The 57671-nt window shown below is 61.1% G+C and carries 49 protein-coding genes and 7 pseudogenes (2 of these 56 running past the window's edge); 13 read left to right on the top strand and 43 right to left on the bottom strand.

From position 1 onward, the window contains the following. The 15 genes and pseudogenes from P0D84_RS44675 to P0D84_RS44745 form a co-directional block, all read right to left on the bottom strand. Positions 1-47 (bottom strand): annotated as a pseudogene (locus P0D84_RS44675) (DUF3331 domain-containing protein) (its annotated part extends 79 nt beyond the left edge of the window); the annotation flags it as partial. A 626-nt stretch (positions 48-673) separates the two neighbouring features. Further along, on the bottom strand, positions 674-1510 hold the full coding sequence (locus P0D84_RS44680) for a nitrilase family protein (protein WP_408349450.1): 837 nt from the start codon (positions 1508-1510) through the stop codon (positions 674-676). Next, positions 1507-2904: an amidase gene (locus P0D84_RS44685; protein ID WP_408349453.1), complete on the bottom strand. Its 1398-nt coding sequence runs from the start codon at positions 2902-2904 to the stop codon at positions 1507-1509. Before P0D84_RS44685 ends, P0D84_RS44680 begins: the two co-directional genes overlap by 4 nt. Next, on the bottom strand, positions 2901-3824 hold the full coding sequence (locus tag P0D84_RS44690; RefSeq protein ID WP_408349456.1) for a DUF1028 domain-containing protein: 924 nt from the start codon (positions 3822-3824) through the stop codon (positions 2901-2903). The genes P0D84_RS44685 and P0D84_RS44690 overlap by 4 nt, the downstream gene beginning before the upstream one ends. A gap of 20 nt (positions 3825-3844) precedes the next feature. Beyond that, positions 3845-4555: a branched-chain amino acid ABC transporter ATP-binding protein gene (locus tag P0D84_RS44695; protein ID WP_408349459.1), complete on the bottom strand. Its 711-nt coding sequence runs from the start codon at positions 4553-4555 to the stop codon at positions 3845-3847. After that, positions 4552-6384: a branched-chain amino acid ABC transporter ATP-binding protein/permease gene (locus P0D84_RS44700; RefSeq protein WP_408349462.1), complete on the bottom strand. Its 1833-nt coding sequence runs from the start codon at positions 6382-6384 to the stop codon at positions 4552-4554. The genes P0D84_RS44695 and P0D84_RS44700 overlap by 4 nt, the downstream gene beginning before the upstream one ends. Further along, positions 6377-7210 (bottom strand): branched-chain amino acid ABC transporter permease, encoded by an 834-nt coding sequence (locus tag P0D84_RS44705; protein WP_408349865.1) that lies wholly within the window; start codon positions 7208-7210, stop codon positions 6377-6379. Before P0D84_RS44705 ends, P0D84_RS44700 begins: the two co-directional genes overlap by 8 nt. A 25-nt stretch (positions 7211-7235) precedes the next feature. Beyond that, positions 7236-8348: a substrate-binding protein gene (locus P0D84_RS44710; RefSeq protein WP_408349868.1), complete on the bottom strand. Its 1113-nt coding sequence runs from the start codon at positions 8346-8348 to the stop codon at positions 7236-7238. Between the two features lie 136 nt (positions 8349-8484). Beyond that, entirely contained in the window at positions 8485-9255 is a 771-nt protein-coding gene (locus P0D84_RS44715; protein ID WP_408349465.1) for an SDR family NAD(P)-dependent oxidoreductase, read from the bottom strand. A gap of 12 nt (positions 9256-9267) precedes the next feature. Beyond that, positions 9268-10263 carry an acetamidase/formamidase family protein gene (locus tag P0D84_RS44720; protein ID WP_408349468.1) on the bottom strand — a complete coding sequence of 332 codons (996 nt, stop codon included), beginning with the start codon at positions 10261-10263 and terminating at the stop codon, positions 9268-9270. A 60-nt stretch (positions 10264-10323) separates the two neighbouring features. Further along, positions 10324-11028, bottom strand: a complete 705-nt coding sequence (gene urtE, locus P0D84_RS44725; protein ID WP_408349471.1) for an urea ABC transporter ATP-binding subunit UrtE — start codon at positions 11026-11028, stop codon at positions 10324-10326. A gap of 2 nt (positions 11029-11030) precedes the next feature. Beyond that, a complete protein-coding gene (gene urtD / locus P0D84_RS44730; protein WP_408349474.1) occupies positions 11031-11786 on the bottom strand; it encodes an urea ABC transporter ATP-binding protein UrtD in 756 nt (251 codons plus the stop codon). Next, positions 11783-12919, bottom strand: a complete 1137-nt coding sequence (gene urtC, locus P0D84_RS44735) for an urea ABC transporter permease subunit UrtC (RefSeq protein WP_408349477.1) — start codon at positions 12917-12919, stop codon at positions 11783-11785. Before urtC ends, urtD begins: the two co-directional genes overlap by 4 nt. After that, the gene (gene urtB, locus P0D84_RS44740; protein ID WP_408349480.1) at positions 12916-14526 is read right to left on the bottom strand and encodes an urea ABC transporter permease subunit UrtB; all 1611 of its coding nucleotides are present in this window, start codon (positions 14524-14526) and stop codon (positions 12916-12918) included. The genes urtC and urtB overlap by 4 nt, the downstream gene beginning before the upstream one ends. A 93-nt stretch (positions 14527-14619) precedes the next feature. Beyond that, entirely contained in the window at positions 14620-15867 is a 1248-nt protein-coding gene (locus P0D84_RS44745; protein ID WP_408349483.1) for an urea ABC transporter substrate-binding protein, read from the bottom strand. A 399-nt stretch (positions 15868-16266) separates the two neighbouring features. Between P0D84_RS44745 and P0D84_RS44750 the strand changes: the two genes are divergently transcribed. The 4 genes and pseudogenes from P0D84_RS44750 to P0D84_RS44760 all read left to right on the top strand — a co-directional run bounded on the left by P0D84_RS44750 (position 16267) and on the right by P0D84_RS44760 (position 19604). Further along, complete coding sequence (locus P0D84_RS44750) at positions 16267-17454, top strand: transporter substrate-binding domain-containing protein (protein WP_408349486.1); 1188 nt, start codon at positions 16267-16269, stop codon at positions 17452-17454. After that, on the top strand, positions 17451-18053 hold the full coding sequence (locus P0D84_RS44755; RefSeq protein ID WP_408349489.1) for an ANTAR domain-containing response regulator: 603 nt from the start codon (positions 17451-17453) through the stop codon (positions 18051-18053). The genes P0D84_RS44750 and P0D84_RS44755 overlap by 4 nt, the downstream gene beginning before the upstream one ends. Before the next feature lie 116 nt (positions 18054-18169). Further along, positions 18170-18370, top strand: a pseudogene (locus P0D84_RS49140) (IS6 family transposase); the annotation flags it as partial. A gap of 502 nt (positions 18371-18872) precedes the next feature. Continuing rightward, positions 18873-19604, top strand: a complete 732-nt coding sequence (locus P0D84_RS44760) for an IS6 family transposase (RefSeq protein WP_408349492.1) — start codon at positions 18873-18875, stop codon at positions 19602-19604. Between the two features lie 53 nt (positions 19605-19657). Here P0D84_RS44760 and P0D84_RS44765 read toward each other — a convergent pair. The 3 genes and pseudogenes from P0D84_RS44765 to P0D84_RS44775 all read right to left on the bottom strand — a co-directional run. Beyond that, a pseudogene (locus P0D84_RS44765) lies at positions 19658-19864 on the bottom strand (IS6 family transposase); the annotation flags it as partial. Next, complete coding sequence (gene ltrA, locus P0D84_RS44770) at positions 19794-20774, bottom strand: group II intron reverse transcriptase/maturase (protein WP_507028559.1); 981 nt, start codon at positions 20772-20774, stop codon at positions 19794-19796. The gene ltrA and the pseudogene P0D84_RS44765, both read right to left, overlap by 71 nt. A 965-nt stretch (positions 20775-21739) precedes the next feature. Beyond that, positions 21740-21982, bottom strand: a pseudogene (locus P0D84_RS44775) (IS6 family transposase); the annotation flags it as partial. Between the two features lie 157 nt (positions 21983-22139). Between P0D84_RS44775 and P0D84_RS44780 the strand changes: the two are divergent. Beyond that, positions 22140-23096, top strand: a complete 957-nt coding sequence (locus P0D84_RS44780) for a carotenoid biosynthesis protein (protein ID WP_408349495.1) — start codon at positions 22140-22142, stop codon at positions 23094-23096. A gap of 485 nt (positions 23097-23581) precedes the next feature. On the opposite strand, the pseudogene P0D84_RS44785 reads toward P0D84_RS44780, so the two are convergent. Continuing rightward, a pseudogene (locus P0D84_RS44785) lies at positions 23582-23982 on the bottom strand (DUF2968 domain-containing protein); the annotation flags it as partial. Between the two features lie 361 nt (positions 23983-24343). Next, positions 24344-25246 carry an AraC family transcriptional regulator gene (locus tag P0D84_RS44790; RefSeq protein WP_408349498.1) on the bottom strand — a complete coding sequence of 301 codons (903 nt, stop codon included), beginning with the start codon at positions 25244-25246 and terminating at the stop codon, positions 24344-24346. Positions 25247-25491: 245 nt separating this feature from the next. On the opposite strand from P0D84_RS44790, the gene P0D84_RS44795 reads away from it, so the two are divergent. From P0D84_RS44795 to P0D84_RS44805, 3 genes are all read left to right on the top strand, one after another. After that, complete coding sequence (locus P0D84_RS44795; RefSeq protein WP_408349501.1) at positions 25492-26505, top strand: aldo/keto reductase; 1014 nt, start codon at positions 25492-25494, stop codon at positions 26503-26505. A 107-nt stretch (positions 26506-26612) separates the two neighbouring features. Then, the gene (locus P0D84_RS44800; RefSeq protein WP_408349504.1) at positions 26613-26801 is read left to right on the top strand and encodes a hypothetical protein; all 189 of its coding nucleotides are present in this window, start codon (positions 26613-26615) and stop codon (positions 26799-26801) included. Beyond that, the gene (locus P0D84_RS44805; RefSeq protein ID WP_408349507.1) at positions 26798-27055 is read left to right on the top strand and encodes an aldo/keto reductase; all 258 of its coding nucleotides are present in this window, start codon (positions 26798-26800) and stop codon (positions 27053-27055) included. Before P0D84_RS44800 ends, P0D84_RS44805 begins: the two co-directional genes overlap by 4 nt. A gap of 344 nt (positions 27056-27399) precedes the next feature. Here P0D84_RS44805 and P0D84_RS44810 read toward each other — a convergent pair whose 3' ends face one another. The 12 genes and pseudogenes from P0D84_RS44810 to P0D84_RS44865 all read right to left on the bottom strand — a co-directional run bounded on the left by P0D84_RS44810 (position 27400) and on the right by P0D84_RS44865 (position 39567). Beyond that, positions 27400-27741, bottom strand: a complete 342-nt coding sequence (locus P0D84_RS44810) for a TQO small subunit DoxA domain-containing protein (RefSeq protein WP_408349509.1) — start codon at positions 27739-27741, stop codon at positions 27400-27402. 224 nt (positions 27742-27965) lie between these two features. Further along, positions 27966-28454, bottom strand: coding sequence for a DsrE family protein (locus tag P0D84_RS44815; protein ID WP_408349512.1), 489 nt, complete (start codon positions 28452-28454; stop codon positions 27966-27968). A gap of 424 nt (positions 28455-28878) precedes the next feature. Continuing rightward, a pseudogene (locus P0D84_RS44820) lies at positions 28879-29684 on the bottom strand (sulfite exporter TauE/SafE family protein). A 13-nt stretch (positions 29685-29697) separates the two neighbouring features. Next, on the bottom strand, positions 29698-30588 hold the full coding sequence (locus P0D84_RS44825) for an MBL fold metallo-hydrolase (RefSeq protein ID WP_408349515.1): 891 nt from the start codon (positions 30586-30588) through the stop codon (positions 29698-29700). An 86-nt stretch (positions 30589-30674) separates the two neighbouring features. Then, positions 30675-31124, bottom strand: coding sequence for a cyanase (gene cynS, locus P0D84_RS44830; RefSeq protein ID WP_179740621.1), 450 nt, complete (start codon positions 31122-31124; stop codon positions 30675-30677). A gap of 22 nt (positions 31125-31146) precedes the next feature. Then, a complete protein-coding gene (locus P0D84_RS44835; protein ID WP_408349520.1) occupies positions 31147-32097 on the bottom strand; it encodes an ABC transporter ATP-binding protein in 951 nt (316 codons plus the stop codon). After that, a complete protein-coding gene (locus tag P0D84_RS44840; RefSeq protein ID WP_408349523.1) occupies positions 32087-33010 on the bottom strand; it encodes an ABC transporter permease in 924 nt (307 codons plus the stop codon). Before P0D84_RS44840 ends, P0D84_RS44835 begins: the two co-directional genes overlap by 11 nt. Before the next feature lie 16 nt (positions 33011-33026). Then, complete coding sequence (locus P0D84_RS44845) at positions 33027-34433, bottom strand: CmpA/NrtA family ABC transporter substrate-binding protein (protein WP_408349526.1); 1407 nt, start codon at positions 34431-34433, stop codon at positions 33027-33029. Between the two features lie 26 nt (positions 34434-34459). Beyond that, a complete protein-coding gene (locus P0D84_RS44850) occupies positions 34460-35905 on the bottom strand; it encodes an FAD-dependent oxidoreductase (RefSeq protein WP_408349529.1) in 1446 nt (481 codons plus the stop codon). Beyond that, on the bottom strand, positions 35902-37044 hold the full coding sequence (locus tag P0D84_RS44855) for an acyl-CoA dehydrogenase family protein (RefSeq protein WP_408349532.1): 1143 nt from the start codon (positions 37042-37044) through the stop codon (positions 35902-35904). The genes P0D84_RS44850 and P0D84_RS44855 overlap by 4 nt, the downstream gene beginning before the upstream one ends. A gap of 63 nt (positions 37045-37107) precedes the next feature. Then, positions 37108-37593, bottom strand: coding sequence for an OsmC family protein (locus P0D84_RS44860; RefSeq protein WP_408349871.1), 486 nt, complete (start codon positions 37591-37593; stop codon positions 37108-37110). Between the two features lie 321 nt (positions 37594-37914). Then, positions 37915-39567, bottom strand: a complete 1653-nt coding sequence (locus tag P0D84_RS44865; RefSeq protein WP_408349535.1) for a sigma-54 interaction domain-containing protein — start codon at positions 39565-39567, stop codon at positions 37915-37917. A 208-nt stretch (positions 39568-39775) separates the two neighbouring features. Here P0D84_RS44865 and P0D84_RS44870 point away from each other — a divergent pair, with 208 nt between their 5' ends. Beyond that, positions 39776-41221, top strand: coding sequence for an IS5 family transposase (locus P0D84_RS44870; RefSeq protein WP_408333720.1), 1446 nt, complete (start codon positions 39776-39778; stop codon positions 41219-41221). A 190-nt stretch (positions 41222-41411) separates the two neighbouring features. Here the strand turns inward: P0D84_RS44870 and P0D84_RS44875 are convergent, their stop codons facing one another. The 4 genes from P0D84_RS44875 to P0D84_RS44890 form a co-directional block, all read right to left on the bottom strand. After that, positions 41412-42905 carry a multicopper oxidase family protein gene (locus P0D84_RS44875; protein ID WP_408349538.1) on the bottom strand — a complete coding sequence of 498 codons (1494 nt, stop codon included), beginning with the start codon at positions 42903-42905 and terminating at the stop codon, positions 41412-41414. 72 nt (positions 42906-42977) lie between these two features. Beyond that, complete coding sequence (locus P0D84_RS44880) at positions 42978-43175, bottom strand: heavy-metal-associated domain-containing protein (RefSeq protein ID WP_408349541.1); 198 nt, start codon at positions 43173-43175, stop codon at positions 42978-42980. Positions 43176-43553: 378 nt separating this feature from the next. Beyond that, positions 43554-44465, bottom strand: coding sequence for a LysR family transcriptional regulator (locus P0D84_RS44885; RefSeq protein ID WP_408349544.1), 912 nt, complete (start codon positions 44463-44465; stop codon positions 43554-43556). 119 nt (positions 44466-44584) lie between these two features. Further along, the gene (locus P0D84_RS44890; RefSeq protein WP_408349547.1) at positions 44585-44899 is read right to left on the bottom strand and encodes a hypothetical protein; all 315 of its coding nucleotides are present in this window, start codon (positions 44897-44899) and stop codon (positions 44585-44587) included. Positions 44900-45035: 136 nt separating this feature from the next. On the opposite strand from P0D84_RS44890, the gene P0D84_RS44895 reads away from it, so the two are divergent. Continuing rightward, the gene (locus tag P0D84_RS44895; protein WP_408349550.1) at positions 45036-45767 is read left to right on the top strand and encodes an IS6 family transposase; all 732 of its coding nucleotides are present in this window, start codon (positions 45036-45038) and stop codon (positions 45765-45767) included. A gap of 33 nt (positions 45768-45800) precedes the next feature. Here the strand turns inward: P0D84_RS44895 and P0D84_RS44900 are convergent, their stop codons facing one another. Next, positions 45801-47141 carry an IS4 family transposase gene (locus P0D84_RS44900; RefSeq protein WP_459252238.1) on the bottom strand — a complete coding sequence of 447 codons (1341 nt, stop codon included), beginning with the start codon at positions 47139-47141 and terminating at the stop codon, positions 45801-45803. A gap of 1013 nt (positions 47142-48154) precedes the next feature. On the opposite strand from P0D84_RS44900, the gene P0D84_RS44905 reads away from it, so the two are divergent. Further along, positions 48155-49030, top strand: coding sequence for a cyanophycinase (locus tag P0D84_RS44905; protein WP_408349553.1), 876 nt, complete (start codon positions 48155-48157; stop codon positions 49028-49030). A gap of 156 nt (positions 49031-49186) precedes the next feature. Continuing rightward, a complete protein-coding gene (locus P0D84_RS44910) occupies positions 49187-50008 on the top strand; it encodes a cyanophycinase (RefSeq protein ID WP_408349555.1) in 822 nt (273 codons plus the stop codon). On the opposite strand, the gene P0D84_RS44915 is transcribed toward P0D84_RS44910, so the two are convergent. The 5 genes from P0D84_RS44915 to P0D84_RS44935 all read right to left on the bottom strand — a co-directional run bounded on the left by P0D84_RS44915 (position 50005) and on the right by P0D84_RS44935 (position 55940). Further along, complete coding sequence (locus tag P0D84_RS44915; RefSeq protein ID WP_408349558.1) at positions 50005-51714, bottom strand: transglutaminase-like domain-containing protein; 1710 nt, start codon at positions 51712-51714, stop codon at positions 50005-50007. The two genes, P0D84_RS44910 and P0D84_RS44915, sit on opposite strands and share 4 nt — an antisense overlap. A 61-nt stretch (positions 51715-51775) precedes the next feature. Then, complete coding sequence (locus P0D84_RS44920) at positions 51776-51982, bottom strand: hypothetical protein (protein ID WP_408349561.1); 207 nt, start codon at positions 51980-51982, stop codon at positions 51776-51778. A gap of 52 nt (positions 51983-52034) precedes the next feature. Next, on the bottom strand, positions 52035-54824 hold the full coding sequence (cphA, locus tag P0D84_RS44925; RefSeq protein ID WP_408349563.1) for a cyanophycin synthetase: 2790 nt from the start codon (positions 54822-54824) through the stop codon (positions 52035-52037). Between the two features lie 368 nt (positions 54825-55192). Continuing rightward, positions 55193-55477, bottom strand: coding sequence for a hypothetical protein (locus P0D84_RS44930; RefSeq protein ID WP_408349566.1), 285 nt, complete (start codon positions 55475-55477; stop codon positions 55193-55195). 232 nt (positions 55478-55709) lie between these two features. After that, positions 55710-55940 (bottom strand): cyanophycin synthetase family protein, encoded by a 231-nt coding sequence (locus P0D84_RS44935; RefSeq protein WP_408349569.1) that lies wholly within the window; start codon positions 55938-55940, stop codon positions 55710-55712. A gap of 979 nt (positions 55941-56919) precedes the next feature. Between P0D84_RS44935 and P0D84_RS44940 the strand changes: the two are divergent. Further along, positions 56920-57272, top strand: a pseudogene (locus P0D84_RS44940) (IS6 family transposase); the annotation flags it as partial. A gap of 181 nt (positions 57273-57453) precedes the next feature. Here P0D84_RS44940 and nirD read toward each other — a convergent pair. Then, positions 57454-57671, bottom strand: partial view of a nitrite reductase small subunit NirD gene (nirD, locus tag P0D84_RS44945; protein ID WP_408349572.1) — the 3' portion only. 103 nt of this gene lie beyond the right edge of the window; 218 of the gene's 321 nt are visible here — the last part of the coding sequence; its start codon lies beyond the right edge, outside the window — the gene reads right to left on this strand; the stop codon is at positions 57454-57456.

The following is a 57671-nucleotide window of genomic DNA, read 5'->3' on the forward strand; positions in this document are numbered from 1 at the left end:
ATTCGCGGACGGTAGACCGGATCACCTCGCTTGACGTACGTCCCCGATAAGGCGCAACGTCAAGGCGCGGGAGCGGGACACGGCTCGTGGGCGCCGAAGCGAGGTGGCCCGTGCGATACGATGACGGATGGTAGATTGATGGCAGAGCTGTGCAAGCAGGCGCATGACAGGCCCCATTTTCTGACGGCATGTCCAAAGTTGCATTGTGTTCAGCGTTCAAGATCGTGCCCCGCTTCAGGAGAGAGTGAAACAGTAGTTGAACAAAGCTAGCGATCAAACAGTTTCTGATTGTGCAGCTATTGCATGCATTCTGAGGAGAAGTCGACCGTACGGCGATAAACAGTCCTGCCAAGCCACGGCACGATCGTGTACTCGTCATATGAGTTGCTGCGGATGTGGATCCAGCTATGAAGAGGATGTGACACGATGATTCCTTGAAGACGCTAAAAGGGGAAATCGGCGGGCGGGCATCCGGAAGCGTCATGTCGTCGGGGGGCGAACCGCGAGCTTTTCGCTGGTGTAACAGCGAGCGTGTAGCGATGAGAGAAGATTAGGTCGAGCCCGAGGGCGAATCTACTCTACGGTTGAATATGCCAATGCCGCGTTAGCGTACCCCGCCTATACGGACGTATAAGCGCAGGGAGGGGCGAAAGCTTACGATTGACTGCCCGTCTCAGTAGATATCAGGACGGCGGTCCCGCAATACGTGATTAAACGCGTTCAATTGCCGGTGCCGGCGCGCGTCGGCCAGATTCACCGACGCCATCAGAATTTCTTCGTCCGTTGGACTGGCAGGACCCGCCGCCGGCCAACCTTGCGAGTCGACAATCAGGCTGCGTCCAAGAAACGGCTGGTCGCGTTCCACGCCGACCCGGTCCGCCGCGGCCACGAACAGTCCGTTCGAATGCGCGCCGCCCATCGCCAGCAGATTCGCCATCGCGGGCAGCTCGGCCGGCTGCGCAGGCATCGGCACCCAGTTGGTCGGCACGCATAGGATATCGGCGCCCTTTGCCGCCGCCATCCGGAAAATTTCAGGAAACCAGATGTCATAACAGATCGCGCAAGCCACCCGGCCAAACGGCGTATGAAACACAGGCATGCCGAGGTTGCCCGGCTCGAAAAAGAGGTTCTCGTCACCCCACAAATGCATTTTTCGATAGCCGCCCAGTACACCTCCCGGACCGATCACAGCCGCCGAGTTGTAGAGTGTATCGCTGTCGCGTTCAGCATATCCGGCCACCAGCGTGACGCCTAGACGCGCGGCAAGCGTGCTCCATTGCCCTATCGTGTCACCGTCCGCCAAGGGTTCGGACAGCGCGAACGCTTCTTCACGCGACTCGAATACATAACCGGAATTGCATAACTCCGGCAGCACGATCAGGTTCGCGCCGCGCGCATGCGCCTGCTCGATCAGTTCGATCGAATGCGCCACGTTGCGCACCTTGGCCCCCACCTCCGGGCACATCTGCACGCACGCCACCGTCACCTTACTCTCGTTACCTGTCGTCATGGCTGCACACTCCGCGCAATCGGGGAGCGCACCGCGTCCCACCGGTGCACGCTTTCATAGGACGCGGCTACGCGCAGAATCGTGGCCTCGTCGAACGGTCGGCCGGCGATCTGCAGGCCGATCGGCAAGCCGCGCGAATCGAAGCCGCATGGCAGGGACAGCGCCGGCAAACCCGTCAGGTTGAATGGATAGGTAAGACGCCATGACGCCGCGAGGGGGCTCTCTTCCATCCCCCCAGTCACCACCGTCGCCTGTCCACGCCGCCACGCGGTAACCGGCGACGCGGGCGTCACGACAACGTCGACGCGCTCGAATACCGCCTTGAAATCGTCGATCAGGCACGCGCGCAACTGCTCGGCCTTCAGATAGTCCGACGCCGACACCATGCGGCCGATCTCTACGAGCGTACGCACGTCGTCGGCCATCGCGGCGGCCGCGCCGCGCTGCAGGCCGCGATCGTGATACGCGCTCGACGACGCGAGTTCGATTGCGAAGATCGCACCCAACCCGTATTGCAGATTGGGCACCTCGAAGTCGATCACCTGCGCGCCGAGTGCGGCGAGCGCTGCAACGGCGCGCTCGACTTGCGCCTCTACTTCCGCCTCGTTGGCGCCGAAGAAGTGATTGCGGCACACGCCGATGCGCATGCCCGCTATGCCGCCATCCAGCGACGCGGTGTAATCCGGCACCGGTACGTCGGCGCTGCCGGCGTCGCGCGGATCGTGTCCGGCGAGCACGTTGAGCAGCAGCGCCGCGTCGCGCACCGACAGCGTCAACGGCCCCGCATGATCGAGCGACCAACTATGCGGCACGATCCCCGCGCGGCTGACGCGACCGAACGTCGGCTTCAGGCCCACTACGCCGCACAGACTCGCCGGAATGCGAATCGAGCCGCCCGTGTCCGATCCGAGCGCGCCGTAGGCCATGCGCGCGGCCAGCGCCGCGCCCGAGCCGCCGCTCGATCCGCCGGGAATGCGCGAGGGATCCCACGGATTGCGAGTGGGCGGCGTCTCCGTGCCCCACGCGAACTCGTGCGTGCGGGTCTTGCCGATCACTATCGCGCCGGCCGCCCGCAGGCGCGCAACCGCGGCTGCGTCTTCGTTCGCGAACGTATAGCCCGGCGCACGGCTGCCTGCCGTGGTCGGCATGCCGGCCGTCAGGTAGTTGTCCTTGATCGCAATCGGCACACCATGCAGCGGACCGCGCCGCATACCGCGCTTCAGTTCCTCCGTGCATTGCTCGGCTTCGGCGCGCGCGGCCGGGTTAAGACATTCATAAGCCAGCACTTGCGGATCGAGCGCGGCGATGCGCGTGAGCAGCGCGTCCATGACGTCGGCCGGCGAAACCTCGCCCGCTGCAATGCTCGCGGCGATGGCGGTGAGATCGTCGTTCATGCTTCGCCCTTGATGGAAGGTCCCGCATAAGCGCGCGCCGGATCGAACACGACCACCGGGTGCACTTCTGACAGATCGAGCTCTCGTAACTTGTTAATCTCCGCGAGGATCGGCGCGTAGGTGGCGAGGTTGTGCGCCACGCGCTCTGCAGCGAACTCGACGCCGAGCCAGCGGCCGAGCACCCGCACGTCGGCACTCAACGGCTCGGTTGCACCCGGCCTCGATTGGGGTGGCGTCAACAGCAACTCGGTCACGGCGGCCAGCGGTGCACGGCCGGGATCGCCACGGGTGGGCATCCCTTCGACGAACGGGACGAACTGCCGCTGCGCCACCTCGAACACGCGCCGCAATTCGGCAACCGGCTCGTGATGTTCGTCGACCCGCAAATCGAGGTGGGCATATGCCTCGTTGCGCACCACCTTGAGCGCCGCCGACTGGCGGCCGCGCTTGTCGCCGCCGGCGGCTTGTCCCGCTTCGAGCACGCGCATCAGGCGCTCCTCCAGTGCGAACTCATCACTCGCCTCATACGCGGCGAGCATCGCATCGAGTGTCCCGGCGCCGGTCAACATGTTGCCCTGAATCGTACAGGACGTGCCACTACGCTGCCCCGCCCAGCCCGTACATCGCGAACCGGTCCAGCACGCGCTTTGACCGTTGCGATCCACAATGCCGAGCTGCCGCAGATCCGCGGCGGCATCGTCATTCAGTACCCGCGCGAGCGCCTGTTCGGCGCTCACGCCCTGAGCGAGCAAGTCGAGCGCATCGAGCGCGAGATACGGATTGACCCAGGATTGCGTCGACACCGCACCTACGTCGGTGCGCAGATACATGCACATCGCGCCGACCGCCGGCACCGCCGTACTGACCGCCACGCCCAACGCGCCGGTCCGCGCACAGCGCGCGACGATGGAAAACGTCATGGCAAACTTTCCCCTTAGTGTTACAGCGACAGGAAACGCGAAACCGTGGCCTGCGCCGACGGATCCGCCGTATCACCGGCCGCCGGAATCTCACCGAGTTCGAGCACCGCGTAGCGATTCGCGACGGAAAAAGCAAACTGCACGTGCTGCTCGACCAACAGCATCGTCGTGCCGGCACTGTCACGCTCGCGGCTGAGAATGCCGACCAGCCGTTCGATCACCGACGGCTGCATGCCCTCGGTGATTTCGTCGACCAGAATCAGCTTCGGCTGGCGAATCAACGCCCGCGCGACCAGCAGCATTTTCTGCTCGCCACCCGACAGCGTGCCGGCTTTCTGTTTGAGGCGGTCTTTCAGAAACGGGAAAAGATCCTCGATACGCTCGAAAAGCGGCTTGAAATCGCGATCGCGCACGAGCGCGAGCTTCAGGTTCTCTTCGACGGACAAGTCCTGAAACAAGGCCTTTTCCTGCGGGATGTAAGCGACGTCGCGCCGCGCGATCCGGTTCGGCGGCACGCCCGTGGTCCGCTCGCCGAACAACGCGATGTCGCCGCTCTTCGGGCGAATGAAACCCATCAGCGTTTTCAGCAAGGTCGATTTGCCCATGCCGTTCTTGCCGAGAATCGCCACCACTTCGCCGCGCGCGAGCGTGAGGTTCAGGCCCTTGAGCACCATCGCCTCGCCGTACCCGCTGTGCAGCGCGTCGACCTGTACTATCGTCGATGCATTCATGCGTCCGCCTCCGGCTGACTGGCGGCGGCATGCGCACCGCCCGCATACACCGCACGCACGATGTCGGAGTTCACGACTTCTTCGACACCGCCGTCCATCACAATGCGCCCCTGGTGCAGCACGACGATGCGCGAACTGATCTGCTGCACGAAATCGAGATCATGCTCGACCAGCAGCAGACACATCCGATAGCGCGACGACAGTTCGACGAAAATCTCGCCGATCTGTGTGCGCTCCTGTTTCGTCAGGCCCGCGGTGGGTTCGTCCAGCAGCACCGTGCGCGGCTCGAGGGCGAGCACCATCGCCAGTTCAAGCGCCTGCTTCTGGCCGTGCGACAGGTAGCGGCACTCGCGTTCAAGAATCCGGTCGAGTCCCGTCAGCCGCAGCACGTCGAGGGCCGGCTGCGGCAGCGCGAGCACCGGGTCGCGCCGCCATTTCGACGGTGGCGCCACCCGATAGCGCGCAACCCGCAACGCCTCACCGACGCTGAGCGATTCGAACACCGTCGCGGTCTGGAACTTGCGACCGACACCCAGCGCCACGCAGTCGTACGGCGCGAGCGTGCGGATCTCCGTGCCGCCGATCTCGACTGTGCCGCCCGAGCGTTCCGCGCCGTCCGCAATGCAGCGCATCAGCGTGCTCTTGCCCGCGCCGTTCGGCCCGATCAGACTGAGCAGCTCTCCGGCGCGCGCGTCGAAGCTGATGTCGTCAAGCACCTTGAGGCTGCCGAAATGCTTGCGCACGTGCTTGATCGATAGCGCCGCACGGGTGTTGTCCACCGTGCCGTCATCGCGCGGCGGCGCCGCGATCAGCGTCACCAACGCGGGCGCCGCACGGCGGCGGCGGCGCGGCAGCACCTGACGCGCTGCGCCGGACACAAGCGGCGCGAGCCCGCGCGGCATCGCCACGATCACGACGACGAACGCCACACCCACCAGCAACGTCCAGACATAAGGCAGATTGCCGCTGAGATAGGCGCTGCCGACGTCGATTAGCATGGCGCCGACGATCGGTCCGATCAGCGATCCGCGCCCGCCGAGCGCGACCCAGATGACCAGTTCCGTGCCGAACACAAAACCGGCGTATTCCGGCGCCACCACCATCTGCACGCAGGCAAACAGAAAGCCCGCGAACGCGGCGATCACCGCGCACGCGTCCATCAGCCGCGCCTTGTAGCGCGACGCATTGATGCCGAGATACTCGCAGCGTGCTTCGTTTTCGCGGATGGCGACCAGTAGTTGCCCCGCATCGCTGCGCACGAACATCCACGCCACCACGGCCAGCAAAACCAGTAATGCGCCCGCGATGAAAAACCAGGCTTCAAGCGGAATATCGAAACTGTCGAAGCCGGACAGGCCGCTGCTCGATCCGGTGAACTCGCCGCCCGAATAGATGCACTGAACCAGCACGATCGGCAATACGAGGGTGACGACCGAAGCGTAGAGCGGCGATGCCCCGTGATAAAACGCCAGCCAGCCGACCGCGCGCGACACGATCCAGGCAGCGGCGACGCCGGCCGCAAGGGCTGCCGCCGCAAGCGGAAACGAAAAGCCGGCATGCGTGAAAATCAGCCCGGCCGCGTAAGCGCCGATGCCGAAAAATGCCGACTGTCCGAATGTGAGGATGCCGGTATAGCCCCACAACAGATCGACGGTCAACGCGACCGCCGCATACAGAAACGCGCGAATCAGGTTGTTGACGAGGAAAGTCGGCAGCGTGACGCTGCAGATGGCCAGAACGACGAGCGCAACGGCGCCGATTGCTGCCGGCCCCTTCCACGGTGAAGCAACCGCGGCGCGCACCGACGGGGTGGAAGCGGGATCAGCCACGTGCGAAGCCCTCCGGTCGAACGCGTAACAACAAAGCTGCCAGTACCGCGATGGTCAGACCGCCGAGCACGGGATTGACGAAGGTGCTGACCAGCACCTGCGCGCCGCCGAGCACCACGCTCGCCACCGCCAGACTGATCAGCGACGAACCGGACACCAGCACCAGCATGAACGCGCCGACGATCCACGGCACGCCCATGTTCGGATCGACGCTGGCAAGCGGCGTAATCAGACAGCCCGCAGCCGACGCCAGCGCAGCGCCGGTGCAGAAGGTCATGAAGCGCACCCGCGAACTGCTGATGCCGAGCCCGCGTGCGAGCGCTTCGTTCATGATCACCGCCCGGGTCTGCAAGCCGAGCCGGGTGCCGTTGAGCAGCCAGCCGAGCGCGAGCGCGACCAGCAAGGCCACGCCGACCAGAATCAGCCGGTAGGCCGAGTACTGAGTACCGGCAAACGAAATCGCGCCGTCCACCGGACTGGCCACCATCTGCACGCCGCGGCCGAACGCCAGCGTAATAAGCTGGCCGACGATGATGCCCAGACCCCAGGTCGCCAGAATCGCGTCGAGCGGGCGCGCGTACAACGGACGAACGATGAACCGCTCGACCGCCATCCCCGCCACGAAGCCGATCGCGAGCGCGCACGGCACGCCCCACCACCAGTCCAGGCCGGCGTGCTCGACGAGCACGCTCGCATAGCCGCCGGTCGTCAGAAACGCTCCATGCGAGAAGTTGATGATCTTCATCACGCCGAAGACCATCAACAACCCCGCCGAAACAATGAACAGGATGGCCGCCGTGGTGACGACATCAAGCCCGAGATTCAGCATTGCCGGGACTCCGTAGTATGGCTTACTTCAGGGCCGGACACTGCGCGCCGGGATCAACGTGGGGGAACGATTCGATCACCTTCACCGACCCGTCCGCCTGCACCTGGCCCAGATACATCGTGAGCGGCGTATGACGTTGCTTGTCCATCTGGATGTGGCCGCGCGGGCCGTCGAACGAAACCTGGGCGAGCGCCGGAATCACCTTCGCCGTGTCGACCGAACCGGCTTTCTCCACCGCGGCCTTGTACAGGTAGATCGCCTCGTACTCCGGCACCGAAAGATCGTTCGGTGTCTTCAGATCCGCACCGAAGCGTTTTTGCATCGCAGCGAGGAACGTGTGGTTCGCCGGCGAATCGATGTTGGTCACATACGAACCGGAGATGTAGATGCCCTGCGCGTCCGCGCCCATGCTTTTGGCGGTGCCCTCGTCGACGGCGAGATTGCCGTACGGAACCTTCACGCCCGCCGCACGCAGTTGCTTGGTGAGGGTGACGTTCGGCGCGCCGCCCGCGGTCGAGGTGATGATCGCGTCAGGCTTGGCCGCCTGCAGCTTGCTGATGATCGAGGTCCAGTCGGAACCGTCCATGGGCAGATACTCGTTGCCGACCACCTTGCCGCCGTGCTTTTCGATGTAGGTCTTCGAGAAGTCGAGCATGCCGCGACCGAACGCGTAGTCGCTGCCGATCAGAAAGAACGTCTTCGCCTTCTGCTGCTTCATGAAGTAATCGACGATCGGCGCGACCTGCTGGTCGGGCACCCATGCATCGACGTACATGTAACGGTTGCAGGAGCGGCCTTCATAGAACGACGTGTAGATGAACGGCACCTTGCCGCGCGTCACGATCGGCAGGCCCGCGTTGCGCGCGGCACTCGTTTCCATCGAGATGAGCGCGTTGACCTTCTTTTCGAAGATCAGCGAATCGAACGCCTTTTGCGCGCCCGCCGCGCCGCTACCGTCATCGGCCACTTCCAGGCTGACCTGACGCCCCAGAATGCCGCCTTTCGCATTGATCTCGTCGACAGCCAGTTGCGCTGCCTGAACCACCGACGGGGCAACCACGCTATTCGCGCCACTCAGACCCACGGGCACGCCGATCCTGATCGGATCGGCGGCGATGGCCGCGTGGCTCGCCATCGCGAGCGATACCAGCAGAGCGGCCGCCGCGCCGCGTGAGCGGCCGGCGGTCGGAAGGGAAGAGATTCTTTTCATTATCGTCAAGGCTCCTTGGTTTTTATGTCGAATCGAACTAAGTGACGCGGCTTTGCGGCACTTAGAGCTGCACCCCGCGCGTGAGCGCGCCATCCACTACAAAATTCGTCCCGCTCACGAAGCTTGCCGCCGGACTCGCGACGAACGCGACCGCATTCGCGATCTCCTGCGGGCGCGCCATGCGTCCACTGGGATTCAACGCGAGTGCTTCCGCGAACAGCTTCGGATCATTGTGTTCGATGTGATCCCACACGCCGCCTTCGAAGTAGACGTTGCCCGGCGAGATGGCGTTCGCGCGGATGCCCTTCGGCGCGAGGTGGTACGCAAGGCCTTGCATGTAGTGGATCAACGCCGCCTTGAAGGTCCCGTAAGGGCCGGCGGCAAAGTCGATTTCACGGCCGGACACGCTCGATATCGCGATGATCGAGGCGGCCTTGCTCGCTTCGAGAAACGGCAGCGCGGCGTCGACCAGGTTGACCGTGCCCATCAGGTCGGTTTCGAACTCCTTGCGCCACGATTCGAGATCGTTGCCGATCGACAGCGCGCTCACATTAGCGACCACGATGTCGATGCCGCCCAGTTGCGCGGCGGCCTCGCGGGTCCAGGCCTGTAACGCCGGACCGTTCGAAACGTCGACCGAGGCGCCGCACACCTTGACCGCACCACCGGTGACCTGCACGATGCCGGCCACCGTCTGTTCGACGGCGGCGCCATCACGCGCGCAGAGCGCGACGTCCGCGCCTTCGGCTGCCAGCGTTTGCGCAATGGCGCGGCCGATACCCTTGGTACCGCCGGTGACAAGCGCCTTCAAACCTTTGAGTTGCAGATCCATGGTGGCGTCTCCTCAGGCAGCCGGTGCGAGATATTTCTTGCTGATCGCCGCGCCGACCGAATACTTCGGGTCGACGAAATTGCCCAACCGCACCCTGCCGCACTGGCTGAGCATCATATAGGCATCCCAGCGGTCGAAGCCGTATTCTTTTTCCATCCACAGCACCAGTTCGTGATACGCGATACGCGTCGCGTCTTCAAGCGGGCGCGCGCTGCCGATCGCCATCAACAGCTCATCGGTCTCCAGGCGCGGCCAGTCGATGTGCCAGCCCTTGATCAGATCGACGTGGATCGTGGTCGTGCTGGAGTATTCGACAGCGGTGCCGCACACTTCGCCGTCGCCCTGGCAGGCGTGCGCGTCGCCGATAAAGAGCCGCGCACCGGCGGAGCGCACCGGCAGATAAGTGATGCTACCCGGGCCCATGTCGGGCACGTCCATATTACCGCCGTGGTTATCCGGCGTGAGCGAATTGATCGAGTCGATTTCCGGCGACAGGCTCAGCGTGCCGATATGCGGCTTGTACGGCAGCGTGACGCGCTTGCTCCAGTAAACGCCTTCTTCGTCCACGTCGATCTTGCGGGTGATCTCGGGCAGCGGCTCATTGAGCGTTGCCGTGAATTCCGTACCGGTCAGCGCGCCGAAGCGCGGAATCAGGCAGCAGGTGCCGCGCGGATTGTCGCCACGCGGCAGCATCGATTCGATGTACACCGCCACCACGTCGCCCTTCTCCGCGCCCTCGATCATGATCGGGCCGCTTTGCGGATTCAGAAACGGCACCCGCAGCTTCTGACTCGGTAGATCCTGTTCCGTGAGAATCTTGCCGTCGAATGCATCGCGAGTCTCAACCACGACCCGGTCGCCCGGGGCGATGTTCATCACCGGCGTCGAGTACGGTCCGATGGTGTAGTGAAACGTGCCCTGTCGGGATTCGCTGAGTTCATGCGTTTCGCGGACCTGACCGCGTGCGACGCCGCGGGTGTGCATGATCGATTGTTCTAGCCAGTTCATTGTGGTGTTCCTGTTCAAATGTGGGTTGCCGAAGTGAATGGGCGCAACACTGCCGCCGCATCACACTGAAATTAGCGCTCTGACGTTATTGGCTTCCATCTGGCTCCCCGGCCCCGCCGACACGACCTGGCCGCGTACCAGCACGACATAGTCGTCGGCCACCGCCTGCGCGAAATCGAAAAATTGTTCTACCAGCAGGATCGACAGCGATCCTTTCAGCGAACGGATCACCGCCTCGATCTCCATCACGATCGACGGCTGGATGCCCTCGGTCGGTTCGTCGAGAATCAGCAGCTTTGGATTGGTCAGAAGCGCCCGGCCAATCGCAAGCTGCTGCTGCTGTCCGCCGGACAGGTTCCCCGCAATGCGGCGGCGCATCTTCTTCAGCACGGGAAAGGTATGGAAGACGTCGTCGAAGGAAAATTGCTTGCCCTTGGCGGTCTGATTGCTCTCGCCCGCGTAGGCGCCGATACGCAGGTTTTCTTCCACGCTGAGTTGCGGAAAAATCTCGCGCCCTTGCGGCACGTAGCCCAGACCCGCCAGTACGCGCCGGTGCGACGGCGTGCGGGTCAGCGGCTGGCCCGCCAGTTCGATTTCGCCGGCTTTGACCGGCAGTAGCCCGACGAGGCACTTCAGCAAGGTCGTCTTGCCCACGCCGTTACGGCCGAGCACTACTGTGCAGGCGCCGTCGGCGACATTCAGCGACACGTCTCGCAACGTGTGGCTGCTGCCGTAAAACTGATTGAGTGCGGAAATCTTCAGCATGTTCACCGTCCGAGATAAACCTGAATCACGCGTGGATCGTTGCGCACGCTCTCCATCGATCCTTCGCCCAGCAACTGCCCTTCATGCAGCACGCTGACGAGGTCCGCGATCCTGCCGACAAAATCCATGTCGTGCTCGATCACCACCACCGCCCGCTCGGGCGACTTGAGCCGCATGATCAGTTCAGCGGTGCGTGCGGTTTCGTGGTCGGTCATGCCGGCAACCGGTTCATCGAGCAGGATCACTTGCGGATCGGCGACAAGCAGCATGCCGATTTCGAGCCACTGCTTCTGGCCGTGCGACAGCGTGCCGGCCATCCTGGGCCCTTCATTCTCGAGACCGATCGTCTCGAGCACTTCGTCGATGCGCCGGTTCTGCTGTGCGCCGAAGCGCGAGCGAACCATCGCAGCATAGCCGCGACCGTTGCGAATCGCCAGTTCGAGATTTTCGCGAACCCGCAAAGCTTCGAACACGCTCGGCTTCTGAAACTTGCGGCCGATGCCCAGGCGCGCGATGGACGTTTCGTCGAGCGTCGCGAGGTTCGTGACCTTGTTCAGAAAGACCTCGCCGCCTGCCGGCCGGGTCTTGCCCGTGATGACGTCCATCAAGGTCGTCTTGCCCGCACCGTTCGGACCGATTATGGCGCGAATCTCGCCGTATCGAAACTCCATCGACAGGTTCGTGATCGCCGCGAAGCCGGAAAACGTGACAGACAGGCCGCTGATGTAGATGGCGGTAGCCGGTTGTGGCTGGCTCATTGTCCGCCCCCCTTGCTTTCGCTAGCAGCGGCCTTGAGCGTACCCCACACGCCGTTGCTGAAATAGACGACGATCACGAGCGTCACGCCGGCAAGAATGAACGGCCACACCTCCGGCAGTTGCGAGGTCAGCCAGAACTTGAGTCCGTTGATCACGATCGCGCCGACAATTGCGCCGATCAGGGTGCCGCGCCCACCGATGGCCACCCACACGGCAATCTCGACGGACAGTTGCGGCGAAACGATAGTCGGGTTGACGATGCCGACCTGTGGCACGTACAGCATCCCGGCAAACGCCGCGAGGACCGCCGAGAGACACCACGCGAAGAGCTTCAGCGTATGCGTGCGGTAGCCGAGAAAACGCATCCGCGCTTCGTCGTCGCGCACCGCGATCAGCGCCCGGCCAAAACTGGAGCGCGCCAGGAAGCGCACCCCGACATAGGCCACCACCAGCAGCAGGCACGAACACACCGCGAGGCCTATCTGCGTGGACGTATCGGCAAGCTTGCGGCCCGCGAGGCTCGTGAAGCCGGTCATGCCGTTGTTGCCGCCGAGCCCCACGTCGTTGATGAACAACAGCAACATCAGCGCATACGTGAGCGCCTGCGTGATGATCGACAGATACACGCCATTGATACGCGAGCGGAACGTGACGAAGCCGAACGCGCCCGCGACCAGCACGGTGACGACGATTGTGGCGAAGATCGTCACATCGAGCCGCGAGAGCATCTTCCATACCGCGGGAAAGTCGCTCGCGCCCATGTATTGCATGAAGTCCGGCAATACGTGCGTTTCGGCATAGGCGCCGTTCAGCAGATAGATGGCCATCATATAGCCGCCTATGCCGAAGAAGATGCCGTGCCCGAGGCTTAGGATGCCCGCATAACCCCAGACCAGATCGAGCGCCAGCGCGAGCAGCGCGAAACACATGATCTGTCCGATCAGGTTGATGCCGAACAGCGACAGATGCAGCGCATTCGATTCCGGAATCACAAAATAGGCAAACGGCAGATAGAACGCCAGCAGGACCAGCACCGGGACGATGCCGACCTCCACGGACCGGCCCATCCATTTCGTTGCGAACGCCGACAAGGTGAATCTCCCGCTGTTACGCGGATCAGGAAACGTCTTCATACGCGAGTCTTCAATGCGAAGAGTCCTTGCGGGCGCTTCTGGATAATCAGCACGATGAGCAGAAGCACGGCCACCTTGGCGGCAACTGCTCCGTAGAACGGTTCGATAAACTGGTTGATTTCGCCGAGCGCGAGCGACGACACGACTGTCCCCGCGAGACTGCCCGCACCGCCGAGCACCACCACCATGAACGAGTCGACGACAAAGCCTGTGCCCATCGACGGATTGACGCTGGCAATCTGCGTCAGCACCACGCCGGCCAGTCCCGCGAGGCCAGCGCCCAGGCCGAACGCAATGCGATCGACGCGCTCGGCGGGTACGCCCAGGCAGCGCGCCATGTCGCGCAGCTGCGTGGTGGCGCGCATCAGCAATCCAAGCTTCGTGAAGCGGACCACGGCGAAAGTCGCGACGAAGATCAACACAGCGAGCACGATTGCGAACACGCGGTTGTAGGTCACGAAAAAGCCGGGCGCGACCTGCATGCCGCCGTTGAGAAAGCCGGGCGTGATGAACTCGACGTTCTGCGAGCCGAACAGCACCTGAATCAGCTTGATCAACGCAATGCTGACCGCCCACGTGGCGAGCAGCGTCTCCAGCGGCCGGCGATACAGAAACCGGATGACGAAGAATTCGAGCAGCATGCCGCACACGGCGCAGATCACGAACGCCACGGGAATCGCCACGAAAATGTAGGCGTCGAACCAGCCCGGCAGATACGCCTGCATGAAACGTTCGACGAGATACGTCGAATACGCGCCGATCATGATGAATTCGCCATGCGCGAGATTGATCACGCCCATTAGGCCGAACACGATCGACAAACCGAGCGCCGTCAGCAACAACACGCCGGCATAACTCAAGCCGCTAAACAGAATAGACATGCCCCTGCCGAGCGACAGCCACGTGTCCATGTGGCGAATCGCACCCTGCACTGCGGCGAGCACATCGGGATCCGAGCGCACGGAATCCTGCGCCGCGAAGTTCGCCAGCGCGGTACGCGCGGTTTCGCTCGGCACCTCGGCCACGGCCTTGATCGCCGCCAGACGGTCGGCCTTGACGTTGCTGTTCAGTCCGCGTTTAGCCAGCGCCAGCGTGAGAATGGTTGCGATATCCGGGTCGTGCTGCGCCTTGACCGCACGGGCGACGACAGCGGGATCGAGCAATGCAAAGAACTTGTCGACTTGCCGCGCGGCCGTCGCGCGGGTGTCTTGCTGCGGCGAGAACAGGTCCATTTCCGCCGACGCCACTGCGAGCTTGCGCATCATCACGATGCTCGGCACATAGGGTGAATCAGCCGGCGCATTGGCGCGCGGCTGGAGAGTCGCGGCGTCGAGCGGAGGGTTTGCTTGCAGCGTCGCCTGACCGTCGGCGCCGCACGACAGCGCGCCGTTACGCATCGCATCGACGATCTGACGCGCCCACGCACGCTCGTGCGTATCGTCCGACACGCCGGTTTCGACGAGTTGCTCCAGTGCCGCAGCCTTATCGCCGTTCGTCGCGCAGAACGACGTGAGCATCGCGGCGCGGCCCGGTGCGGCGCTCGCGGTAGTGGCCCAAACAAGCGCCAGACAAGCGATCGCGAGAAAGATCTGCCTGAAATTGATCATGGGTATTTCCATTCGATCCTGCTGGGGGGACCGGCATGCTTGCGTATGCCGGTCCCACAACTACCTGACTGCCTGACTATGCAACAGGGACTATCAAGCCTTGCCGACGAACGGGCTGAATGGCACTGGCTTCTCGATGTCTTTCGACTTCCACAAGATGTCGAAGCCCTGAGTCGCGTTGATCGAGCCGATCATGTCGCCACGCCACAAGTACTGCGTGGAAGCATCCATCTTCACCGTGTAACCTGCCGGATCGACCATCGACTGACCCGCGAGCGCCTTGCGCACCGCGTCCGTGCTGGTGGAGTGCGCTTTCGTGGCCGCCTGCGCCCACAGATTGATGCCGAGATAGGTCGACACCATTGGGTCGATCACCATGTCCGGCCGATGCTTCAGGTTATGCGCGCTGACGTAGTTCTTCCAGTCGCTCTTGAACTGGCGGTTCTGCGGTGTATCGACGTTCTGGAAGTAGCACCAGCAGCTGAGGTGGCCGACCAGCGGCTTCGTATCGAGACCTTCCAGATCGCTGTCGACCACGTCCAGGCCCAGAATCGGAATATCGGTTGCGCGCACGCCCTGATTGATCGCTTCCTTGAACATCGCCGGAATCGAATCGCCAACCACGGTCATCACGACGATGGCCTGGCCGCCCGGTTGCGCGGCGAAGTCCTTGATGTCGCGCACGATGGTCTGGAAGTTCGACTGCCCGAATGGAACGTAGTGTTCGCGCCATGCCGAGTCCGGAATGTTTTTCGTCTTCAGGTAGCCCTTGAGCATCTTGTTGATCGTGCGTGGCCAGACGTAGTCGCTGCCGATCATATAGAAGCGCTTAGCGCCGCCGCCCTGGTCACTCATCAGGTAATCGATCGCGGGGAGCACCGAGCTGCTCGGCGGCGAGTTCAGATAGACGACGTTCTTCGACTGCTCTTCGCCTTCGAAGTGAAGCGGATAAAACAGCAGATTGTCCTGCGACTCGACCACCGGCAACACCGACTTGCGCGACACCGACGTCCAGCAGCCGAACAGCGCCGCGCATTTGTCGCGCAGGATCAGTTGCTTCGAGAGCTGCGCATACATGGGCCAATCCGACGCCGGATCGACGACGACGCCCTGAAGCTTGCGCCCGAGCACGCCGCCCTTGGCGTTGATCTGATCGATCGTCATCAGTGCCGTATCTTTTAGCAGCGACTCGCCGTTGGCCATCGTGCCCGATTGCGAAAACAGCAAGCCGAGCTTGATCGGATCGCTGGCTCCCGCGGCAAACGCAGCCTTAGGTAGCGTAGTGCCCGCAGCGGTCACCAATCCGGAGCCAACTGCCGACAGGAAGGTACGTCTTTTCATTTGCTTCACTCCGAGATGGATTAGAAATCGCAAACGCAAAAAGCCCGAAACCAGGCAAGCTGGTTTCGGGCTTTTTTGGCCGGTGCTGTTCGGGACGCCTTTGTCTCGAACAGCGAAATGGGTGCTGTGGATCCCCGTTATGCACGGCGGGTCAGCGTGACCGTATAAGCAATGGTCATGCCAGCGGTTTGCGATCGGCAGGATGCTTTCCGCAAAACCCTTTTGTGGAGCGGACACAAATTGATTGGTTGCGTCCCGATCAAAGCGGCAGGCATTATAAATAAGTAGTTTGCGCGGCTGACTGTTTTGAGCGCCGCACAATGACAGTGCGAGTACGCACCAGTCACGTGCCACACGCACAAACAGCGCACTTCCCTGGCGACCCATCGGTTTTGACGAATGACTCGTATTAATATCGGCCGTACCTCGGACCCATTCAGGATTGGCGTCCTGTATTCACGCTCAGGCGTAACCTCAGCCGCAGAGCTCACTCAACTACAAGCCGCCATACTTGCGGTAGAGGAGATCAATCGCGCGGGCGGGGTGTCAGACCGCGAGATCGAACTCGTCTGTCTAGATCCGCAATGCCAGCCGCGGGGTTATGCCGACCTCGCCGAACAACTGATTCTCGAACACCGGGTCCGGGTCATCGTTGGCTGTTATATGTCCAGCACGCGCAAGGCGGTCATTCCGATTGTCGAACGGCACAATGCGCTGCTTTTCTATGCGACACCGTATGAAGGCTTCGAATACAGCCGCAATGTGATCTACACGGGCGCGGCGCCCAATCAGAACACCCTGCCACTCGCCAGTTTCATGCTCACGCAGTTCGGCTCACGCGTGAGCATGATCGGTTCAGACTATGTCTGCCCATACGAGTCGAATCGCGTGATGAGCGATCTGATCTTCGAGCGCGGTGGGAAAAAGGTGGACGAAACCTATCTGTCGCTCGATGCGCCGTGGGAGAGTTATCTGGATGTCGCAAAGCGGATCAAGCAACTCGCGCCCGACTTCATTTTCTCCACGGTAGTCGGCGAAGGTATTCCGCATCTGTACCGTGCGTTTGCGCAGGTCGGGCTCGATCCGTACCGCACGCCTATCGCCAGCCACATGACCAGTGAAGCCGAAATCGCGGTAATGGGAAACGACCTCGCAGAAGGACACATCACGTCGGCCGCGTATTTCCAGAGTGTGGATACAGCCGCGAACCACGACGCCGTCGCCCGCCATCAGGCCCGCTTCGGCGAAGATCAGCCGACCAACATGTGCTGGGAAGCCTCCTATTTCCAGATGCATCTGCTCGCGGATGCGATCCGTCGCGTCGGCTCCGACGACCCGACGCTGTTGCTGCGCGTGTTGCCCGGACTCGAGTTCGACGCGCCGCAAGGCCGCGTGCGTATCGACGAGCACAATAACCACACATACCTGCATCCGTTGATCGGCCGGGTCGACGCGCATGGCCGTTTCGATATAATCGGACGCGCGCCTGAACGCGTAAAGGCGGATCCCTATGTCGTCTTTCACAGCACGCCAGCGTGGACCGCGCACGCCCAACCTGAACTCGCACGCGCGGGAGCGGATCGATGAAGCGGACCGCGCAGACGCCGGCGATTCTGCGTGACCTGCGTTCGCTAAAGGTCGTTGTTATTCATCCGCATGATCAGGATGGCGAAGAGTTGCTCGCGCAGCTTCAGCGCATCGGCTGTGACGTGCAGGTATGCTGGCCGCGCCTCGACAGCCTGCCTTCCGACACCGGCCTCGTTGTCATGGCGATGCGTCCTGAGGCGCTGTCAATCGATTATCCGTGGCTCGGAACAAGCACGTCGCCACCGGTGATTCCGGTCGTGACCTACGAAAATCCAATCACCATCGAAGCGGTGCTGCGGTTAAATGCGTTCGCTACGATCCCGTCGCCGGTCCGCTCGTTTGGGTTATTGACAGCCATCGCCGTCGCGCTCACGCAATTCAAGGCATCCCGCGCACGTGAGCGATACATCGAGCGGCTCGAGCAGAAGCAGGCGAAGGTCCGGGTGATCCAGCAGGCCACGCGGATCGTAATGGACTCGCGCGGCATGTCTGAAGAAGATGCGTATCAGTTGCTGCGCTCAAAAGCCATGCTCAAACGCGAACAGATCGAGACGGTGGCCGGCGACATCGTCAAGGCACACGAAACCCTGAGTTTCTAACTTCGCGCAGTGGCGCCGCGCAGGCGCAATTGGGCTCTGTTGCAGTAAGGCGGTCCGCTATGATGTATGAAACAACATGACCGACTGAAAGCTCGATGAAGACGCCAACTCCAGCGGTGGCCGAGATGATGGCCGAGCGCGGTTTGTCGCTGGTGCACACCACGATTAGACGTTGGGTGAAGCGCTTTACGCCGGAGTTCGTCAAGCGCTGGAATCGTTTTGGCATACCCGCAGGGCGATCATGGCGTGTTGACGAAACCTACCTGAGTGTGTCACGAACGCAGACGGAAGTCTGCGATGCTGTACCGAAGATGGGAGTCGGCCTCCCGAAATCAGCTTGCAGGAGCAGATTTCAAACCGCCCAGTGCGGCTGCGCCCAAAAGACGTGGTCGTGAGCGACTGTGGAAAAGGCATCGATAAGATGTCAGGTACGTGTTGAGAAGATGAGCGAAAGCAAACCGTCCGATGACGCATCGTTAGTTTCTAAAGTGCTGTCAAAACCGGGGGCGTCAGGTACCTCCGGGATCAGTCGGGACGACACCTGCTTACGGGCCCGTCGGCAGTCGGTGTATAGGCGGCCATGAGGAAGAATACCGATGCCGGAGTGAGGGGCGGAGCTGCTCGTAGTAGTGTTGAAGCTCTTGTAATGAGGGTGGAGCGAAGGGGCAGCGTTATCCCGTTGACGGGTGTCACCAACCTGTGTTGCGGGGATGAGTGACATGACATCAACAAAACCGTATTGCATTGCAAAGCGCACGGTGTGGGAAGCGTATCAACGGCGCTGTCAGGTTAGCGGACCGGCGGCGGTAGAATGAAGCAATGAAGAAGACGAAATCGCTTTATCACGGCCACCGCTTCCCTGCTGTCGTCATCAGCTGCGCCGTTCGCTGGTATTTTCGGTTCAGCCTGAGCCTGCGCGACATCGAAGAGTTGTTACTGGAGCGTGGCGTCGTGATCACATACGAAACCATACGTTGCTGGTGCAACAAATTCGGCACCGGGTTCGCCCAGCGCGCCAAGGCGGTGCGGCGCAAGCAGGGTAGCACCTGGCACCTTGACGAGATGTTCGTGACGCTGCGCGGCGAGCCGTATCTGTTGTGGCGTGCGGTCGACGAACACGGCGCCGAACTGGACGTGCTGGTGCAAAAGCGGCGCGACAAGGCCGCGGCAAAGCGCTTTTTCCGGCGGGTGCTGCGTTCGAACCCGGTGCCGCGTAGGATCGTTACGGACCAGTTGCGCAGTTACCCGGCGGCAAAAGCCGAGATTCCCGAACTTGCCCAAGTGAAACACGTATTTGTCAAAGCGGCTGCGCGCGTGAATAACCGCGCCGAGAATAGCCACCAGCCGACCCGCAGGCGCGAACGCCAGATGTGCGGCTTTCGCGATGCGCACCGCACTCAGGCGTTTCTCTCATGTTTCGGCCCGATCCGTCAGCACTTCGCGTTGCCCAGACATCAGATGAACGCGGCATGTCATCGTGTCATACTCAAGGAACGCCTCGCCACCTGGCATGGTTGGAGCGCCAATGTCGCAGTCGAGGAGGTTTTCTGATAAGGATACCTATGTTTAAGCGAGCCATACAGCCTACGCTCGTCAACTTGACAAAGCCTCACGAACATTTCGTCCAGATGCCATGTGCTGCCAGGCTTGCGCCGCACCGCCTTCGCGCACTGAGCGAATCCAGCGCCGAACTTGTCGCACCAGCAACGAATCGTTTCGTACGTGACCACGACACCACGCTCAAGCAACAATTCCTCGATGTCGCGCAGGCTCAGGCTGAACCGGAAATACCAGCGAACCGCGCAGCTGATGACGCCGGCGGGGAAGCGGTGGCCGTGATAAAGGGATTTTCTCTTCTTCATCACGGCATTCTACCGCCGCCTCAGCATCAACCTGACAGAGCCCTGCATAGCGCCCAAACTCCAGCAGTCTCGTCTTGTCCGGGTGCAGCGCAAGCTCGAACTTCGCCAACCTCGCTCGCATCGCGTCCCAGAAGCGCCTCGCGTCTGCTTCGTGTTCGAAACCGACCACGATATCATCCGCGTACCGCGAGATGATTACGTTGCCTTTGGCTTCTCGCCGTCGCCACTGCTGCGCCCAGAGATCAAACACGTAGTGCAGGTACACGTTCGCGAGCAGCGGCGAGGCCACTGCCCCTTGCGGTGTACCGGTTTCACTGACGCTAAGCTCTCCAGCCTCCAGAACGCCCGCCTTGAGCCACTTGCGCACAAGGCGGATGATGCGCTGATCGCCGATCCGGTTCTCCAGAAAACGGACTAGCCATTCCTGGCTCAGTCCGTCAAAGAAGTTCCGAATATCGGCGTCCAGTATCCAGTTCACCGAGGTGCGATCGATGGCGGTTGACAACGCATCCATCGCATCATGTTGACTGCGCCCGGGCCGAAACCCGTACGAGAAGCCAAGAAAATCTTCTTCGTAGATAGCGTTGAGAACTTCAACCACCGCGCGCTGGACGATTTTATCCTCCAGCGCGGCAATTCCCAGCGGGCGCTGTTTGCCATCCGGCTTGGGTATGTACTCCCGCCGAACGGGCAACGCCCGGTACGCGCTGCTCTGTACCTGTGCGTGCAGGCGCTGGAGATTCTCCTCCAGCGCCGCCTCGAAGTACTGCCATGTCATACCGTCCACACCCGGAGCCGCCATGCGCTTAAGCGCACGGAATGACTCCCGCAGCCGGTCGATAGTGACATGGTGCAGCAACGCAGTGAACCGCTCCTTCTTCCGCTGCCTTGCTCCCTGCCGTACACGTTCCAGCCCGTGTGACACGCTTTCCCGGTTCTGTGCCCGGCACGTGTTGGACTGACCCGTGCTCCCCTTGGTCCCCGCCCTTGGCTCCACCCACTCCGCAGCCGGTTTCCCGGCGTTGTTCGCAGGCTTCGTCGCTACTACGGCGGAGTCTGACTTCTCACGTCCGTCCATCATCGGCTACGGCTCCTCGCCTTCCCGATGCGGACCTGCCCGTGCTGCGACAGGCCAGACGAGAGATCTCCCGGTTCCCGCACAAGGATCGTCCGTGCATGCCAGGGTCTGCGACCGCGCCAAGTCGTCGAGGCACTTGCGATGGCGCGCCCCTCCGTATTGCCTTCCGCCAAATGGACGACGTCGGCACCTGAGACGTTAAAGATATCGCGGCTCAATGGCTGGCCTGCACGCTCCCCTACCGACGCTTCGCCGACACCCTCGCGGGCGCCTGCGCACGGCTCGGGGCCGATGTGGTTCGCTACACCTTCATCGTAATGGACTTTCACCATCTACTCCTTGCCGGTCTCCCGGCGCACCCATTTGTCATTTCCCTTTACATCCGGAGCAAGGTTCTCACGTTCCATACCGAAGCCTGTGTTGAGCTCATGCCGCCTCTACGCCGGCTGCCGTCAGGTCCGTAAGCAGGTCCCCTCCTGACTGATCCTGGAGCGACGAAATGACCCCAGTTTTGACAGCGCTTTGAAGGATTAACGACGCGTCATCGAACGGTTCGCTTTCGCTCATCTTCTCAACACATACCTGCCATCCTTCTCGGACGACTTTTCCACGGTCGCTCACCACCACGCCTTTTGAACGCAGCAGCACCGGGCGGTTTGAAGCCTGCCCCTGCAGGCCGACTCCGGGAGGCCTGCTCCCATCTTCAGTACAGCACCACAAGCTTTCGCCTGTGTTCGTGACGCACTCTCGTCGAGGTGCCACGTGCTACCCGGCTTGCGTCGCGCCGCTTTTGCACGGTGAGCAAAGCCTTTACCAAACTGGTCGCACCAGCGCCGGATGGTCTCGTATGTTATGGTCACACGGCGCTCGATGAGCGGTTCCTCGATGTCGCGCAAGCTCAACTGAAAGCGGCAATACAAGCGCACAATGCAACTGATGACCTCGGCTGGGAAACGATGACTGTGACAGGGCGATTTCGATTCTTTCATCATGCCATTTTACGTGACCGGCCCAATAACCTGACAACGCTATACCCAGGTATTGACGCCAGATAGGCACGCGTACGGCCGGGACCGTGCACGTCATCGATCCGTCCAAACATGAGTCATTGCTCGACGAAGCCAAACTCGTGAAATCCAGACTTTTATGAAATCGCAAGCCCTTAACAGTTCAAAAACCTTATCATCGAGACCCAGTATCGGAACATCAATCGCCGCACGGTTAGCTGTGCTGCTGTTCGTCGCCGTTGCGCTTCGACACGTTGCCGATTGGCTTCGATTCCTCAGCGGATGGCCGATCCCCTCGCTCGGAAACGTTGGCTACACCTTGATATTCAGCGGATTCGCAGTGTTACATGGCTGCGCATCGCTGGGTAAGCGCCGCACGCTTGTGTTCTTTACGCTTTCCGCTATCGTTTCATGGATTCTCGAGGAAATCGGCGTTTCGACAGGCTGGGTATACGGCCACTATCACTACAGCGACATGCTGGGCCCCAAACTCGGGCTAGTTCCGGTGATCATCCCTCTCGCATGGTTCATGATGATCTATTCGTCGTGGGCAGTCGCCTCGGCATTACTGGGATCGGCAACTCAGGACGCCTCTGAATGCGTCCTGAGCCGCTCGATCGTAGCGTCCGTGGTGATGACTTCGTGGGACACCGTGATGGATCCCGGGATGAGCCGCGCAGGAAACTGGGTGTGGGAAACAGGCGGCGCCTATTTTGGGGTTCCCGTTCATAACTACGCGGGCTGGCTTGCAACGACATTCGTCGTGTACCTGCTCTTCGGCATTACTTCCCGATACATTCGCCCCGCTTCGGTAAGCACTGGAGATACGCGCTGCTTCGACGCGTTGCCCGTGATGTGCTACGCCATGGTCGCGGTAGATCACCTCGTCGTGCAGATCGTGCCTGAACTGCGCGTCGTCGATGTCTTTACGATGGGATTTGCCACTCTTCTGGCATGTATCGGGCTCGCCCGCAAACGCGCCATGAAACCTGAATTGAGTGAATCGGCCTCAATCCGTACCGCCCCGGAGGTTTCGATCGCGCAGTCGGTCATGTCGCCGGCAGCAAGTCGCGCTGCGCATTTCAGACAAACGTGACCGGTCGTTTCGGGATGGTGATCGGCGATTTCAGGATCATGGCGAACATGTCGCAACGCGCGGCCGAGCTGTTTTCCGAAGACATGGAGGCAAGCGGCCCGTAGTATCAGAGACCATTTAAAAAGACCCAGAGGGGGCTGCTAACCTTTTCGGCAAGCTTTTAACGTGGGCAAGCTTTTAACGTGGGCCATCTGAACAACAGGAACTAAGTGGATGGACACGCCGATTGTTGGTGACGAGCTACGGGCATTGATCTGGTCTGCCACGGCTCGTGCTCAATGTGGTCATCGAGGTCGCCCGTGCCGGCGAGCCAGGTCTCGGCTTCGCGGTGGTGATGCGCGAGGTGCTTCCACGCACAGCGCCAGTATTGTCAGGGAGATTCGCGGTCTCTCGCCACGCGAATGACGCCCGAGGCGTCAACCCACGAACAAGACCCCGCGCGGCGAATCGGACGGGGTCGTGTTCCTACAGGCGCCCGCTGAAGATCAGTGTGAGCCCGCCAAGCCACTTTCCAGCTGACTCTGGAGTTCGCTCACCTGCCGCTGTGCGGCCCGCAACTCAGCCTGCGCGGCGGCCTTCTGTTGCTAGCGCCGTGGCTTCGGCACGCGTCTGCTGCTGGTTGGCGACGATCGTCTGCTGCCGACTCGCTACATCGATGTCGGCCTGCAGGCGGTTCGCCCGATCCTGCGACAGCGCAATCATCCGCTCGGCGAACGCCTTGCGCCTCGTGCCGCGTGCGGCGGATTTCGGCATCGGACAACTGCACGGTCTGGCGCACGAAGTCCGTGTAGATCAGCTCGGCACGCGTTTCGTCCTGCGTCTTGATCATACGCCAGAAGTTGTTCTGCTCGGACAGCGCGACGTAGTAGGTCAGTTCCTTTCCGTAAAGTTCCCATGACCACGAGGGCCGATACCCGGCTGAGCGGCGGCAACGATTCAGTAGCTTTCATCCCTGAATTGACCATCGTCTGAAGCGCTTCCATTCGGCGCGGTTCGTGGAGATTACGCGTCGGGGCCGCTTTTACCTGAGGCTAATCAGCAGGCTTGCGCGGCGGTAACAAGCCGTTCCGATAGGTCGCCCAAAACCAAACGCACCATGGTCCGGCAAAACCAAGCTTGAGCGCGGCAAGGCCAAGTCGTGACGGTTGTCCGTCAAATGGGCCCGAGCAGTACCACACCACGACACGCACCCGTGCATCGTGGGCGGGCCACAGCGCGGAACCGGCAACAAAGAAGCCGGTAAAGGATTAAGAGCTGGTCGTTCGGATTGCAGCTTCTCTTAAGCGAATAGCGTCCCGGCCAGGGGAGACGCCATAAAAGCGACTGTATTCCCGACTAAACTGAGAAGGGCTGTTGTAGCCGACTGAGAAACCCACTGCTGCGACATCTTCCTGCTGCGAAAGTAAGCGCACGCGCGCCTCTTGAAGCCGCACCTGTTTCTGGTACTGGACCGGCGTCATGGTGGTGATTGCACGAAAGTGCCGATGGAACGTGGAAACACTCATCCGCGCCATCTCTGCCAGTTTTTCAATTCGCAGCGTCTCCGAGTAGCTGGCTTGAATCCAGCGGATCGTGTGACCGATCTGCGATAGCCGGCTGTCCGCCAATCCTATCTGACGAACCATGCCGCCTTGCGGACCACTCAGTAGCCACCACAAGAGTTCCCGTTCGACTGACGGAACAAGAACCAATGCGTCCTTTGGGCGATCGAGAAGGCGCAGCAAACGCAAGACCGCATCAAGTAACTCCCCGGGGGCTTTGCTGACTCCCAGCCCTGGGAGGTTCGACTCTGGAATGCTCGGCGCGTTTCCTGCAATCTCCAGCAACAAGGTTGCGACGGTGGCGGGTTTCAGCATCAGGCCAACAGACTGGCATGGCTTGTCTGTACTCGCGGATTCAACATGGCTGGAAATCGGCAGGTCCACGGAAACGACCAGGTATTCACCAGACCCGTACTTGAAGGCCGTGTCGCCAAGCATGACGTTCTTGGAGCCTTGCGCGACAAGCACGAAAACCGGTTCGAAGACGTGATGAATGGGCTCGGTTGGCTCATACGATGCTGACACGACGAGTCCCGGAATGTGCGTATGTACCGTTGCTGGCCGCTTCGTTCCTGCATGGCGAGCGATCAGCGTCCGAAGTTCTTGCATAGGGGACATCGGCGGTTCCCTAATGGATCGTTGATTGGATGTAATGGAGGGAAGTGTAGCAAACTATCGTCATTGACAAGATCGTGCAAGAGATTGCCAGCTTCGTTCTACCACCGGTTTGCCTCCATCTGGTCTGATACAGCATGAGAAAACTTCCGCGTGTACCAGGAGCTTGCATGTCACTCAATTCTTATATTTCCCTCGGACGGTCTGGTTTGCGAGTCAGTCCTTTTTGCTTGGGCACCATGACCTTCGGAGAGGAATGGGGCTGGGGCGCAAGCGTCGCCGACTCCGAGGCGATTCTGACCGAATACGCCGAACGTGGTGGCAATTTCATTGACACTGCGAATATCTATACGAACGGCCATTCGGAAAAGATCATCGGCGATTTCCTGTCCGTGCGCCCCGCCCTGCGTGACCGTATCGTGCTAGCCACCAAGTTCTTCGGCAATCTCGACATCGGCAATCCCAATGGCGGCGGCGCCGGTCGCAAGGCGATCGTCAAGCAGTGCGAGGAATCGCTGCGCCGCCTGCAAACCGATTACATCGACCTCTACTGGCTGCACAACTGGGATCGCACGGCTCCGATCGAGGAGACCCTTCGCGCGATGGATGACCTCGTTGCTTCCGGCAAGGTGAGGTATCTCGGCTTGTCCGACCTGCCGGCGTGGAAGGCGGCGCAAGCGCAAACGATTGCGCACTTTCGGGGCTATGCCCCAGCGATTGCGTTGCAGGCTGAATACTCCCTACTTGCGCGAACGGTCGAAGGGGAATTGGTCCCAATGGCGCAGGAACTTGGCCTCGGCGTAATGCCGTGGGGGCCACTACGCGGCGGCAAGCTTTCCGGTAAGTACACGCGAGCCAATGCAGGCTCTCAGAAGTCCGACCGCACGAACTCGACTACCGGCCTGACCGAAAGCGAGTACGCCATTGTTGACGTGGTGAACGAAGTCGCGGCCGAGGTTGGCACCAACACCGCGGCGGTGGCGTTGGCATGGGTCCACAGCCGTCCGGGCGTCGCCTCTACACTCATTGGCGCAAGGCGACTCGATCAGCTCAAGGCCAACCTGGACGGAATCGACGTGGTGCTCAGCAGCGACCAGATCGCTCGCCTCGATGCGGTATCCAAGCCCATCCTCAATTTCCCGGCAGACAACAACCGCGACCTGGCGCCGAGCCTTGCATTCGCGGGAGCGACCGTCGACGGCATAAAGACAAAAGCAATTCCGATGCTAGAGGAAAGCGGTACACGCTATTGAGTTCTTCGGTATGTCGACATTATCAACACGCCGCCCAAAGAGAGCGTGTCCCGTCCTGTATCACATGCCTCTGGCTTCCATCTTATTTTCAATATAGGAGATGGCGGATGAGACGCGTCAAGCTCGGCAGCCAAGGTTTAGTCGTGAGCGCCCATGGATGGGGTTGTATTGCGATGAGCACGACATACGTACCGAGCAATGAGCACAATGAGCAGGAAAAACTTCCGACGCTGGCGCGCCCGCTCGAACTCGTCGTGACGCTTTTGGTACTGCAGAGGTCTATGAAACTTTCATGACCGGGGAGCTGCGTGGCGAAACCTTCGCGGGCAAACGCGACAAAATCGTTCTTGCTACCAAGGTCGGATGCAAGTTTAACGCTGAGGGCACGCTCGCCATGATCGACGGTAAGCCTGTCGTCAGCGGAAATTTGGCTCATATACATGCAGCGGTGGAGGGGTCGCTTCGGCGTTTGAATACCGATTACATCGATCTTGTCTCTCTGTACTGCATCGACCCCATAGTACCCGTCGAAGACACAATCGGGATGTAATGGCCGACAAATATCGCAGGCTGTCCGCGAGTATCCTCGGCTCGCACCGCGAGCCCGATGTCAATCGAACCAGGCGAGCTAACGTTGCACCTGTGATCTCATTTTCCGTTGGTCAGTTAGGCGCAATTCGCGATCACGCGCGATACATGAACGCACGAGCACAACAACCTTGGCGTGGTCAACAAACGACCATTCAACGCTTCCAAGATGCGGCATTTGGTCGCCGTACTTTGTCACGGCCTGGAAAATCTCTTCGTCGCTCATTTCTTGAGTACACGGTTGAACGCGGTTCCACCAAAGATATCGTCAGCGCGGCTTCGCCCGAAAATTCCGTGCCGGATTGTTCAACGAATCCTTTCCAGTCGGGTCGCGAACGATCGTCCATCAACGTCGGTCAGCCGCAAAGTAACGGGCATCCCTGGCGGCACGCTGGTATGAGGGACGACCGGTAGGGTGACCGTTGCCGCCGCACCCATTGACGCACGAATGCCGTAAGGACCGGCTGCAAACTGGTTGTAGGCGAAGTCATTGGCGAACGCATCTTTAGGCAATTTTGACAGCGCAGAAGCATCCCAGTGCTCGATAACCGTCCGGTCCGGGCCCACCGCCCCAATAGATAAACCCTTGGATAAAACGTGTGGCAAGCAGCGCGATACCAGCCAGTCGCCAGTTCCGGGATGCGTCATTACGCGGGGCGCCGACAGTCGTCGCGTCTATGGGGAGGGTTGCCATCTCAATGCATTTCCAGATTGTTGGATGGAGACAGTCCGCGGCACGCACGTGCCGTCGGGGATTGGTACGGTGTCAATCTTCGACGCAAGATTCGCGGGGATGCCGGGGCGCAGGATTCAGGGAGCAGCGACATCGAACGATGTGCTTGCCCCTTTGGTACTTCCCACACGATGTGTGGTTAGAGCGGCATTAGTGCATAACCCGACTGCTGCAGCGTAGTCACGGTGGTCAGTGCCGACAACGAAAGGGTTACTCTGGGGTCGATCCAGTCATACTCGAAGTGATGTTCTGCCATGGCCTGGCCACAGACCGCGATCGTGATGCCGTCCTTCTTGAGGACCGCAATCAACGGCAGATTGGGGTTGGGCACGCCGAATTGCGCGCGGTAGTGCGCATTGTCGAGCACCAACGCCGTAGCCGAGCCAGAAGCGACCGCGACGAATTTAAGCCTGCTCAACGGCACGCCCGATGCCACGTAAAGATTCACCGCGCGCGCCACGTGATCAAGCGCTGGACTCACCTCTTTGGGGTACTTCGCGCCCTGCGTCAAAGAGAAGACCACCTTGTACGTGTGACCCGGCTGCGGCTTGAACGCGCCGTTCGGAAGAAAGTGAATCTTGCCGTAGTCGTGAACCGTCGGTGTCGTCCAGAAGTCGGGTGAATCCATCGTTCCTGCGTGGGCGGATAATGAAGCAGCAGCGAGCGCTGCGGTAGCTACGAAAGTTTTAGCTTTGTACATGATTGATTGCGGTTTCACTAGAGTTGCACAATGGTGGGAATCAGGAATGGTGCACCCCCGATATAGATAGACGGATCCGGTGATGGCGCAAGTCGGCAGGCGGGGCGGCAGGATGACAATGAGCCCGCATGTAAGCCGCCGGTATCTCGATCGTGCATATATCGGCGCTAACGTGATCCGCATTGACGACGCACATGCCGTGCAAGGCGCCCGAGTAAGCCCGAATCGAAGCACAGACTGGCCAGCGCGGCCCTGTGCTCCTGAACTCACTCATCCCGGGATCTCGCTTCCTTGAGCCAGGTGTCTTAAGAGCCTTTGTATGTCACTTGCGCCAAAGTGTGGCCAACGCGAGTCACCCACCTAGCCCGGCCTTCGCCATCATCCCAAGCGCCACGCAGATCAACACGCCCGCGAAACCCACTTGGACATGCAGCGCGGAGAGACGGTGCGAGACCAGCCGCCCGGTCACCATGCCGGCGGCCGTCGCCAGGCTGAACCACAGCGTCGGGTCGAGCGGCAACGGCGCGCCGTGCAGGACCGTCGCGACGACACCGCCGCTGCCGACCAGCGCTATCACCATCAGCGACGTAGCGACGATGCCGTGCATCGACACGTTGGTCAGCTTGCGCAGCATTGGCACGATGATGAAACCGCCTCCCACCCCGAGCAGCCCCGTCATCAGCCCGGTCAACGCGCCGGTTGCCGCAAGTGCGGCCCCAGTGGTCCATGACCAGATCAGCCGCCCGGTGTCGGGATTGATACGGCCAACGCGAAACCGTGAGTCCACGCGATCCGGTCGCCCCCGCCGCAAAGCCTGTGATAACAGCCGTCCAGCCACCCCAGCATGACGGTGGCAAACAGCGCCAATAGCACGCGTTGTGGTAACGCATGCGCGAGGCGCACACCGAGCAAGGTAAGTGGCACGCCAGCTGCGGCCATGAATAGCGCGGCGCGGTAGCGGACGAGCCGCTGCCGGAATGCTTCAAGCGCGCCGATAGCGGCGCTGCCGGCCACGGCGACCAGCGCGACCGGCGTCGCCTGCTGCATCGGCCAGCCCATGCCGGCCACCAGCGCCGGAACGGCCAGTATGCCGCCACCCGCGCCGGTCAGGCCGAGCACCGCGCCAACGATGGCGCCAAGGATAAGTGAAGTTAGCATGACAAACACACGCTCAGATTGCGTTGAGGGGAATCTTGAGATACAGCACGCCGTTATCTTCCGGATCGGGCATATGTCCCGCGCGCATGTTGACCTGCACTGACGGCAGCATCAGCACCGGCATGTTGAGTGTCGCATCGCGCGCGGTACGCATCGCAACGAAGGCGTCCTCACCGATACCGTTGCGTACATGGACGTTGTGTTCGCGTTCCTCGGCTACCGTGCTGACAAACTGCAAAGGCCTCCCGCCCGGCTGGTAGTCGTGGCACATGTACAGCTTCGTGTCCGCCGGCAGGCTCAACACCTTGTTGATTGACCGGTAAAGCGTACGGGCGTCGCCGCCGGGAAAGTCGCAGCGCGCGGTACCGTAGTCGGGCATGAACAGGGTGTCCCCGACAAAGGCGACGCTCTGCGCGCCGTCGCTGACCACATAGGTCATGCAGGCCGGCGTATGGCCCGGCGTATGGATGGCGCGCGCCTGCAACGCTCCGACGGCGAAACACTCGCCGTCGGAGAGCAGGTGATCGAACTGGCTGCCATCGTGCGCGAATAGCGAGCCTGCGTTGAACAGCTTGCCGAACACGTCTTGCACGCGCGTCACCTGCTCGCCGATCGCAATCTTTCCGCCGAGTCTTTCCTTGAGGTAGGGCGCGGCGGACAGATGGTCGGCATGCACGTGGGTTTCGAGAAGCCACTGGACGTTCGCGCCAAGCTCATGGACGCGAGAGACGAGCCTGTCGGCCGTCGTCGTGCCGGTACGACCGGACTTCGGGTCGTAGTCAAGGACGCTGTCGATCAGTGCACAGTCGCGCGTGCGGACATCCAGCAACAGGTAACTAATCGTCGAGGTACCGGGTTCGAAGAAGCCTTCGACCAGCATGGGGCTTGCGGTAGTCAACGTCATCTCCTCAAACATTCCGGGCGATCGATTTCGCGAAGTAACGCCGCGCTGCAGTCATGTCCCGATGAAGCCAGGAAAAGCGCGCGCGGTTAATACGATTTGTACGGCAGGAACTTGCCAGACAGCAGCACCTTGACGCGGTCGCCTTTCGGATCGGCCTCACGCTGGATATCCATCGAAAAATCGATCGCGCTCATGATGCCGTCGCCGAACTCTTCGTGAATCAGTTCCTTGATCGTGGTTCCGTACACGCTGACGATTTCGTACCAGCGGTAGATCAACGGATCGGTCGGCACCGCAGTCTCGAGCGAACCCTTGTACGGGACGATCTGCAACCACGCGACGGCCTCGTCCGGCAGCCCGAAAATCTCGCCGGCAATCTCGGCCTGCTGCTTGCTGAAGGTCATCTGGCCGAGGCACGCGGCCGTCGTCCACTCCTTGCTCTGGCCGATCTTGCCGGCAATCTCACTCCACTTCAGGCCCTTCGCGACCTTGGCGGAAACGATCATCTGCGTTACTTCATTGCGGCTGGAAATCATGGGTAGCTCCTTGGGTAAAAGATCAGGCAATCGCCTTGAGATTGGGTCCGGCAGCCCGCGCGACCGCGGCCGGCGCGGCTGCGCCGTCATCGAGCCCGGGATAGACGAGCCGCGTTGTGGCGGCGGCTACGCGCCCGGTATCGGGCCGGTCGCTGTGGGTGGTACTCAGTTCTTTCGAACGCCGCACCAGAAAGTCGACCAGATAATTGCGGATTCGATAAAACTGCGGGTCATGGTGCATGGTCTCGCGCTGACGGTTAGCCGGCAGCGTGTTGACGACGATCTCGGCGATCCGGGCACGCGGCCCGTTGCTCATCAGCATGATCTTGTTCGACAGCAGAATCGCTTCGTCGACGTCGTGCGTGATCATGAATACGGTCTGCTGCGTCGCGGTGCAGATTTTCAGCAATTCATCCTGGATCACACCGCGCGTCAACGCGTCGAGGGCGCCGAACGGCTCGTCGAGCAGCAGCATGCGCGGCTCGATCGCAAACGCCCGCGCGATGCCGACGCGCTGCTTCATTCCGCCAGACAACTCCGACGGCTTCTTCTTTTCGGCGCCCTTCAGGCCGACCATCTCGATGAAGCGTTTGCCGTGCCCGGCGATCTTCTCGCGTGTCCAGTCCGGATAGCGCGAGCGCACCGCGAACGCGATGTTGCCTTCCACGGTCATCCACGGCAGCAGCGCATGGTTCTGGAACACCACGCCGCGATCGAGCCCAGGTCCGGAAATTTCGCGATTGCGCACGATCACGTGCCCCTCGCTGGGCTGCTCGAGACCGGCCAGCACGTTCAGGATGGTGCTTTTGCCACAGCCGGAATGGCCGATTACGCAAATGAATTCGCCCTGCTCGATCTTGAAGCTGACGTTTTCGAACACCGGCGGCAGGTCGTCGCGATAGCGCTTGGTCAATCCTTCGACGCTCACGAAACTCGCCACGCCGGACGTCTGGGCATTGGACTTAGTCGACATAGGTCACCTTGCGCTGAAGTTGGGCGAACAGCAGGTCGAGTGTCATGCCGACCAGACCGATGAGCAATACCGAGAACAACACGCTCGCCAGTGACAGGTTGTTCCATTGGTTCCACAGGAAGTAGCCGATGCCGGTGCCGCCGACCAGCATTTCGGCCGCGACGATCACGAGCCACGCGATGCCCATCGAAATCCGCATGCCGGTGACGATGGTGGGCGCCGCCGCGGGCAGCACGACCCACAGCGCGCGGCGCAATGGAGGCACTTCAAGCGTGCGCGCCACGTTGAGCCAGTCACGCCGCACCCCAGCGACGCCGAACGCGGTATTGACGAGCATGGGCCACACCGAGCAGATGAAGATCACGAATACCGCCGAGGCCGACGAACTCTTGATCGTGTACAACGCGATCGGCATCCAGGCGAGCGGCGAAATCGGCTTCAGCACCTGGATGAACGGATTGAAGGCGAGGAACGCAAGCCGTGACATGCCGATCACAAAACCGAGCGGCACCGCAACCAGCAGCGCAATCGCGTAACCGGCCGCGACCCGCACGAGCGAATAGCCGAGCTGGATGCCGACGCCCTTGTCGTTCGGTCCGTTGTCGCGGAACGGATGCGCGAGCTGGCGTGCGGCCTCGTGCGCGAACTCGGCGGGCGATGGGAAGCCGGTGACCTTTATCGAATCCGCCGCAGCGCCGTCAGCACCCGGATCGGGCGCCTTGCCCATCAGCACTGCATACTCCGCAGCCTCGGCGGCCTCGGCACTCGTGGCTTTCGATGCTGTCGCCGCAGCTGTCGCGGCGGGCGTGTTCGGCAGCGTCGCGGCCTGCCAGATGACCAGCAGCAGCGCAAGCAATACAAGCGAGCAAAGCGCCGCCTTGCCTCTCAACGTGAATCGTCGAATTGGAGTCATTCAGTTTCCCCTGCGTTCAGGCACGTTTGATGGCAAAGCCATTGAGGTAAGCGTCGGGTCGGTTCGCGTCGAAAGTTCGACCCATCACCGTGATCGGCTGGTTGCCGCCGTTGTCCGCGATATCGGGTGGTGTCTCACCAAGCTGCTTCATCGCGTTGCGCGCGTCGGTCAGCAGGAATACCTGCTGCGCGAGCGAACGATAGTCAACGCCGCCCTTCAGATAGCCCCAACGCTTCATCTGCGTCATCATCCATGTCGCCATCGAATACCACGGCAGCGGCTGGAAATCGATTCGGTCCGCGACGCGGTGCACGTGACCAATGCCGTCCGCATAGGTGCCGGTCAGCACCTGCCGGATCACCAGCTCGGGCTGATTCAGATAGGCAGGAGCGGCAATCATTTTCGACAACCCGGCGCGATGCGCAGGGTCGCTCGCATAGGCGGACGCGCGCAGATTCGCACGCAGCAGCGCGGCGAACGCGTTCGGGTTCTGCCGCACGAACGCATCGGGCACACTGAACGAGCAGCAGGGGTGCCCCGCCCAGATGTCCTTCGACAGAATATGAATGAAACCGACCTCGTCGAATACCGCGCGCTGGTTAAACGGATCGGGTCCCAGAAATCCGTCGATGTTGCCCGCGCGCAGGTTCGCGATCATCTCCGCGGGCGGTGTCACACGCAGTTGCACATCGCGATCCGGATCGATGCCGTGCTCCGCGAGGTAATAGCGCAGCAGAAAGCTGTGCATCGAATAGTCGAACGGAATCGCGAAGCGGAATCCTTTCCAGTTGCGCGGGTCGCGGTTGTCCTTGTGTTTGAGCGCCAGCACGATGGCCTGGCCGTTCACGTTCTGGATCGTCGCGACGCGCGTCGGCGTGGGCTGCGAACCGACGCCAAGCGAAATCGCGAGCGGCATCGGCGCGAGCATGTGCGATGCGTCGAGTTCGCGATTCAGCATCCGGTCGCGCACCAGCGCCCAGCCGCCCAACTTGTTCAGCGTGACGTTCAGCCCTTCCTCCTTGTAAAAGCCGAGCGGTTCTGCGGCGATCAGCGGCGTGGCGCAGGTGATCGGCAGAAAGCCGACGTTGAGGTCGCGCTTTTCGAGCTGCGTGGCTTTCGTTGCTGCGAAAGCCTGCTGGAGCGACGCGATCGGCAGCACGCTGTACACGGCGGCGATGGCCGTGCTCTTGCCGACCGCACGGATAAAGGCACGCCGCGTCGCGTTGCGCGGAAAGAGTGCGCGTACGGCCGCGGCTTCGACGGCGTCGCACCACGCGGCTTCACTGTCCGCGCTACCGCCGTCATGCGCGTCGTGCGCGGCGCCCGTAGTGGCGGCGCGGTGCGCGGCCTGGTCGGCATGGCGGCCGCATGAGCAGCCTCCCAGCGTGCTGCCGGGATCGAACGGTTGATAGCGGTTACTCATGTGGTGTCCGATGCGTGAGGGTGGGTTCAGGTCGCGAGCTCGACGCGCCGGCTGCCGACCGTCAACGACGAAACGATGTCGCCGTCACGGTACTGCGCCATCGCGAGGTGTCCGTCGTCTTCTTCGACGATCTGCCAGTCCAGTTCGCGCGAAGGCAGTCCGCGCACGACGATCGGCGTCGAACGCGTCTTCACGCGGATCACGGGCGACTGGTGGCGATAGCCTGCGTGTTCGAAGCCGGTCACCGCATGTGCGATCGCTTCGGCCTGCGCGGCAATCGGCTCGATGAAGCGGCACGGCTCACCGGCGAAGCTGATGCAGTCGCCGAGTGCGTAGATATCCGGCACGCTGGTCTGCAACGTGCGGCTGTCCACCACGATGCCGCGCGCGAATTCGAGTCCTGCCATTCTTGCGAGGCGCCCTTCGGTGGCGAGCCCCGCCGCGCACAGCACGAGATCGGCGACAATCCGCTCGCCGTGCTGCGTCGTGATCACCTTTTCGCTCCGCGTGGCGCTGACCTCGGCGACACCGCCGCTTGCCGTCCTCGCGTTACTCGCATTACTCGCATTACTCGTCCGCTGTGTGGCGCACGCGTCGATCCCACGCCGCTCCTCGATGCTCACGCTGCGGCCGGGCAGAAAGTGGATGCCGAGCTGCGTCCAGCTGGCGAGCAGACGGCGCGAGGCCGGCGCCGGCAACAACGCCGCGAGGGGCCTGTCGCTCACATCCAGCACGGTGACCGTATGTCCCGCCCGTGCCAGGTCCTCCGCCAGCTCGCAGCCGATCAGCCCCGCGCCGATCACCGCTACGCGCGCCGGGCTCGCCGTCAGCCGGCGCTGCATGCTGCTCCACATCGACAGATCGTTGACACGCCAGCACAGCTCGCGCGGCAAGCCGGACGGCACCACGGGCCGCGCCCCCTGGGCGAGAATCAGTTGCCGGTAACGGAACGTGCCCGCCGTCGTGCGCAGTTGATGCAGCGCCGGCGACAACCCGATCGCGTAGGTATGGGCGACCAGCCGTACGCCGAGGCGCGTTGCGGCGGCCGGGCCGGTCTCGAATACGAGCCGCTCCGGTGTGCGTTTCTCGCTCAACGAAACCGACAGTTCCGGCTTGCGGTAACGGTCCGCCGAGCAGGCGCTCACCAACGTGATCGGGATGTCCGGATCCAGCGCCCGGACTGCTTCGACGGCTGCCCAACCCGCCGTGCCGCCGCCGACCACGATTACCCCAGGGGTGCGCGACGACGCGCCCTGCGCCGGCGCGCACGCCGCTGCACCGGCCACAACCGGCTCGTAAAGCACGAAATCCGTTTTTGTTACCCCACATAGCGGGCACTCCCAGTCGTCGGGGATCGCGTCGAAGCGCGTGCCGGCCGCAATGCCGCTATCCGGGTCCCCCAGTTCTTCGTCATAGATCACGCCGCACGCGCGGCAGATGTACTTCTTCCAGTCGGCAATCAGGACCCTCATGCTGGGAGCTCCTCGGCGGAAAGACGGGCCATTTCCCAACGCAGATGCTTGATGGCAGGCGTCACGATCGCCACGAAGTGCGACTCGCGAATCCGCCGCTGCGGCGCGGCGCTCATCAAATAGCCGCGCGCGCCCTGATGCAGCAGCGACGCCTGCGCTGCACGCAACGCGAGCTCCGCGCCGCGTGTGCGCAAATCGAGCACTTCCAGCAGATAGTCGGTGCTGCCGTCGTAGGCGGTGCGCGCAAGTCGCTGCGTCGCGCTCACCGCTTCGTCGAGTTCGGCGGTCAGTTCGTCTGGCCGGTCGTGCAGGAAGCGGTTCACGTGACCGAGTACCGGCTCGACTTCGAGACATGAATCGATACCGCCTTGTGCAACGCCCAGCGCCATGCCGACCTGCAGCAGGATGAACGCCGCCTTGATCCGCGCGACGAAAGGCCGCGCCGGATCGGCAATCAGGTCGGCTTCGCCGACGAAATAGTTGGTGAGCTTGACGCCCCACGTGCTGGTGCCTTCCATGCCGGAGAACACCGGGCAGTGGCGCAACTCGACGCGCGCGTCGCAGCTCAGCAGGAACATCACCTCGTGCGAGACTGAACCGTCATCGCGATGCACCGCGGCGATCGCGCCGCAATACTGGCCGAGGCCGATGTGACTGACCCACGGCAGCGTGCCGTTGATCAGATAGCCGCCTGGCGTAGGCGTGGCACGGAACATCATCGGCTCGATACCTGAGAACGCTTTCATCGGATTCGACAGCGCGGTGCCGCCGAACGTCTGGCCGCGGGCATGCGCGTCGAGCCGCGCGCCGCCTAGATACGGGTTGCCGGACTGTTCCATGTACAACCCGCAGACATCGTGGGCCCACATCAGGAAGCCGGTCGAGCCACACGCGCGGCTCGCTTCCTGCATCGCGGCGAGCGACAGTCCGAAGCGCGCGCCGTAGCGGTCGAGGTGAACGCCGAGCGCGCCGGCCGAACCCAGCTCGCCCATGATGTCGAGCGGGTAGACCCCTTCGCCGTCGATCCGTGGCGCGGCTGCCGCGAGCGGACCGCGAGCGATCGCGGCCACGCGCGCCAGCACCGCCTCGTCACACCAGGTGTCGACACCGGACTCTTCTGCTACCAATGCGTGTTCCATGTTGGTTTCCTTCGGGTACCTGGGGCAGCCGCTACGCGCGGCGCGGACGAGCGAAGCGGCGCGTCAGTCGGCGAGCGCGACAGTCATGGGAATCGGATTGCGCATTGAGTTTGCAACCGGCGAGAAGTAGTTAGCATGACGGACGATCTCATCGAGCTCCTCGCGCGTCGCATCTCCTTCGATCACGATCTTCACGCGGATCGCCTGGAAACCCATCTGCGGGGATTCCATCTCGGCGCCACCTGCGCCCCATGCAGCCGGATTGCCGATATCCGCTTCGAGGAACACTTCGAGCTTCGACAGCTTGATCTGCTTCCACGTAGCGACGGCTGTGATGCCGACCGCGAGGCAGCCGCCGAGACCGGACAGCGCGATCTCGCCCGGCGCCGGTGCCGTGTCTTCGCCGAACAGATGCAGCGGCTCATCGACTACGACGGGCGTATGGTTGCCGACATAGCTCAACGAGCGGTACTGACCTTGCATGACCGTGTGCACGTTGTTCTTGCCGCGCGACCCCGGGTTATTGCGCCCCTTTTCGGCGAAGGCCATCAGTCCATCGCGATCGATCGGGCGCAGGTAGGTGGAAATAGTCGTGGGATTATCGGTGACAGTGCTCAAGTGACGCTCCTGGTGCGTGGATGGTGAAGGCGCGGGCGTCGCACCGAGAGGTGGAGCGGCGCCGGCACATCACTTAAGGCAACACGCGTGCCAGTTACACTGCATATCGCCAAACTGCTTTGCTGGCGGGGCTTTGGGCCAGACAAGAAGCGCCGCTCGGGTTCGGCGCGACGCATTCTCAATCAAGCGGTGAACCGACATTGTCGACATTGTCGACAATGTTTACTCTGTGATGCGCGGCCGGCCCGGCCGTCAGTCATTCGGCAGACCAAGTTTTTGCCAGCGATAACTGAACTGGCGCGGTGTCATGCCCAACTGTTGCGCGGCGCGCGATTTGTTTCCCCCGCACTGTTCGAGCGCGTCGACAAGCGCCTGCGCCGGGTGCGAACCGACACGGCGGTAGGGCCGCATCGGCAGCGGTCCACTGTGGCTCACCGGATCATGCGATGAAGCGTCCAGCGCCCCGCCCTGTCCACGGACGGCGGCCGCCCGTTGTGCAGACGCGGGCGCAACAACAGGTTCATCCGCCGCGCCCGACGGCAACAGCCAGCCAATATCCGCTGCATCGAGCAGCGGCTTATCCGCCAGCAACACGACCCGCTCGATGAAATTGGTCAGCTCGCGGATATTGCCCGGCCACGAATACTCTTCGAGCCGATCCAGCGCGGCCGCGGTGAGATTGACGTTGCGCTGGTTGAGTTGATTCGTATGACTGATGAAATGCAGCGCGAGAACGCGAATGTCCTGGCGGCGTTCAGCGAGCGACGGCAGGTGAATCGGAATCACATTGAGCCGGTAGTACAGGTCCTGGCGGAAGGTGCCCTGCGCCACACCGCGTCGCAAATCGCAATTGGTGGCCGCGACGAGCCGCACGTCGACCTGGATCTCCGCCTTGCCACCGAGACGCGTAATGGTCCCTTCCTGCAGCGTGCGCAGTAGCTTGGCCTGCATCATCAGCGGCAGCTCGCCGATCTCGTCGAGAAACAGCGTCCCTTTGCTAGCCTGCTCGAACCAGCCCGCGCGCATGCTGTTCGCGCCCGTGAATGCGCCGCGTTCGTACCCGAACAGCTCGGACTCGAACAGCGTATCCGGTATCGCCGCGCAGTTGATCTTGATGAAAGCACGGTCGCGCCGCGAACTCGCCAGATGCAAGGCTCTTGCAAACAGCTCCTTGCCAGTGCCTGACTCGCCGAGCAACAACACGCTCGCGGCGGAATCCGATACGCGCTCCAGTTCCGAGATCGCGCGCAGCAAAGGCGGCGAGGTGCCGACGATTCCGTAGCGGGCGGCCGCCGATTCGAGGGCCCGCGCGAGCACTGCGTTCTGCTCTTCGAGCGCGCGGGTTTTTTCCTCGAGGCCGGCTTCCAGCTGCAGCAACTGCCCCGTCAGTGTCGCGAGAATACGCAGCACCGTGATGTCGTCGGCCAGCATACGCGAGCGGTGGCGAATGCGGTGACACGCAAGAACGCCGACCGTCCGCCGTTCGACGACGATCGGCAGCGCGATGAACGAGACCGGGCCGTCCGGCAATCGTGAGCGTTCAACCGCACGCGCCAGAAAATCCGGTTCGCGGTCGATGTCCTGGATGATCGTCAGCTGGCCGTGTTGCAGCGCGCGCCCGGTGATGCCTTCACCGTACGCATACACACCCCGGCCAATTTCCTCAGGGGTCAGTCCGTACGCGTACCGGATGCGCCCGCTTCGACGCGTTTCGTCCGCGAGCACAATGCGGCCGCGGTTCAGGCCGAGCAGCTCGGACATCAGATGCAGCATTTCGCGCAGCGCAGGCGCGGGGGACAGGCTTTTGCCGACAAGCGCCATCACCTGCTGCAATAGCAGCATTTCGTGTTCGCGCCAGTAGCCGGCGGATGCGCTGTCGGCTGAGGCGTCAGATCGTGTTTGCATGAGAGTAGACCGACTCGGTCGTGAGCGAGGCCTATTATTTCAGAACACAAAAAAGTCCGCAGTCGCCATCCGATTAATCTTGCCCCTATTTAGTCGGATCTGCAAAAACCTGTGAAGCACCGTCTGGCCTGGCGTAGCAGTTGGTTTTCGGATAACCTGGCTCCCAGGAAGATTATCGAAGAGATAAAAATTCTGGGAGTTTTGGCCGATGAGCACACCGGATTTTTTTCGTAGCCGTCTGGACGCGATGATTGATCTGCGCCACCCACTTGCGGTGCTGGCCACGAGGATGCCGTGGGCTGCCATCGAAGCGAGGCTCGCGCCCCTGTTTGTGCGGCGCTCACGCGATGGCCGGTTAAGCGAAGCGGCGGACCTGTTTGGTGTGAGTTCTAAGGAACTGGCCGGTGGCGTTAGTGCGGCCGGACGTCCGCGCCTGCCAGTGCGGCTGATGGTCGGGCTGCTGTATTTGAAGCACACTTATAACGAGAGCGATGAATCGGTGTGCGAGCGCTGGGCGCAGGACGTGTACTTTCAGTTCTTCTGTGGTGAGGAGTACTTTCAGCCACATCTGCCATGCGACCCGACCAATCTGGTGCGTTTCCGGCAGGCGCTGGGCGAAGGCGGTGTCGAGGAGCTGCTCGCGACGACGATCACGGCGGCGGTGCAGATGAAGGCGGTGAAGCCGGCCGAATTCGAGCGCGTGATTGTTGATACGACGGTCCAGGAGAAGGCCATTGCGTATCCGACTGACGGCCGTCTGCTGGAGGTGGCGCGGGCCAGACTCGTGCAACTTGCGCAACGCGCTGGTCTTGTATTGAAGCAGACGTACGAACGTGAAGGCAAACGGCTGCGTCGCCGCGCCGGCGGCTATGCGCATGCGAAGCAGTTCAGGCGACTGCGGCGTGTACTCAAACGTCAGCGCACCGTATTGGGACGGCTACTGCGCGACATCGAACGCAAGCTCTCTGGAGCCTCAGACGAACGCAAGGCACAACTGCGCGTGTGGCTGGAGCGGGCGTGGCGTATTTGCTGCCAACGTCCAAAGGACAAAAACAAGCTTTACGCCCTGCACGCGCCCGAAGTCGAGTGCATCGGTAAAGGCAAGGCGCGCCAGCCCTACGAGTTCGGCGTCAAGGTAAGCCTTGCGATCACGGAAAAACAAGGGCTGATCGTTGGTGCGCGCACGTTCGCGGGCAACCCATACGACGGCCACACGCTGGCAGAACAACTTGAACAGAGCACCATCCTGTTGCAGGATCTGCCCGGTACGCCGCAACCGAAGACCGTGCTGGTCGATCTCGGGTATCGTGGGGTCGATAATGAGGTATCGTCAGTACAACTTATTCATCGCGGTAAACACAAGAGCCTGACGAGCACGCAGCGACGCTGGCTAAAGCGGCGGCAGGCGATCGAACCGATCATCGGCCATGTGAAGCATGATCACGGCATGCGGCGTTGCTGGCTTAAAGGGCAGGCTGGCGATGCGCTACACGCGATACTGTGTGCTGCGGGGTACAACCTGCGATGGTTGCTGCGCGCAATCGTTCGTCTGCGCCTGGCGCCCGCATTTTTTATCCTCACGACGCTGCAGTGGCTCGTCACTGTCACGCTCACGCCAGCACCGGCTTGCTGGAACCGTCTGCAAAGGCACTGATCCCCTTCGTTGACATCCAGGCGTTCCACTGCCTCGCCGCGCAGACGGAGACTGTGGCCTCTTTGGCCCCATGGAGACGCGCTGATGCGCAAACTGAATTTTTCAGGACCGACTATTTATGAATCCGTAGCCGCTCAGATCAGACCACTTCGCCTCGCTGAACCTGGATTGAACCCTTCAGGTTGGACCGTCAAACGTACGCGACTTCCGTGATCATGCCCGCCTGCATGTGATAGAGATTGTGGCAATGCATTAGCCACCGTCCTGCGTTGTTCGCATCGAACACCACCGTCACCTTCGCCATCGGGGGGACTATCACCGTGTCGCGCATCGCGCCAGAGAAGGCCTTATCGTTAAGCGCTACCACCTGAAAGTGGTGGCCATGCAGATGGATGGGGTGAGACATCATCGTCGTGTTGAGAAAGGTCATACCTACTCGCTGGCCGGACCGGACTTTGACAACATCGCGATCGCCCCAGCCCTTGCCGTTGAATCCCCACACATAGGGATGCATTGACCCGGTTAGCATCAGCATGAATTGCGCATCGATGGGACGGGGCGCCAAAGGTCCCGCTGCAGACAAGCGCATCTCCTGATCAAAGCCGATCGCACCGAACTTTTCCGAGGCTGTGGAGGCGACCTTTCCGACGTTTGCGCCGTGAGCAGCAAGCATGATCCCCGTTCGCTGCCGATCGCCTTCCCGTACGGCGAAAATCGGCCATACGCCAGCCTCATTGGGCAGTTCCACCAGAATGTCCATTCGCTGAGCCATTGCCAGTTGCAGGCGGCTCGCGCGACGAGGCTGTGTGGCGTTGCCATCGACCGCAACGACCGTGCCCTCCAATTGGCCAAGGTCGATGTGAAAATTCGTCGATGACGCGCCGTTGATGATGCGAAGGCGAACTCTTGCACCTCGCTCGACGCGGACAATTTCCGGATCGCGAAGCGTTCGATCGTTGGCCAGATAGGCATCGAAATCGACATCATTCTGGTCCATGCTCATCGGCATGGGTTCTGGCATGACGGCCATGCCGTGCATGTCCGCCATCTTGATCATGCCCTGAGCGCTTGCGCGAGAGCTCGATGCTGCGATGGCTTTCATGCCGCGTGTCCCGCCGCCTTGTAGCTTCGCCATGACCTCCGACGGGTCGCGAAAAAGGAAGTCCTCGAGGAAGACCGTCACCTCCTGGACGTCTGCCCGGACATCGTCAGCTGTCCGCACGACCAACGGAGCGGCAAGGAGCTGTTGCTCCTGAAAGCCATGGTGGGAATGCATCCAGTAGGTGCCCGGACGCGCCGCAAAATCGTATGCCCGACGTTCGCCCGGTTGAAGTTCCGGCACGCCGAACTGGCTGACTCCGTCCTGATCGGGTGGTGGCACCTGTCCGTGCCAGTGGACGATGGTCGGCTCTTTCAGGCCATTGACCAGTTCCACCTGGAAGCGCTCACCCGGATCCAGGAAAAGACCCCGGGTGCCGTCAGGCTGACGCAGCCCGAACATCGTGGCGGCACGGCCGTTGACGTCGATTGAACGCGTCTCGACGAGCAGACGACGCGAGGTGCCACCGCGTTTTCCACTTTCGATTGCCGATAATTTGCTGGCGCCCCATACAGTAGATCCCGCAAGCACCGCGGTCGTGGCCACAGCAGAGGTCATTAAAAATTTTCGGCGAGACAATACCATTGGGGTTTGTCCTTTGTTCCCGTGTTTCCTGGAAGGGTTGCTACGAGGCGCGATGAGACGAGTCCAGACTTTTCATCCGCGGACAGTTGGGGTGTACCCCGCATCCTCGATGGCCACCAAAAAGGCCGCCGCACCATAGGCGGATTCGATACGCACCGCCCTGTCTTCGACATTGATGTCGACGTTCGCCTGCGCATCGACTTCCTTGACCGCCTTCGTGATGACGCCCGCGCAATGCCCGCAGGTCATGTCTTTGACTTCCAGTTCCATTTTGAAAACTCCATGTTGTAGTGAGCAAGTTCAGTTTCGACATTCCAACCGTTGGAAGGTCAAGCGTTTTGGCTAATTTTTGGCCGACCAGTTCTTTCAGAATTGGGCATTCCGCACGCGCGTCGCCGCGACAGTCCTCCGCGCGGTAGGTGCGCGTGACTGCACTTCTTGGGCTCTCTTGTTGTCGGAGATAATGTCAGACAGCGCAGATCGTTCGTCGGATGCAACGAACGAGAATTGCGTGAAGTCTCATGAATTATGAAAGCGTTGCAGCACGAAGTGCCTGAACATGGGCCGCGCGAAGAATATTCATTCCTACCACAGGATGGCTGTCATCGCGGCTGCGAGAATCAGGTGGGCGGCGCCCCAGTCCGCACACTAGCCTTGAGCCCACGGTCGATCGTCCACGCAAGTCACGAGCCAATCGATGAAGCTACGTGCCTTGCCCGGCATGAAGCGCCCGGACGGAAGCAGCAGATGGATTGCACCGGGCGTCCCAAAGGTCCAGCCGGGCAGTACCGGCACGAGCGAGCCTTGCGCGACGGGCCGCGCAACGAGCCATCTCGCCCCAGCGACGATTCCGACACCCGCTATAGCGGCCGCGATCAGGCTCTCGGGGTCATCAGCGGTGTAGCGGGCGTTGACGCGCACGGCGGTCACCCCCGCATCCTTCCTCAGGCGCCATTCGGGATTGCCCTTGAAGCGCGAGTTCGCGACGCACACATGCTGCGTCAAGTCATCCGGCCTTTGCGGCGTCCCGTGCGCTGCAAGATACGCAGGCGATGCATAGAGGACCCGCTCGTTCGTCATGAGCCGCCGGCTGATCAACCGGCTGTCCTGCAGCTCGCCGATTCTGATCGCGACGTCGAACCGTTCGCCCATCAGATCGACGTAGCGGTCCGAGAACTCGACATCGATCGACACCCCCGGATGGCCCGCAAGGAACTCCGGCAGCAGCGGTGCAATGCACATCCGGCCGAATGTCGCCGGCAGCGCGAGGCGTAATAATCCCTTCGCGATATTGCCAGCCTGCGCAACTTCAAGCAGCCCTTCCTCCATCGCACTCGTCGCGGCCGTCATCCGTTCGTAGAGCGCGGCGCCGGCTTCCGTCGGAGTCAGCTTGCGTGTCGAGCGTTCCATCAAACGAACCGCGAGACGAGTCTCCAGCGCGCTGACGCGCCGCGAAACAGTCGACACGTCCTTGCCGAGAGCCTTGGCCCCACGCACGAAACTGCCCGTTCCCAGTACCGACAGGAAAGCCGCAATTTCGTCCATGTACACCCCGTCCATTTCGTATCCTCCTATAAAAGCGTTCCCCGTCTGAGCGAGCACAAGGTTGCGGCGAAACCTCCGTCAGATTTGCGGCGCCCGCTGACGGGCGCGAATCGATACGATAAGCGTGATCGACGCTACACGTTGCCGGGCGTGTTGTCGCGCAGACGCCAAAGCCCGAGAGGGTTATCGTCGTGCAACGCGGGTGGCAGAAGCTCGTGCGCGAAGTTCTGATACGCAACGGGGCGCAGGAAGCGATCGATTGCCGTGCTGCCGACTGCGGTGAAACGCGGATCGGAGGTTGCCGGGAACGGGCCACCGTGGACCTGTGCATCCGATATCTCGACCATGTTCGAGAAGGCATTGACGACGATCCGCCCGGTCCTTTTTTCGAGGATCGGCAACAACCGATGCGCAAGTTGATGGTCGTCCGGTTCAAGATGAACAGCCATGCTTAGTTGTCCATGCATGCCGCTGCCGACCGCAAGTATTTCGTCTACCGACTTGCAGCGCACGAGTACCGCGCACGGTCCGAACACTTCGCCCGGCGCTGTCAGGTTAGCGGACCGGCGGCGGTAGAATGAAGCAATGAAGAAGACGAAATCGCTTTATCACGGCCACCGCTTCCCTGCTGTCGTCATCAGCTGCGCCGTTCGCTGGTATTTTCGGTTCAGCCTGAGCCTGCGCGACATCGAAGAGTTGTTACTGGAGCGTGGCGTCGTGGTCACATACGAAACCATACGTTGCTGGTGCAACAAATTCGGCACCGGGTTCGCCCAGCGCGCCAAGGCGGTGCGGCGCAAGCAGGGTAGCACCTGGCACCTTGACGAGATGTTCGTGACGCTGCGCGGCGAGCCGTATCTGTTGTGGCGTGCGGTCGACGAACACGGCGCCGAACTGGACGTGCTGGTGCAAAAGCGGCGCGATAAGGCCGCGGCAAAGCGCTTTTTCCGGCGGGTGCTGCGTTCGAACCCGGTGCCGCGTAGGATCGTTACGGACCAGTTGCGCAGTTACCCGGCGGCAAAAGCCGAGATTCCCGAACTTGCCCAAGTGAAACACGTATTTGTCAAAGCGGCTGCGCGCGTGAATAACCGCGCCGAGAATAGCCACCAGCCGACCCGCAGGCGCGAACGCCAGATGTGCGGCTTTCGCGATGCGCACCGCACTGAGGCGTTTCTCTCATGTTTCGGCCCGATCCGTCAGCACTTCGCGTTGCCCAGACATCAGATGAACGCGGCATGTCATCGTGTCATACTCAAGGAACGCCTCGCCACCTGGCATGGTTGGAGCGCCAATGTCGCAGTCGAGGAGGTTTTCTGATAAGGATACCTATGTTTAAGCGAGCCATACAGCCTACGCTCGTCGACTTGACAAAGCCAACTTCTGCAATGTCTTGGCAGCGACATGAACCTCTTTGAGTCCCAGCCAAATAGCTTTCGCGCCGGGTTCGCCATCGCCCTTGCGGCCGAGGAATCCGCCCAGGCGCGCGATCAGGCGCAGCACCTCGTTGAGCTTGGGCTTGTCCGGCTGCTTGACGTCGGTCAGCAAATACGCGCCACGAATTTCATCGACATCGAAGAACAGTTCGGCATCCAGATCGGGGCAACTGCGACCCATGTGCATCAGACGGACGATTCGCCAAGCCACGACCAGAAACAGCGCCAGCGCGCGTTCGAGCCGTTCGATCGCGCCCAGTTGCAGCGCCTCGACCCGGCAACCGTTCTTCAGCACGTTGAACAAGATCTCGATTTCCCAGCGCGCCCGATACCAGTCGATCAGTTCAATCGCTTCCTGCAGCGTCGTGGCTTCGCGGTTGGTCAGCAAGCGCCATTCGATCGGCTTGACGCCGCCTGGTGCATCAAACTCACGCGCCACCAGACACGTGGCCGCAACGCTCTGACCAACGCCTGCCGGCAGTTCGATGCGCCGCAACCATACGTGCTGACGCACCTGGCGCGCCTTCACGCCGTGACGCGAGCCCATCGTGAAGGCAATCTCGCCCAGCGGTGTGCCTTCTGTCGTCGCTGTCCATAGCTTGGCTCCCTCGGGCAGCGCGCGGTCGTGGGTCGAGCGAATCAGCCAATCCGCCGGCGTGCCCAACTCCTGCGCCCGCACCATCAGCGCGAGCATGTCTGCCTCGTGATCAGCGACGTACACCAGTCGCGTGTGTGGCAGGCTCGATGCCGTTTCCGCTACGCGCTCGTAACCCTCGATCCAGCGCAGGCTTTCCTTGAGGCCGCCGCGCTGGCCCTGCGCGTCCTTGGGCTCATGCGCCCACATCCATGCGTCGAGTACACCCAGCGGCACCCGCTCAGGCGTCACCGCATAGGTCGGATGCAAATACATCCCGCGCTGCATCTCATGAGACAGTGGCCCAAGGCCCGCGGCCTGCCGGCCGTTGAAATCCAGTTCCGTGGTGTCCTGCAGGCACAACACGACCGACTGAGCGGCCATTCGTTGCTCGGTCTGCCGCCAGTGCGGTTCCAGAATCGCACTCCACTCGACCTCGCCGTTGTCGAAGAAGCGGTACGCCGCCATCGTCTCGCCCCAGCCCCGACACGCCTGCGGCACGCCAGCCGTCGGCTTGGCCGCCAATCGTTCCATCAATGTCCTCGCTCGCTTGTTCAAGCGCGCGTCGCCAAGGTCGAGGTCAGCAAATTCGGTTTGCGTCCAGCACGGTGCTTCCAGGGCCAAGGCGTTCACGCAAAAAGCGAGAGTAAACGCGATGCGCCGAAAGTTTACAAGCCCCCGTCGATCTCATTGCCCGACGACGGTTTGTTCCGGCCTACGGTTGCGGAGGGCTGACTTGTGTATAAGACGATGGCTTATACGGGGGTATAAGCAGTTCTGCCGCATCAAGGCGGTGCGGTGCGATATGATTTGCGTCGACAAAATCAGTTGAAACCTCCACCGCCTTCAATCTCCCGCCGAAGCAGCGCACCTGACCACGGTTATACGCCCGTATAACGGCGCAACGCTAACGCGGTATCGGCATATCCAACCGTAGAGTAGATTCGCCCTTCGGCAAAACCTATTCTTATCTCATCGAGAAAGCGCTCGTCGTTTGCGTGTTGACCCAATACGACTTCGGACATGCTGTCAGAGAATGGCTCTCACTTGCTTCGAGATAACAAGCATGTAATCCGAGAGACAGGATCGAGTCAGCGGTGGTTGACCGGAATGGATTCAACCCGTCCGGATCAGCGACGAAGGGCGCCAGGGCGCGTTGATAGTGAATGCCACAGGAGATTGCCATGTTCGTCTATTCGATCCGTTATCGCGCTTGCTGCGGCCGTTGGTCGGTCGCCTTCGCACAGGCCGCTTCACAGTCCGACGCTGAGGCGATTGCAACCTGCCGTTATGGCGCTTTCCATTCCGTCAGCCGTGCCGGCTTGGTCCGAGTATAGAAACGTAGGGAAATTTACGCATGCCAGGCGACCGCGGACGCAGCAGATCCGCACCACATTGGTTCAATTTTGCACCATAATGTAAAGGAGATTGATTCGTTCTGCGCACCGCATTAACTGGAATTTTTTCTGCCTCTGGTCCGATGCAGGGCCGCGAAGCGATGGCTCGCAGGCTCGATTGGAACGATTCTCGCTTACGGAACTGGCACCCGCGACAGCGGGCGGTGTTGGCCGCAGCGGCCAACTCCGGGGGCCGTACCCGTTGCGGACAAAATGTTCAAGGCTTGCGAGGAAAAAGATATGCGTCCGGGAAGATCCCCCAAAAAACCCACACGGGGCTTTATTGTTCCGATCGGCGGGGCTGAGAATCGGGTCCAGAACCCCGTCATACTGCGCCGCTTCGTCAAACTGTGCGGCGGCCCGAGCGCGCATATTGCGGTCATTCCCACGGCATCGTCGCTGGACAATACGGGCGATGCATATGGATCGGTGTTCGGTGATCTTGGTGCCGGACAGATCAGCATCCTGCCATTCAAAAGCCGCGCGGACTGCGAGTCGCAGCAATACCTTGAGGTGCTCGATCGCGCCGATGGCGTCTTCATGACGGGCGGCGATCAGGTGCGCCTCGCCGAGATGCTGAGCGGCACGTCGGCTGCGCAAAAGCTCTGTAGCCGTAATTTGCATGGCATGCACATCGCCGGCACATCTGCCGGAGCTTCGGCAATGTCGAGCGCGATGATCGCCGGCGGCAGGAGCGGCGCCACGCCTCGTGCCGGCATGGTCGACCTCGCAGCGGGCTTAGGGCTTGTCAGCCGCTTTGTAATCGACCAGCATTTCAGCCAGCGTGACCGGCTCGGGCGCCTGCTCACCGCGGTCGCGTCGATCCCCTTCGGAGCCGGCATTGGGCTCGACGAAGATACGGCTGCGTTCATCGGTCCGGACGACACGCTCGAAGTGGTCGGTACGGGGAGCGTCACCATCATCGAAGGGTCGAGCCTGCACAACTTCGCCGCCGATTCGACCCGCCATGGCAAACCCGTAGGATTGACCGGAGTACGCCTTCATATCCTGACTGACGGCAACCTGTACGACTTGGGAAGCCATACGCTGCTGCGCTCAGGGCTCACCGCAAAGAGCCACGACACGGGCTGCCTGAACGCCACCGCGTTGACGTGATTGTTGGAATTATCCGCTGACCGATTCCGTTGACAGCGCGATCGGTTCGTTGCCAAACGCTGGCGCCCTTCTGCGCCTGCCCGGAATGTCACCGCGCTTCCATCTATAGGACCGTGACGGTGTAAGACGGCCGGCTCTGAGTTAAAAGGTGAAGGTTTGAATCGTTCAAGAGCACTCGCGGTCGGGACAAGAGGTTTTATCGTCGCCGTAGGCGGTGATGGCAAAGCGGCCCGCAAGGCCCCTATCCTGCGCCGCTTCGCTGAGCTTTGCGGTGGCTCCCGCGCGCACATCGCCATTGTCTCGGCGGCCTCTGATGAAGAGGATTTTGGCGACCGTTATGAACGCGTATTCCGTGATCTCGGCGTTCATCGCGTCAGTGCATTCAACTTTGAGAAACGAGCGGATTGCGAAATGGCAAGCGACGACTCGCTCGGCGGCGTCGACGGGGTTTTCCTGATCGGAAGCGATCCGGCCCGCGTCTCCGAGACCCTCAGCGCAACGCCCGTCGCTCAGCAAATAATCCACCGGAACGCAAAGGGTATGCCCGTTGCGGGCATCTCGGCCGGCGCAGCGTTTCTGCCACGGCAAATGATCGCAGCCGGCAAAGGTGGCACGACGCCCCGCGCGGATCTAGTCGAATTGGCACCGGGCTTATGCCTGATCGACAAGTTGGTTATCGATCAACATTTTCGCCACCAGGACCGGCTCGGGCGCATGCTGATGGCCTTGACCTACAACCCGGATGCCATCGGCATCGGGCTCGATGAAGACACCGCTGCATTCATCGGTCCGGATCAGAAGCTGCAAGTCATGGGGACGGGAGGCATCACCGTTGTCGATACCTCCCAACTCCAGCACTCCGCGATTCATTCCGATCGCCGCCATGCGCCGGTGAGCATGATCGGCCTGCACCTCGACATTCTGGTTGAAGGGAACGTCTACGATATGTCTGCGCATCTGGCCAGCATCGGGAACTAATGTGACGGATCCAATGACGGCCTGAGCGCTGTGAGGATTCTGATCTGAATCTCCGGAATAAATAGTTCCGAATACCGCAAGTCCTGATCGATGTTGTCCCACGAGCCCGGCTTGCATATCTTGCACATCTTTTCCGTCCTGCTGTTTTCTATATAGACCCACGATAGCGCACCAAAGAATCGGTCGTGTTTTTCCGGAACTCCATCCGACGAACTCTCCATCGGAACCCATCCGACCTCCGGCACATAGAATTCCACCCACGCGTGATCGTTATCGGGTGTGCATACCGAGCCGACCGGCACATACCTCAGCTTGTACTCTGGCACCTTGAAGTCGCCGACTGGCCGGCAAGCGACGCCGCAAAGCCTGAGCAGCCCGATCATCAGCTCCATGTACTTGCCGCATGTTCCCTCGCCGAGCCGCAACGTCTCGACAGGGCTCGTATATCTGCTGTTGTAGCGATAGCCGAGCCGGCTATAAACGTATTCGCGCACGGCTTTAGCAATTCTGACCACATCGCCACGCCCTTGCGGGGGAATGCCTGCAAGCAGACGCTCCGCAATATCTTTCAATTCCTGTCTGCCCATGTCATAGCGGGACTCTTCTTTCAGAAAGCGCCGCCTGATATCGGCAGGATAGTCGTCCTTACTCGCGCCGTTCAGCTTGTACCGGATACTGTAAGCCTCGATGATCGCGTGGTAGCCAAAAATGCGACATTCCTTGTCCAGCCTTATTCCGGTCAGATCAAACTCGACAATTGCGTTACCTTCCTCGTCCTCCGTGACGACCGCGGGAATATCGCCGATCGTCTCGATCGATTTGACTTTTTGCCTCGGCGTGTCGATGGGTATCGACAGTCTGATGCACAGCTTGACGCCTTCCAGCTCGTCGATGACATCGCCAATAGGCTTGAGCATTTCGGCATAGGTGAACTCGATTTCATAGCCGCCCGACAGGCAAAAATTGTTTCCCCGGCCGAGATCCGCGAGCTGATAGTCGAGCCGCTCGATGAATCCATCGCGGGCGTTTCTGAGCTTGATATTGGCGCTCCCGTTTGACGTCAGCTCCGAGCCCGCGTCGTCGAACACGTCCCAATTGCACTGGTTGTAATACACATAAACGCCCGGCTCTTTGGCATCGGACGTCTTGACAGCGGCTATGCCCACTGCGCCGTCATGCGGTACCGTAACCGACGCGACAGGTGTTCCGTCAAGATCAACGATATGGACGGTACGGCTGACGCCGCGAAGTATCAGGAGCCGATCGCCGTGCAGCGTCATGTCGTTGATGCCGTTTCCAATGCGAACCGTCTGTATCACCTCGCTGTTCTCGACAACAAGGAGGCTGCCCGTCACGTCGGCGACGTAGTATCGGCCGTCCTGCCAGCACAACCCGACGATGCTCTGCGCAGCATCGATCGTGATCGGATCCGTTGCGGCATGTACCGAGCCGTTTTCTATGCTAACTGTATGGATCAGATTGGAACGGCAATAGTGGATCGTACCGTCGGGCCGCATGCATAGTGCCGCCGCTCCCTCGAACTCATTGAAATGCTTGAAATTGAGCAGGCACTGAAAGAGGCCCGTGCGGACATCGATCCTGCCCAGCCCGCCGAGCTCCGGGTCCACAACAAAGATCGCGTCCTCCTCATTGCTATCGATCGAGCTGATGTTTTTTTCAAAAAGCGGTCTTATCGCGGTGACCATCAGTCCTCCTGTCGGTTCGATAGGCGAAGTACAGCGCCGGTGCTTGCGGTGCGTCTGACCGTTACGTCTCCTTGCGCGCCAATGCTTGTTGAATCCGATCGGCGTAATCGGAAAGATGCCTCAAATTGGTATCCAGGGAATCGCGCGAGGATCCGTTCGCCGTATCCAGCCGTATCAGTTCGAGCGCGACTTCGACAGCTATCTTCCGTTTCGATGCGGCGTCGAGCGTGGCTTCGTTGTCGTTGTAGAGGAGCAATTTATCGTCCATTTTCATTTGTCCGGTTCGGTTGAACTGCATTGAATATGATCGCGGTACTCGTTCAGTCCTCAAGTTCTCTCGCGAGCCGCACGCCCCGGGCATCGCGAACAATTTCCATATCCCGGGTCCACTCAAACCCGCCCAGATCGGCAGGCCGTATCCTCATTTGAATCGGCTTCCTGGTGGTTGCCTGCGCGCGTGGCATCTCCGGCTTGAATTGCCCGATCTGTTCCCATGCCCCCGCGTAATCTTCGCTGAGCAACAGAAGCAAATCGCCCGGACGTGCCATCTCGAGCGCTAACTGATTGGCCGTTTGCTCCTCCGCGACGACCTTGATTTGCTGCTGAGGGACACCCGCCGTGCGCAGTGCTTCGCACAACATGTCCGGCACCTCCAGGTGATCGCGCCCGCGCGAGTCGCTGTCCCGATGGCAGATGTATTGGTCGAAGTGCCCGGCTGCAATGCGCCCGATCGCCTGAATGTCCTCGTCGCGGCGATCGCCCGGAACCGTCAGCGAAACGATCTTCCGCTGATCCGCGCCGAGCCGCTCCACCAGGGCGCACATGGTCTGCACGGCTGCCGGGTTATGCGCATAGTCCAAAATGACCCTGAACGGATGATCGTCGCAGATATTCATGCGCCCCGGGGTGCGGGAAAACGAATTATCAAACGTGCGCAGGCCGAGCTGGATGCTCTCGACGTCGATTCCGAGGCCGCGGGCAAGCGCCGCGGCGAACATCGCGTTCTGCACATTGTGCAGCGCGAGTCCTTGCACCGTGGCGGGAATCAGATATGTCCACAACAATGGAACGCGACGGCCGCCATCCCACAGCACGATCAGGTGACCGCCTACTTGTTCCTCCAGCACGAGCGCCGCGCCGCCCGCGCGAATATGCTCGCCGACCAACGGGTGCGCAGCGTGCATCGTGACGTAGCACAGCCGGCTCGCCTCGGTATGATCCGCCATCTTCATGCACAACGGATCGTCGGCGTTGAGTACGGCCATATCCCTAGCTACTTCGATGATGATGCGCTTGACCTCTGCCATCTGCTCCACGGTTTCGATGCCGCTCAGCCCGAGATGATCGGCGCTCACGTTGAGGCACGCCGCCACATTGCATTCGGGGTATCCTAGCCCGCGGCGCAGCAGGCCGCCGCGGGCCGTTTCAAGCACGGCGGCATCGACGGCGCAATCCGCGAGGATCATTCGGGCGGATGACACACCGGTCATATCGCCCGCGCGCGTCATCCGTCCGTCGATGTACACACCGTCCGTGGTACCGAGGCCGACGGTGTAGCCCGCGAGCTTCATGATCTGGGCCAGCATGCGCGAAGTGGTCGTCTTGCCGTTGGTGCCAGTGATGCTCGCAATGGGGATCGTCTTCGGGGTCCCTGACGGGTACAGCATGTCGACGATGGCGCCGGCCACGTCCCGCGCCGCACCCTCGCTCGGCGCGAGATGCATCCGCAGACCCGGCGACGCGTTGACCTCGCACATGGCCCCGCCGACCTCGCGATACGAGGCGGCAATATCTGTGGTAATGAAATCGACGCCGGCGACATCGAGGCCGATGGCCTTGACAGCGCGCACAGCCATCTCGCGGTTGTCCGGGTGCACCTGATCGGTGACGTCGATGGACGTGCCGCCGGTGGAAAGGTTGGCAGTCGCGCACAAGTAGACGGACTCACCCGCAACTGGCACGGTCTTGACATCATATCCGGCGGCACCCAGTACGCTTTGCGCCGTGTCACCGAGTTCGATGCGAGTGAGCACGTTTTCGTGGCCTGCCCCGCGACGCGAATCTCGATTGGCCTCTTCCACTAACTGCTCGACCGTATGCAAACCGTCGCCGACGACATGCGCCGGCACGCGCCTGGCCACTGCGACCAATTGATCGTTGACCACCAGCATCCGGTAGTCGGACCCGGGGATATAGCTTTCGACGAGTACGGCATGGCTGTACTTCCGCGCCCTCTTGTATGCGAGTTCCACCTGCTCCGGCGTCGTGAGCTTGATCGATACGCCCTTTCCATGATTGCAGTCGAGGGGTTTCACGACAACCGGATAGCCGAGCTGTTCGGCGCTCACCACCGCATCGCAGGCACGATAGACCTTGCGCTGATGAGGCACCGGCAAGCCGGCGTCCCGCAGCGTCCGGTTCGTCTCTTCCTTGTCAGAGGCGATGTCGACTGCGAGCTGACGCGTCTCGCTGGTGAGCGTGGCTTTGATCCGCTTCTGAAAGCGCCCATAGCCAAGTCTTATCAGGCTGTCCGCGTTCATCCGCGTACACGGAATCGCCCTGTCCGCCGCGGCTTTCATCAACGCCGCCGTGCTCGGCCCTACCTCGTGCCTGCGCGCATCACGGAGAAAATCGTCGAGCTTCTGTTCGAAGTCGAACTGCGTCCCGGGATCCGTCTGCGGTTTCAACTCGGCAGGCAAAAGATGCTCGATCAGGGCTAATGCCAGATCTCCGGCCAGCCGGCCGACGGCTTCATTGTGGTATTCGTAGATGACATCGTAGTGGCCATGCGGACCCGCAGATCGCGTCCTGCCAAAGCTGACGTCCGAACCCGCCATCTTCTGCAGTTCAATGGCTACATGCTCCATGACATGGCCGAGCCACGTGCCCTCGCCTTCCGTCATGCGCCGCACGAGTCCGCCGGGGGACTGATACGAGCAGCCATGCTGTGCGAGGCCCGGCAGATAACCGAGAAAACTGTCTATGAATCGCTGGCCGAGCCGCCCGGTCGGCCATTCCTCCAGCACGCCCAGATCGACGGTGTATCGGATGACCGGGAAATGAGCGTGAATGCTGGGGCCTTGATACGCGACGATCGACTTGACTTCCATCGTATGACATCCTGTAGCTATCACATCGCGTCATGGACGAGTGACGAAGATCGCAGTCGCAAAAGAAGACGCATCGGGCGCACTTCAATCAACTGGGGATACTTAGAGCCGTCGACGCTGCCGGGCAGTCAATCTATAAAAAATAGAGACATTTACAGATATAGCAACCTGTACCCATCGATTTTCTGGTCTGTCACTACAAAGCGTCGCGGCTGGACTCGGTCGCTTAGATGCGTTTGTGTCGAGGCCATCTAGCTTTTTTCCTCGTCGATTCGCGATTGTCCTCCTATCGACCTGTCCGAGGAAATTTGACCACCACATTCCTCGATAGTGTGCGCTGCGCCTGCCATGCACAGGCGCACCGTCCGCTAATGCTGCTGGCCTCTCGACGTTTCCCGCTCCCTGCCTCTCAAGGCCTCTCGCTCCTTGCCTCTCAAAACTTCTTTCTCACCACCTCTCAAGGCCTCTTGAATGAAGTCTGCAAAGTCCGAAAGGTGCTTCAGATTGGAATCCACGGAATTGCGTGAAGACCCGCTCATTGCTTCATGACGTATCAAGTCCAGGGCAACTTCGACGGCCATCCTCCGCTTCGAGGAGGCATCAAGAGTGGCGTCGTTATCGTTATAGAGAAAAGATTTCTGTTTCTCATCCATTTTGCTCTCCAAAGTATTGAACTCCATGGAGGATAGACTCTTGCTTAATCCGCCCTGGAGCCCTGTCACCAGGTCAGCTTGCGACCGCCTGGCATGTCGCCGTCATCATGGCGAAAACTCATTCGATCTCGCGCCAGCCGAACGCCGCGCTCGGGTGCACGCTATCGGTGACATCGATAGCAGTACCGCCGGTGGAGAGGTTGGCGGCTACATGCTCCATGACATGGCCCAGTCAGGTTCCTTCGCCTTCGTGCATGCGTCGCACAAACCCGCCGGAGGTTTGATAGGAGCAGCCGTGTTGCTGGAGGCCGGGTAAATAGCCAGGAAGACGATCGATGAAGCCTTGGCCGAGGCGCGCTGTTGGCCACTCTTCAAGGACCCCGAGATCAACGGTGTGCCGCATCACCGGGAAGTGGGCATGAATATTAGGTCCTTGATAAGTGGCGACTGACTCGACTTCCATTACATGCCTCCTGCATTTCTTGTTCCAGGTCATTGTTCTCCAAGGCCGCCGAAATCCTTACGGCCACGACCCGAACTCAACTCGGCCGTGAGGTAAATGGAGGACGAGACTGGATATCGTGCATGCCAGCAGTGTCCGGCATCACGCAAACACCAGCGTGTTTTTCTCTGTGGCCCTGACCTCGCGCGATCGATGAGTTCGAGCACCTGGCTGGACATGCTGCAGAGTACCTCACGTCAGGTCTCCGGGCCGGTAGCGGATGCGTTAGACGGTCACCCACACCTTAACGCCCCGCGTCATGATCCGTTAGACAAAGTGATTTCAAGTAGGTGCGTGCGACTTCGTGTGCGTCGCAACAAAAACGCAACGCAGAGACGCTCCAAGCACCATGAACACCCGGAACAATCGCTGGCCGATCAGCCTCTTTAAAAATAGAGGCAATTCCAGATAAAGCAACGTCTCTTGAGTAATTTGCCGGCTGGTGTTCGGCCTGCCGAGATCTGACCGCCTGTCGCCCCATCTCGGCCGGGTCCATTCGACGACCAGTCGAGCAACAGGGTCGTCTACAGGCGCTCGTTGAAGACCATTGACGGCGGGGCAGCACGACGGCAGCGCTGGCCATTCGCACTCGTTGCCCCGCAAAAACGGGCAGACAGTGGCTTGCCGGATCTCGCAGCATCCCGTCGGACTTGATGCTTGACAGCCGCCAGAGGGTGTCGTCACGAGCGATCAGAAACGTTCGGCAAGAAAAACCCGTGGTTTTTGCCCCTTGCATCAACGGTGTTGCTCACCACGCCCGGCAAGATCCCACAACGTGCCTTCCCGGCGGGAGATTCGCCCCTGTACCTTACACCGCGCGCATGACCAGGCTTCGTGTCGTCTTGGTCGATGTCCGGCTCCGCAGGCATTTCCTGCGGTTCTGTCGCAATAACGATGCCGCGTTAAAGTTCGGGATGCACAAACTTTGCTTCGGCTCACGATGAAGAAGACCGCGATACCACGAACGGCCCTTGCTACAGGCATTGCGACGGTTTTGAAGCGGCTTCATTATCCGCTGGATGTGATGCTGCTGTGCGTGCGATGGTATGTGGCCTATTCGCTAAGTCTTCGCAATCTCGAGGAGATGATGTCTGAGCGCGCCATCGGCGTCGATCATTCGACGGTGCATCGGTGGGTGATCAAACTGCTACCGTTGTTCGCAAAGACGTTTCGCAAGCACAACGCCCGGTGGGCACGAGCTGGCGCATGGATGAAACATATATCAAGGTCAAAGGCTCGTGGAAATACCTGTATCGCGCCGTGGACAAGGCGGGTAACACCATCGACTTTCTTCAGCTGTCGTGATCCGATTCATCTATGCCTCCCTCCTCAGTTTTGCGGTAGGTTGGCATCCACTTTTTCCCGGCCGACGTCAGAAAAGTCGGCGTCGCCCCGCACAGCGTCTACGCCAATAAACCAAAAACAATGTCAGCAGGATGCCTGCTCACAAAAATAAGCGAGAAAACAGCGCACCTCAATCCCACCGCTCGTCACGCACCTGAACGACGCCCGCCTCGATCCGCACCGGAAACACCACCACATCCTCATAAGCCGGCGGCGCCAACACCTTTCCCGTCCTGATGCAAAACCGCGCACCATGGCGCGGGCAGACGACCACGTCGCCTTCCACCACACCGCCCGTCAGGATACCGCCGTCGTGCGGGCAGATATCCTCGATTGCATAACAGGTGC

Origin of the sequence: Paraburkholderia sp. RL17-337-BIB-A, from assembly GCF_046025895.1 — a bacterium.
GTDB lineage: Bacteria > Pseudomonadota > Gammaproteobacteria > Burkholderiales > Burkholderiaceae > Paraburkholderia > Paraburkholderia fungorum_C.

What these genes read in the sequence shown, in the direction of transcription:
- P0D84_RS44715 (WP_408349465.1), bottom strand. Translation starts at nt 9,255, where the DNA reads ATGGATCTGCAACTCAAAGGTTTGAAGGCGCTTGTCACCGGCGGTACC.
- P0D84_RS44720 (WP_408349468.1), bottom strand. Translation starts at nt 10,263, where the DNA reads ATGAACTGGCTAGAACAATCGATCATGCACACCCGCGGCGTCGCACGC.
- P0D84_RS44755 (WP_408349489.1), top strand. Translation starts at nt 17,451, where the DNA reads ATGAAGCGGACCGCGCAGACGCCGGCGATTCTGCGTGACCTGCGTTCG.
- cynS (WP_179740621.1), bottom strand. Translation starts at nt 31,124, where the DNA reads ATGATTTCCAGCCGCAATGAAGTAACGCAGATGATCGTTTCCGCCAAG.
- P0D84_RS44800 (WP_408349504.1), top strand. Translation starts at nt 26,613, where the DNA reads ATGAGACGCGTCAAGCTCGGCAGCCAAGGTTTAGTCGTGAGCGCCCAT.
- P0D84_RS44875 (WP_408349538.1), bottom strand. Translation starts at nt 42,905, where the DNA reads ATGGTATTGTCTCGCCGAAAATTTTTAATGACCTCTGCTGTGGCCACG.
- P0D84_RS44825 (WP_408349515.1), bottom strand. Translation starts at nt 30,588, where the DNA reads ATGACGTTGACTACCGCAAGCCCCATGCTGGTCGAAGGCTTCTTCGAA.
- P0D84_RS44935 (WP_408349569.1), bottom strand. Translation starts at nt 55,940, where the DNA reads ATGGAAGTCGAGTCAGTCGCCACTTATCAAGGACCTAATATTCATGCC.
- P0D84_RS44880 (WP_408349541.1), bottom strand. Translation starts at nt 43,175, where the DNA reads ATGGAACTGGAAGTCAAAGACATGACCTGCGGGCATTGCGCGGGCGTC.
- P0D84_RS44810 (WP_408349509.1), bottom strand. Translation starts at nt 27,741, where the DNA reads ATGACGCATCCCGGAACTGGCGACTGGCTGGTATCGCGCTGCTTGCCA.
- P0D84_RS44805 (WP_408349507.1), top strand. Translation starts at nt 26,798, where the DNA reads ATGACCGGGGAGCTGCGTGGCGAAACCTTCGCGGGCAAACGCGACAAA.
- P0D84_RS44710 (WP_408349868.1), bottom strand. Translation starts at nt 8,348, where the DNA reads ATGGCGAGCCACGCGGCCATCGCCGCCGATCCGATCAGGATCGGCGTG.
- P0D84_RS44780 (WP_408349495.1), top strand. Translation starts at nt 22,140, where the DNA reads ATGAAATCGCAAGCCCTTAACAGTTCAAAAACCTTATCATCGAGACCC.
- P0D84_RS44815 (WP_408349512.1), bottom strand. Translation starts at nt 28,454, where the DNA reads ATGGATTCACCCGACTTCTGGACGACACCGACGGTTCACGACTACGGC.
- P0D84_RS44920 (WP_408349561.1), bottom strand. Translation starts at nt 51,982, where the DNA reads ATGGACGATAAATTGCTCCTCTACAACGACAACGAAGCCACGCTCGAC.
- P0D84_RS44790 (WP_408349498.1), bottom strand. Translation starts at nt 25,246, where the DNA reads ATGCAAGAACTTCGGACGCTGATCGCTCGCCATGCAGGAACGAAGCGG.
- P0D84_RS44745 (WP_408349483.1), bottom strand. Translation starts at nt 15,867, where the DNA reads ATGAAAAGACGTACCTTCCTGTCGGCAGTTGGCTCCGGATTGGTGACC.
- urtD (WP_408349474.1), bottom strand. Translation starts at nt 11,786, where the DNA reads ATGAGCCAGCCACAACCGGCTACCGCCATCTACATCAGCGGCCTGTCT.
- P0D84_RS44840 (WP_408349523.1), bottom strand. Translation starts at nt 33,010, where the DNA reads ATGACTCCAATTCGACGATTCACGTTGAGAGGCAAGGCGGCGCTTTGC.
- P0D84_RS44915 (WP_408349558.1), bottom strand. Translation starts at nt 51,714, where the DNA reads ATGGTCACCGCGATAAGACCGCTTTTTGAAAAAAACATCAGCTCGATC.
- P0D84_RS44855 (WP_408349532.1), bottom strand. Translation starts at nt 37,044, where the DNA reads ATGGAACACGCATTGGTAGCAGAAGAGTCCGGTGTCGACACCTGGTGT.
- urtE (WP_408349471.1), bottom strand. Translation starts at nt 11,028, where the DNA reads ATGCTGAAGATTTCCGCACTCAATCAGTTTTACGGCAGCAGCCACACG.
- P0D84_RS44865 (WP_408349535.1), bottom strand. Translation starts at nt 39,567, where the DNA reads ATGCAAACACGATCTGACGCCTCAGCCGACAGCGCATCCGCCGGCTAC.
- P0D84_RS44795 (WP_408349501.1), top strand. Translation starts at nt 25,492, where the DNA reads ATGACCTTCGGAGAGGAATGGGGCTGGGGCGCAAGCGTCGCCGACTCC.
- P0D84_RS44905 (WP_408349553.1), top strand. Translation starts at nt 48,155, where the DNA reads ATGCGTCCGGGAAGATCCCCCAAAAAACCCACACGGGGCTTTATTGTT.
- P0D84_RS44835 (WP_408349520.1), bottom strand. Translation starts at nt 32,097, where the DNA reads ATGTCGACTAAGTCCAATGCCCAGACGTCCGGCGTGGCGAGTTTCGTG.
- urtC (WP_408349477.1), bottom strand. Translation starts at nt 12,919, where the DNA reads ATGAAGACGTTTCCTGATCCGCGTAACAGCGGGAGATTCACCTTGTCG.
- P0D84_RS44850 (WP_408349529.1), bottom strand. Translation starts at nt 35,905, where the DNA reads ATGAGGGTCCTGATTGCCGACTGGAAGAAGTACATCTGCCGCGCGTGC.
- P0D84_RS44760 (WP_408349492.1), top strand. Translation starts at nt 18,873, where the DNA reads ATGAAGAAGACGAAATCGCTTTATCACGGCCACCGCTTCCCTGCTGTC.
- P0D84_RS44860 (WP_408349871.1), bottom strand. Translation starts at nt 37,593, where the DNA reads ATGGCCTTCGCCGAAAAGGGGCGCAATAACCCGGGGTCGCGCGGCAAG.
- P0D84_RS44685 (WP_408349453.1), bottom strand. Translation starts at nt 2,904, where the DNA reads ATGAACGACGATCTCACCGCCATCGCCGCGAGCATTGCAGCGGGCGAG.
- cphA (WP_408349563.1), bottom strand. Translation starts at nt 54,824, where the DNA reads ATGGAAGTCAAGTCGATCGTCGCGTATCAAGGCCCCAGCATTCACGCT.
- P0D84_RS44845 (WP_408349526.1), bottom strand. Translation starts at nt 34,433, where the DNA reads ATGAGTAACCGCTATCAACCGTTCGATCCCGGCAGCACGCTGGGAGGC.
- P0D84_RS44895 (WP_408349550.1), top strand. Translation starts at nt 45,036, where the DNA reads ATGAAGAAGACGAAATCGCTTTATCACGGCCACCGCTTCCCTGCTGTC.
- P0D84_RS44930 (WP_408349566.1), bottom strand. Translation starts at nt 55,477, where the DNA reads ATGGATGAGAAACAGAAATCTTTTCTCTATAACGATAACGACGCCACT.
- P0D84_RS44695 (WP_408349459.1), bottom strand. Translation starts at nt 4,555, where the DNA reads ATGAATGCATCGACGATAGTACAGGTCGACGCGCTGCACAGCGGGTAC.
- P0D84_RS44870 (WP_408333720.1), top strand. Translation starts at nt 39,776, where the DNA reads ATGAGCACACCGGATTTTTTTCGTAGCCGTCTGGACGCGATGATTGAT.
- P0D84_RS44680 (WP_408349450.1), bottom strand. Translation starts at nt 1,510, where the DNA reads ATGACGACAGGTAACGAGAGTAAGGTGACGGTGGCGTGCGTGCAGATG.
- P0D84_RS44690 (WP_408349456.1), bottom strand. Translation starts at nt 3,824, where the DNA reads ATGACGTTTTCCATCGTCGCGCGCTGTGCGCGGACCGGCGCGTTGGGC.
- P0D84_RS44750 (WP_408349486.1), top strand. Translation starts at nt 16,267, where the DNA reads ATGACTCGTATTAATATCGGCCGTACCTCGGACCCATTCAGGATTGGC.
- P0D84_RS44885 (WP_408349544.1), bottom strand. Translation starts at nt 44,465, where the DNA reads ATGGACGGGGTGTACATGGACGAAATTGCGGCTTTCCTGTCGGTACTG.
- urtB (WP_408349480.1), bottom strand. Translation starts at nt 14,526, where the DNA reads ATGATCAATTTCAGGCAGATCTTTCTCGCGATCGCTTGTCTGGCGCTT.
- P0D84_RS44890 (WP_408349547.1), bottom strand. Translation starts at nt 44,899, where the DNA reads ATGGCTGTTCATCTTGAACCGGACGACCATCAACTTGCGCATCGGTTG.